We start from the raw sequence: 57,671 nt of genomic DNA, 5'->3' as shown, positions 1-57,671 counted from the left end.
ACCGTCCTCGACCTGCACCATCGGGTCGGCCACCAGGTTGGTGTACCAGTGCGGGTGCTTCGAAGAGCCACTCGCGGAGGCGATGACGAGCACGCGGTCACCTCCGTCGGGCAAGTAGCTGACCGGCGTGCTGTGCCGGGCCCCGGTTCGGACGCCGGTGGTGGTGAGCAGAAGTAGGCGGGAGCCCTCGAACTCGCCGCCGACCTGGCCGGCGTTGGCGCGGAACTCGTCGATGATTCGCTGGTTGAACGGGTTGGGCATAGGTGTGTTGTCTCCATGGCTGTTGGTCTCGGGCGCGCGGAAGTGCGGCTACTCAGCATCAGGTGTCGCGCGGAAACGCGCGGAGACAACAGAAGGCGGGCCTCTGGCCCGCCCGGCGGTCAAGCGTTCGCCGGACCGCTTACTCGCTCGTGGCCCATGGCCGACCCGGCAGTCACGGCGACGATCTTACTGACGCAACGGGCCGTGGCAAACCAATAACGGGAAATTCTGGTCTAGACCAAGAGGGTCAGACCCCTTGACGGCGCGTGCGACACGGTTCTAGATTTCGCCATTAGTTAGGCAGTCTGCCTAACTAATTGTTCGCCCACCGCCGAAGAACCGGGACCTGACGTGGACCAACTGGCCGGCTCGTCACGCCTGCTCCGCGAGATCAACGAAACCGCGGCGCTCGGGCTCCTGCTGGAGCGCGGGCCGCTCACCCGGGGGCACCTGCGCGAGCTGACCGGGCTGGCCAAGCCCACCACGTCCGAGGTGATGCGCAGGCTGCAGGAGGCGGGCCTGGCCAAGGTCGTCGGGCAGACCACCGGCGGGCCGGGCCGCAACGCCGACGTCTACGCGGTCAACCCGGACGCGGCCTACGCCGCCGCGGTCACCCTCAGCACGCCGACGAACACCCTGGTCACGGCGGTCTGCGACCTCACCGGCCAGGTCCGGGTGCGCGAGGAGAGCACGGTCGACTTCGAGCTCACCGACCCGGTCGAAGCCGTGGCGGGCGCCATCCGCACGGCCTGCAAACAGGCCCGGGTCCCGCTGCGCAAGCTCGACCACGTCCAACTCGGCGTGCCCGGCTCCTACGACGAGCGCGCGGACGTGATCCGCTACGTCGACGTGCCGGGGTGGTCGCGCCCCGGTCTCATCGGCGAGATTCGAGCGCGACTGCGGACCGAGGTGAGCGTCGACAACGACGTCAACCTCGCCGCGGTCGCCGAACGCAGCCGGGGCATCGCGGCCGGGTCCGACGGGTTCGCCCTGCTGTGGCTCGGCGACGGGCTCGGCCTGGCCATCGACCTGGGCGGCAAGCTGCTGCGCGGCGCCCGGGGCGGGGCGGGCGAGATCGGGTACATCCCGGTCGGGATGCCGGGCCAACTCCAAGGCGTGCAGGACTTCCAGGACCTCGTCGGCGGCCCGGCGATCCGCGAACTGGCGCTGCGCCACGGAATCACCGCCGACACCGGCCACGACGCCGTGACCGCCGCCTGCGCCCGCCCCGACGACTCACCCTTCCTCGACGAACTGGCGATCCGCGTCGCGGTCGGGCTCGCCGCGGTCGTCGCGGTGCTCGACCCGCCGCTGGTCGTGCTCAGCGGCGAGGTCGGGCAGGCGGGCGGCACCGCCCTGCAGGACGCCGTGAGCACCGCCCTGCGCACCGTCTCCGTGCTCGAAACCACCGTGGCCGCCACCAGCCTCACCGACGACGTCGTCCTGTTGGGCGCGCTCGACGCCACCCTTTCCGCGGTGCGCGCCGCATTGCTCGCTGTGCCGCCTCCCCGAATTGACAAGCCTGGTCACCTGACGCGGACGACCGCGGATGCGTTGTAGCCGTGGTCGTCCGCCGTCACGGTCCACTTAGGTAGCTGCTGTACCTGCTGCGGTAACCCCCATCGCATCCCCTCGGAGATCACATGAAGACCCGCTCCCTGTTAGCCGCCGCCGCGTTGCTGATCACGACCGCCTGCACACCGGGAGGGACCACGGACACCGCCGTGGCCCCGGCGGGACAGGAAACCTCCGGCACCGTGGAGTTCTGGCACTTCTTCACCGGCCGCGAGGCCAAGTCGATCGAGGACGCCGTCGCCGCGTTCAAGGCAACGCACCCCAAGATCGACGTGAAGATCACCTCGGGCCAGGACGACACCAAGATGCTGCAAGCGATCTCGGCGGGCAACGGCCCCGACGTCGGCCTGTCCTACTCCACCGACATCGTCGGCAAGTTCTGCTCCAGCGCGGCATGGCGCGACCTGAAGCCCTACATCGAGCGGGACAAAGTGGACCTGGGCCAGTTCCCGGACACGGTCCGCAGCTACACCGAATACCGCGGCAAGCGGTGTGCCATGCCGTTCCTCGCCGACGTGTATGGCTTGTACTTCAACAAGAAGCTCCTCGCCGACGCGGGCTACACCGCTCCCCCGAAGACGATGGCCGAGCTGGCCGACATGGCGAAGAAGCTGACCAAGCGGGCGCCGGACGGCACCATCGAGGTCGCCGGTTTCGTGCCCCTGCTGAACTTCTACGAGAACGTCCCCTCGCACATGGCGCCGGTCTGGAACGCGCAGTGGCTCACCGCCGGGGAGAAGTCGGCCATCGGCGGCGACGCCCAGTGGCAGGAAATGCTGCGTTGGCACAAGGATCTGGTCGACTGGTACGGCCACGACAACCTGACGAAGTTCACCTCGGGCCTGGGTGACGAGTGGAGCGCGGACAACGCGTTCCACCAGTCGAAGGTCGCGATCGCGGTCGACGGCGAGTACCGGGTGGCGTTCCTGCGGGAGCAGGCACCCAACGTCGAGTTCGGCACCGCGCCGCTCCCGGTTCCCGACGGTCAGCAGGACCGCTACGGCGCGGGTTACGTGACCGGCAACATCGCGGGAATCTCGGCCAACGCCAAAAACCCCGAAGCCGCCTGGGAACTCGTCCGGTACCTCACCACGAACACCGACTCGATCGTCACGCTGTCCAACGCGATCAAGAACGTGCCGAGCACCCGCGACGCCCTCAAGTCCGACAAACTCGAGGCGGACCCGCACTTCAAGACGTTCCTGGACATCTTCGCCCACCCCAAGACCGCGACCACCCCGCCGAACGCGGCCGGACCGAAGTACGTGGAGCTGACCCAGGAGTTCGTCGACGCCTACCTCGGCGGCAGCCATCCCGATCTCAAGAGCGGTCTGGCCGACCTGGACACGCGGATCAACCAGGCGCTGGAACTCGGGCGCTGATGGCGGCGGCCATCACCGACGTCACGCGGGCCGCTGTTCCCAGCCGGGGGGTGCCCCACCGCCGCCGAGCTGACCGGCGGCGGTGGCGGCACCGGCTGACCGTGCTCAGCTTCCTGGCGCCCGCGCTCATCGGGATCACGGTCTTCCTCATCTACCCGCTGCTGTCGGCCATCTACTTCTCGTTCACCCGGTTCGACCTGCTCACGGCCCCGACGTGGGTGGGCCTGCGCAACTACGAGCACCTGTTCGGCAGCGACCGCACGGCGTGGACGGCGGCGGCGAACACGCTGTGGCTGGTGGTCTTCCTGGTGCCGGCGCGGATGCTCGCGGCGCTGGGGACGGCGATGCTGCTGACCACGGTGAAGCGCGGCGGTTCGGCGTTCCGGATCATCTTCTACCTGCCCGCCCTCGCTCCCCCGGTGGCCGCGACGATCGCGTTCGTGTTCCTGTTCAACCCGGCCACCGGGCCGGTGAACGAGCTGCTCGCGGTGTTCGGTGTGGACGGTCCACTGTGGTTCGACTCGCCGGAGTGGGCCAAGCCGTCGTTGGTGCTGCTGGGCACCTGGGCGGTCGGCGACCTGATGGTGATCTTCCTGGCCGGACTGCTCGACGTGCCGAAGCCACTGTACGAGGCGGCGTCGATCGACGGCGCGAGCAGCTGGCAGAAGTTCCGGTTCATCACCCTGCCGTCGATCTCCCCGGTGCTGATGTTCGCGGGCATCACCGGCGTGATCCAGACCCTGCAGTTCTTCACCCAGGCCGCGGTCGCGGCGAGCGTGGCCAGCGGCAAGGCCACCACGGGCGGCGGCATCTCATCGACGTTCGGCTACCCCGACCAGGCGCTGCTGACCTACCCGATGCACCTCTATGTCTCGGGTTTCCGCTTCTACGACATGGGCTACGCGAACGCGCTCGCCGTCGTGCTGTTCCTGGTCGCCTTCGCGGTGACCCTGGTGCTGCTGCGTCGGTTCCGTGTGTTCGTCGCCGGAGGTGAGCGCGGATGAGGCAGTCCTGGCTGGTGGGCGTGGCCCGGCACAGCATCGCGATCGCCGTGGCGGTGATGTTCTTGGCGCCCTTCGGTTTCGTCCTTCTGACCGCGTTCATGACCAGCGAGCAGGCGCTCACCAGCACCTGGTGGCCATCCTCGTGGCACCCGGAGAACTTCGTCACGATCTTCACCCAGGTCCCGATGCTGCGGTATCTGGGAAACACGCTGATGTACAGCGTGCTGGCGACGCTGTTCATGCTGCTCTCCAGCGTGCCCGCCGCCTACGCGTTGGCGAAGCTGCGCTGGCGCGGCAGCAATGCGACGTTCGTGGTGGTCATCTGCATGATGATGCTGCCGCCGCAGGTGGTCACGGTCCCGCTGTACCTGATGTGGGCCGACGTCGGCCTGACCGGCACCCTGTGGCCGCTGATCCTGCCGATGCTGGCGGGCGACGCGTTCAGCATCTTCCTGCTGCGTCAGTTCCTGCTCACCATCCCGGCCGACTACCTCGACGCGGCCCGCATCGACGGCTGCGGCGAGTGGCAGGTGCTGCTGCGCGTCGTCCTGCCGATGGCCCGGCCGGGCATCGCCGCCACCGCGATCTTCCAGTTCTTCTTCACCTGGAACGACTACTACGGGCCGCTGCTCTACACCAGCGAGAGCCAGGAGCACTGGACGCTCTCGCTGGCGCTGTCGCAGTTCAAACACCTGCACCACGTCGAATGGAATCTCGTCATGGCGGCCACGGTCCTGGTGATGGCACCGGTGATCATCGTCTTCTTCTTCGCCCAGAAGGCATTCGTGCAGGGCGTCACAATCACGGGGGTGAAGGGATGAAGGTGGCGGTCGTCGGCGGCGGGTCGACATACACGCCCGAACTGGTCGACGGGTTCGCCCGCTCCGGCCCGTTCGACGAGCTGGTGCTGATCGACCCGGCGGCCGACCGGCTGGCCGTGATCGGCCCGTTCGCCCGGCGCATCCTGGCCCGTCATGGGCATCCTGGCCGTCTCACGTGGACGAACGACCTCAACACCGGGCTCGCCGACGCGGACATGGTGATCATCCAGCTGCGGGTGGGCGGGCAGGCGGCCCGGATCAGCGACGAGACGTTCCCGCTGGACCGCGGCTGTGTCGGCCAGGAGACCACCGGAGCCGGTGGGCTGGCGAAGGCGTTGCGGACGGTGCCGGTTGTCCTCGACATCGCCCGCCGCGCCCGCGAGCTGGCCGCGTCCGGCGCGTGGGTCGTGGCGTTCACCAACCCGGTCGGCATCGTCACCCGGGCGCTGCTCGACGACGGGCACCGCGCCGTCGGGCTGTGCAACGTCGCCATCGGCCTGCAGCGGCACGTGGCCGGGCTGCTGGACGTGCCGCCCGCCGAGGTCGTGCTCGACCACGTCGGCCTCAACCACCTGAGCTGGGAGCGCGCGGTCACCGTCGGCGGGACCGATCGGCTGCCCGAGCTGTTGGCCGAGCACGGCAAGGATCTCGCCGGACTGGTCAGGATCCCACCTCGGGTCCTGGAGCTGACCGGCACGATCCCGTCCTACTACCTGCGCTACTTCTACTGCCATGACGAAGTTGTCGCCGAACAGCGCGCCACTTCGTCACGCGGGCAGCGGGTCGCCGACATCGAGCGGGAACTGCTGGCGATGTACGCCGACCCGTTGCTGGACACCAAGCCTGCCCTGCTGGGCGAGCGGGGTGGCGCGTACTACTCGGAGGCGGCGGTCGGGCTGATCGCCTCCCTCGTGGGCGACGACCAGGCGGTGCACGCGGTCAACGTGCGCAACGCCGGGACGCTGCCGAACCTGGCCGACGACGCGGTCGTCGAGGTGTCCTGCCGGGTGGGGGCGCTGGGCGCGACGCCGCTGCCGACCGCGCCGCTCGGGCCTGACATCGCGGGCCTGGTCAGCCATGTGTCGGGCTACGAGGATCTCGCGGTCCACGCCGCGGTCCACGGCGGGCGGGACCGGGTGTTCCGCGCGCTGCTGGCGCATCCGTTGGTGGGCCAGGTCGACCTCGCGGAGACGCTGACCGACCGGCTGCTGGCCGAGAACGCCGCTCATCTGGCCTGGGCCAGATGAGCGTGTTCCTCGCCGTCGACGGCGGCAACTCCAAGACCGAGGTGCTGGTGGGCGACACCAGCGGCCACGTCGTGGGCTTCGCCCGCGGCGGCGGGACCAACCACCAGACCTCGGGCGGGCTGTGCGCGGTGATGGGCAAGCTCACCCAGCTGGTGCGCGGGGTCGGGGACGGGCGGCGCCCGGAGCTGGCCGTGGTGTGCCTGGCGGGCGCGGACTTGCCGGTCGAGGTCGCCGCGCTCACCGCGGCCGTCGAGACGGCGGACTGGGCTGACAAGTCCATTGTGGATAACGACATGGCGGCGCTGCTGCGGGCGGGCACCGAGGCGCCTGACGCCGTCGCGGTGGTGTGCGGGGCGGGGATCAACTGCCTGGGCCGGGCGGCGGACGGCCGGATGGTCCGGTTTCCCGCACTGGGGCACGTTTCCGGCGACTGGGGCGGCGGCCAGCACCTGGGCGCGCTCGCGCTGTGGCACGCGGCCCGGGCCGAGGACGGCCGCGGCCCGGCGACCGCCTTGGTCGCCGCCGTGGCCCGGCACTTTGGCCGGACCACGGCCGCCGAGGTGTCCGCCGCCGTGCACCTCGGCGAGATTTCCCCTCGGCGGCTGGGGGAACTGAGCCCGGTGCTGTTCCAGGTCTCCGCGGCGGGCGACGAGGTGGCGCGTTCGGTGGTGACCAGGCAGGGGGAAGAGATCGTCGCCTTGGCCACGGCCGCGCTGCGCAGGCTCGACCTGCTCGCGGCGCCGACCGCCGTCGTGCTCGGCGGCGGGGTGCTGCGGGCCCTCGATCCACTGCTGTTTCAGCTGGTCAGCACCGGTCTGCGGGTCGAAGCGCCACGCGCGGAGATCACGCTGGTCACCGATCCGCCGGTCGTGGGCGCCGCCCTGCTGGCGATGGACACACTCGGGGCGGACCGAGCCGCCCAGGACGCGATGCGCGCGCGAGTGCGGCGCCTGATCGCCGCACATCAACCGGGAGAGATCTGACCAGAGAGAGGAATCAACGTGCGACCCTGCGCCAAACCACGTTCGCGAACGACCCGTGCCTTGCTCGCCCTGGGGGCGGCCGCCGCCATGGTGGCGATCGTCCTGCCGACCCAGCCGGTGTCCGCCGCTCCGACGGTGCACCAAGCGGAGGCGGCGACCGTGTCCCAGGGGGTGGTCGAGTCCAACCACGCCGGCTTCACCGGGACCGGATTCGTCAACTACGACAACGTGACCGGCAGCTACGCCGAGTTCACCGTGACCGCCGCGGCGGCGGGCCCGACCACGTTGGCCTTCCGCTTCGCCAACGGCAGCACGGCCAACCGGCCGATGGACATCCGGGTCAACGGCAGCCTCGCCGCCGACGACCTCGCCTTCGGCCCCACGGGCGCCTGGTCGACATGGAAGACCGCGTCGACCACCGCGACCCTGGCGGCGGGCACCAACCGAATCCGGGCGACAGCGGTCACCGCCATCGGCGGGCCCAACCTTGACAGCCTCACCGTCGGCGGCCCGACCGCCGGTGCGACACCGGCCGCGATCAACGGCCAACTGAAGGTCTGCGGCACCAAGCTCTGCAACCAGTACGGCAAACCCATCCAGCTGCGCGGCGCGAGCACGCACGGGCTGCAGTGGTACAGCAACTGCGTCAGCGGCGCCTCGCTCGACGCCCTCGCCACGGACTGGAACGGCGACGTCCTGCGGATCTCGATGTATATCCAGGAAGGCGGGTATGAGACGAACCCGCGCTACTACACCGATCTGGTCCACTCGATCATCGAGCAGGCCACCGCGCGGGGCATGTACGCGATCGTGGACTGGCACATGCTCAGCCCGGGCGATCCGTACCACAACCTGAGCCGTGCCAAGACCTTCTTCACCGAGATCGCCCAGCGGCACAACAACAAGACCAACCTGCTCTACGAGATCGCCAACGAGCCCAGCGGCGTGAGCTGGTCGCGGATCAAGTCCTACGCCCAGGAGCTGATCCCGGTGATCCGCGCCCACGACCCGGAGACGCCGATCCTGGTGGGCACCCGCGCGTGGTCGTCGCTCGGGGTTTCCGAGGGCGGCAGCGAGACCGAGGTCGTCAACAACCCGGTGTCGGCGGCCAACATCATGTACGTCTTCCACTTCTACGCCGCTTCCCACACCGATGAATACCTCAACACACTGTCGCGGGCGGCCGACCGGATCCCGATGTTCGTCACGGAGTTCGGCACCCAGGACTACAGCGGTGACGGCGCGAACAACTTCACCATGTCGCAGCGGTACCTGGACCTGATGGCGGCGAAGAAGATCAGCTGGGTCAACTGGAACTTCTCCGACGATCAGCGGTCGGGTGCGGTCTTCCAGCCGGGGACCTGCCCTGGCGGACCGTACGCGGGCACCTCGCGGCTCAAGCCCGCGGGCGTGTGGGTCCGTGAGCGGATGAGGACCGCGGACAACTTCCCGACAAGCTGACCTGCCCCCCGCGAGTCGCCCCTCCAGGCAACCGAGTCGCCCCTTCCGGCAAGCGAGTTCGACATCGAGATGACCTCGAATGGTGAACTCGTTCGCTGGGAGGGGCGACTCACTTGCCGGGAGGGGCGACTCGCGGGTCAGCTTAGATCTTGGTGAAGGTCCAGCGCTGCAAGGTGGCGCCGGTGTTCGGCTGCTGGGTGAGCTTCGCGCCGTCGGTGCCCGTCGCCGCGGTGATCGCCAGGCCGCTCGCCTGGGACACCATGGCGTAGCCGCCGCCCGCCGCCGCGACCAGTGACCAGCGCTGGTTGGCCCCGCCGGTGCAGGTCCACTGGATGATCGCGGCGCCCGCGGTGGATGAGCCACCGTTGACGTCCACGCACAGGCCGTTGTGGACGTTCTTCAGGGTGTAGCTGCCGTCGCCGTTCGCGGTGGTGACGAAACGCTGGTTGTTGCCGGTGTGCGGGGCCCACACGATCAGTTGGGTGCCGGTCGCGGTGGCTGAGCCGGGCACGTCCATCGCCTTGCCTGATGTGGTGATCTGGTAGGTGGCGCCGGAGTCGACCGGGCTGGGCGAGTACACCTCGAACTCGTAGAGCGAGTACCCGAACGTGGTGGCCCGCTGGGTGCCCTGCATCCGGACATAGCGGCCCGAGCCGGACAGGCCGGTGAGGTCGTCGACGCCGCCGTCACCGGCCGTGGTGGTGTGGATGGCGGTCCAGGTCGTGCCGTCGTTGGATGTCTCGACGCGGTATCCCCTGCCGTAGGCCGCCTCCCAGCTGAGCTTGACCCGGCTGATCGGCTTCGACGATCCCAGATCGACGGTGATCCGCTCGCCGTCGGTGTACCCGCTCGACCAGCGGGAGGCGTAGTCGCCGTCGACGGCGTGGCTGCCGGGGAAGCTCGGGGTCTCGGTGCTGGAGACCGTCACCGGTTTGCCGAAGGCGAGGTTTCCGGGCTGCGCGGCGACCGGCCAGCCGGGGTTGCGCCCGATCGCGGCGACGATCGGCTGGAACGTCGACCACGTGCTCACCAACTTGGGCGAGCCCCACACCTGCTGCGCGAGCATCCGCAGCGAGTCCTTCACGCCGGCGGCGATCTGCGCCTCGGTCTCGGTCTCCGGGTAGTCGCACCAGATGTGGATCTTCGAGCCGAGGTTCTTGGACTTGCTCGCCGCGGTCAGGGTCTGGTTGTCCTGAAAGGTGTCCGGGGTCCAGGTCTCATAACCCCACGTGGTGTCCGGACGCCCGACGCTCGACGGGTGCAGCACGTAGTAGGTCGGGGTCCAGCTCTCGTTGGAGATCAGGTGGCCGTTGTCGACATGCTTCTGCGGTGACAGGCCGTAGCTGTACCAGAACTCGACGATGATGTTCGGGTTCACCGTGATGGCGCTGCCGCCGAACAGCCCGTCGTTCCAGGCGCGGGTGGTCTTGCCGGACGCGCGCACGATCCCGTTGGCCCAGTTGACGAAACCGAGGTAGGCGTCCTTGGCGTTCGCGGTGGCGCCGTACTTGGCACGCGCGTAGGTCTGCAGCTGCGGGTACGCGTTGTAATCGGTGACGTACTCGTCGGCGCCGATGTGGAAGTACGGCCCGGGGAACAGCGGCAGGTACTCGTCGTAGATGTCCTTGATGAGGGTGTAGGCGGCGTCCTTGCTCAGGTCGATGAACCCGTGGTTGACCGTGCCGGTGTTGCTGACGAGCTTGAGTTCCGGGTGCGCGGCGAGGATCGGGTCCATGTGGCCGGGCGCGTCGAGCTCCGGCACGACGGTGATCTTGTACTTCGCGGCCAGCGCGATCAGGTCGGTGATCTCCTGCTTGGTGAGGTGCTGGGCGGAGACGTACTCCGGGTGCTTGACGCTCTCGATCCGGAAGCCCTTGTTGTCCGACAGGTGCAGGTGGAAGTAGTTCAGCTTGAGGTAGGCCAGTTCCTTGACGTGGTCGCGCAGCCACTGCGGCGTGAAGTACTTGCGGCCGTTGTCGACCATCAGGCCGCGCTCGGGCTTGAGCGCCCAGTCGCGGGCGGTGCCCTGCGGGATTGCCGTGCCCTGCTTGAGCAGCTGCAGGATGGTGCGGGTGCCGTAGAAGGCGCCCCGGTCGTCGCGCGCGGAGATGGTGATCCGGTCGGTGATGGACATCGCGTAGCCCTCGGCGCCGAGCGCGGTGTCGGTCGAGCCAAGGGACAGCAGGATGTCGCCCGCACGGAGGTCGGCGGCCGTGCCCGCGAGCTGGGCGATGTCGTTGCCGGTCAAGGACCTCAGGTCTTCGGCGAAAGTTTGGCTGGTCGACGCCAGCGCGGGTGTGTCCCGGACGATCCGGGACGCGCCGGAGAAGGAGTAGGAGCCGGCGCCGCCGGTCCATTCCTGCAGCGCGGGGATCGTCCGCGGTTTCTCATTGGCCGCGGCGGCCACGGCCGGTGGGCCGCCGACGACGACGCCGCCGACCGCGGTGAGGAGTAAGAGAGCGGCGAGCACGACGCGCGCCAACAATCGCTGGGAGGCCATCGGTGTCCTTCGGGAGCGCAGGGGACGGGAACCGGGCAGGTAGTGGTCCAGACCAAAAGAGTGAAGCGCGCTTGCGTGAAAGATGTCAATAGTTGTTCATTCACTGGCTTGACCGAACATGAATCGTCATCATTCGACCATACGAGTCCAAGCGAACCATTGACATCGGCGTTCACGGGCGGGACAGTTCTGCGTAATCCTGCATTAAACTGCCCTGTTTCGATCTAAAACATGCACGCAAGCTGGAGAGTCCCTGCCCTGCACCCTGAGAGGTCCAGTATGAGAGCCCGACTGTCCCGTCGCCTCGCCTTACTCACCGGCGCCGTCCTGGTCGCCGCGGCGCTGCCCCTGATCAGCACCGGAACCGCGTCAGCCGCCACGCTCGGCAACATCACCGCGTTCACCCCGAACGGGTCCACCTACGAGATCTCAGCGGGAACACCCAAGGTGCGGGTGAGCTTCGCCCAGCCCGGCGTGTTCCGGCTGTGGCTCGCGCCCACCGGCACGTTCAGCGACCCGGTCGGCGGGAAGATCGCCATCAAGACCGACTTCGGCGCGGTCGACACGACCTGGTCCGACGCGGGCACCTACTACCGGATGAACACCAGCGCGGTGACCCTGCGGGCCTACAAGTCCCCGCTGCGCTTCGAGCTCTACCGGGCCGACAACACCACCCCGGTCTGGAAGGAGTCCACCGGTCTGACCTGGGAGACCGGGTCGGCCACGCAGAGCCTGACCCGGGGCGCCGACGAGCAGTTCTACGGCACCGGGTTCCGCCTCGGCGCCTGGGCGCTGCGCGACCTGTCGGTCCCCGTCGCGGTCGACAACACCTGGCGTGAGGGCAAGAACGCCTCCCCCGCGCCCTTCTACCTGTCCACCAACGGCTACGGCGTCGTGCGCAACACCTGGGCGCCCGGGCAGTACGACTTCATGTCCACCGTCGGACTGCGACACAACGAGACCCGGTTCGACGCGTTCTACTTCGTCGGCGACGGCCCGAAGGACGTGCTGAACCGATACACCGATGTCACCGGCAAGCCGTTCCTGGCCCCGATCTGGGGCTTCGAGATGGGCAACGCCGACTGCTGGAACGCATCGAACCCCGACTACCAGGGCGACCACAACCGGGTCGACCACCAGACCACGCCCGACGTGGTCAAGTACGCCGACCAGGCGGTCGCCGCGGACATGCCCTCGGGCTGGTTCCTCCCGAACGACGGCTACGGCTGCGGGTACACCGGCCTGACGAACGTGGTCTCGCAGCTGCAGGCCCGGGGCATGAAGACCGGGCTGTGGACCTCGACCGGGCTGTCCGACATCGCCAACGAGGTCGGCGTGTCCGGCAGCCGCGCGGTGAAGACCGACGTCGCCTGGATCGGCCCCGGCTATCAGATGGCCTTCGACGGAGTGCAGCAGGCCGTCAACGGGATCGAGAACAACAGCGACGCCCGCCGCTTCGTCTGGACGGTCGACGGCTGGGCGGGCACCCAGCGCAACGCCGTCGTCTGGAGCGGCGACACCCACGGCACCTGGGACGACATGCGCTGGCATGTCCCGGCGATCACCGGGGCGGGCCTGTCCGCGCTGAACTACGCGGCGGGCGACGTCGACGGCATCTACGGCGGCAGCGCCAAGACCTACGCGCGCGACCTGCAGTGGAAGGCGTTCACCCCGGCCCTGATGACCATGTCCGGCTGGGGCACGGCGAATCCGTCGACCGGGTTCAACGACAAGCAGCCGTGGCGCTGGGCCGAGCCGACCCAGTCGATCAACCGCAAGTACCTCAAGCTGAAGATGCGGCTCACGCCGTACCTGTACTCGATGAGCCGGGTCGCGACCGAGACCGGCACCCCGTCGACCCGGGCCATGGTCCTGGAGTACCCGAACGACCCGGTCGCCCGGGGCAACCAGACCAGCCAGCAGTTCATGTCGGGTGACTCGTTCCTGGTCGCCCCGGTCACCAGCGACACGACCGTGCGCGACGGGATCTACCTGCCCGCGGGCACGTGGACCGACTACTGGTCCGGCAAGACCTACGCCGGACCGGGTTGGCTCAACGGGTACAACGCGCCGCTGGACACGCTGCCGCTGTTCGTCAAGGGCGGCGGGATCGTCCCGATGTGGCCGCAGATGAACCGCAGCGGCGAGAAGCCCGCCACCCCGATCACCTACGACGTCTACCCGCGCGGCACCTCGACGTTCTCGCTGTACGAGGACGACGGCCTCACCCGGTCCTACCAGACCGGGGCGTTCGCCAAGCAGAAGGTCGACGTCACCGCCCCCACTTCGGGCGCGGGCGACGTGCGGATCCAGGTCGGCGCGAGCGTCGGCTCGTACACCGGCAAGCTCGCGAGCCGCGGCTACGACTTCGCCGTCCACGTGGCGTCCGCGCCCAGCGCGGTGACGCTCGGCTCGACCACGCTTGTCAAGCACACCACCAAGTCCGCCTACGACAGCGCCACGACCGGCTGGTTCTTCGACTCGGCCGACCGGGCGGGCGTGCTCCACGTCAAGACCGGCACGCAGAGCACGTCGACGGCGTTCACCGTCACCGCGACCGGCACCACCCTGCCCGCCGCGAACGCCATCCCCACGGGAAGCCAGCCCATCCCGAAGGCGGGCCAGACGGTGATCTCGGTCGACAGCCAGGAATCCGGCCACGCGGGCGGCAACGCGATCGACGGCAACACCGGCACCATGTGGCACACCGCGTGGTCGGGTGTCGACCCGGACCCGGCGCCGCCGCACGAGATCAAGGTCGACCTCGGGGCGAGCTACCAGGTCGACGGACTCCGTTACCTGCCAAGGCAGGACGGCGGAACCAACGGAAGCATCGGCCAGTACGAGGTCTACGTCAGCGACAACGCCACCACGTGGGGCACACCGGTGACGACCGGAACCTTCAGCGCTGGAACGACAGAGAAGGCCTTGTCCTTCACCGCGAAGACCGGACGCTACCTACGACTGCGCGCACTGTCCGAGGTGAACGGCGGGCCGTGGACCTCCGCGGCCGAGATCACCGCCATCGGCAAGCCCGCGGCCGCGTCGGCGCCGATTCCCAAGGCGGGACAGAGCATTGTCTCCGCCAGCAGCCAGCAGACCGGGGAGCCGGCGAGCAACGCGATCGACGGGAACACCGCGACCTACTGGCACACCAAGTGGTCCGGCGGCGTGGACCCACTCCCCCACGAGGTCCAGATCAACCTCGGGGCGAGCTACCAGATCGATGGACTCCGTTACCTGCCAAGGCAAGACGGCGGTATCAACGGAACCATTGGTCAGTACGAGATCTATGTCAGCGACAGCACCACCAGTTGGGGCACACCCGTCGCGACCGGAACCTTCAGCGGTGGAACGACAGAGAAGGCCTTGTCCTTCACCGCGAAGACCGGACGCTACCTCCGCCTGCGCGCACTGTCCGAAGTAAACGGTGGACAGTGGACCTCCGCCGCGGAGATCACCGCGGTCGGCCGGTGATGGCAACCACCTAGCGCAACCCGGTGGGGCAGGCGGAAAACGGCACCGCCTGCCCCACCGTTCCCCGAGACTCCGCCCGGTCAGGTGAGGTCTGACCGGGCGAAACTCGTTCCCCCCAAACCGCACCCAAGGGAACCGCGACGCATGCCGACCCCGGTCACCGCCCAACGCGCCGTTACTCCACACGTGACCAAAACTTTGAACTCCGGGGGAGGCGGAACAGTGACGGAAAGCACTGCGGGTAAACGACCTCCGGCCACGGTTCCTAACTGGAGCGATCACCGCGCGTGATCGAACTCGTCAGTAACAAAAGATCTTGGACTCTGGGAATCACCAGGTAGGTGGTACCGCGCACGCAGTGTCGATGGCATGGTTACTTCCCGGCACTCCAAGCCGGAGTCGCGTTGGTCGGTGACGAGATATTTTAGGGGACCGCAGTGAACCTCGCCGCCCAGTCGACCAGCTACTTCACGACAGCCCGCCACGAACAGTTGCGTGAGCAGGTCCGTGAGTTCGCGGAGAGTAAGGTCGCACCCCGGGTAGCCGAGATGGAAGAGTCCCGGGCGGTCCATTTCGAAATGTCGCGGCTGATCGCGCAGCAGGGCTGGATCGGCGTCACGGTGAACCCCCGCTACGGCGGCATGGGGCTCGGCCACCTGGCGAAGACGATCATCATCGAGGAGTTGTCGCGGGTCAGCGGTGCGATGGGCGCCATGGTACAGGCCTCGCAGCTCGGCGTCGCGAAGATCGTGCACTTCGGCAACGAATACCAGAAGTGGCGCTGGCTGCCCGCCATCAGCGACGGCCGCTGCCTGCCGACGATCGCCGTGACGGAGCCCGAGTCCGGTGGTCACGTCGCCGGGATGTCCGCTACCGCCAAACGAGTGAACGGCGACTACGTCCTCAACGGCCGGAAGGTGTTCGTCGGCAACAGCCACGTCGGCGACCTGCACGGCGTGGTGGCGCGCACCGGGCCCGGATCGAAAGGGATGTCGGCGTTCCTGGTCGAGGCCACCACCCCCGGCTTCTCCCTCGGCCCGCACCGGCCCGCGATGGGACTGCACGGCTTCAGCTTCGGCGAACTGATCTTCGACGACTGCCGCGTCCCGGCGGACAACCTGCTCGGCGCCGAGGGCGACGGCCTCTCCGTCGCGTACTCCTCAAGTGTCCTCTATGGCAGGCCGAACCTGACGGCCGTCGCCCTGGGAATCCACCAGGCACTGGTCGAGCGGACCGTCCACTTCACCAAGGAGCACCAGCGCTACGGTGAGTCGCTGAGTGAACTCCCGACTGTCAAACAGAAACTCGGGCAGCTGCAGTCCCAGCTGATGACCTGCCGGCTCGCCGCCTACCACGCCGCGCACCTGCTCGACCAGGGCATCCCCTGCGACGCGGACCTGATCAACGCCAAGCTGCTCAACGTCGAGTCCTCTTTGGACGCCGCACGCACGGCGATGGAGGTGCACGCGGCGTACGGGCTCGACCCCGACCGCCACATCGAGCGCCTCTTCCGCGACGCCCACCACATCTACGCCCCGGCCGGCACCTCGGACGTGCAGCGGCTACGGCTCGCCGAGGTGGCGCTGGGGACCTACCGGGACCAGTGGTCGGAGCGCTTCGCCACCGAACTGCGGTCCAGCAGCACTTTCCTGCGCAACGCCGGATAGCAACCACCCAACCGCCTGCCAAGGGGACCGTGATGTCTCCCGGCCACGGTTACCAGCGATCGCACGCGATCGCTGGTAACCGACCCGTGTCAAATTCCGGGGAGGCGGTTACTTTTCGCGCTGGTGGATCAGGTCGACGACCTTGGCTGCCATCGACTTGATGAGCTCCAGGCCCGGGCGGCCCCACCGGCTCTCCTCGGTGGCCACGACGCAGATCGTGCCGAGTGCCGTGCCGGTGCGGTCGATCAGCGGGGCGCCCATGTAGGCGCGGACGCCGATCGAGTTGATCACCGGGTTCACCGCGAAGCGCGGGTAGGAACACACGTCGTCGAGCACCAATGCCTTGCGCCGCACCACGACGTGCGGGCAGTACCCGTGGTCGCGGGCCATCGTCCGGCTCGGGGTCGCGTTCGACGACGACTGGGCAGCCTTCAGCGCGTCCGCCTGGACGCTGGACGGCACGTGCAGCCCGGCGAAGTACTGCTCGTTCTCGCCGATGAAGTTGACCATCGCGTAGGGGGCGTCGGCCGCCTCGGCGAGTTCAGTCGCGAACGCGTCGAACTCCGGGTCGGGCGTGCCGCCGAGCCCGAGTTCCTGCAGCCGCACCAGCCGCCTGCCGACCTCGGGGTCGTTGGGCGCGGTGAGCAGCCGGGAGTCGATCATGTCGTAGTTCATGGGTGGCTCCGGATCCTAGGGACTGGGGCAGTCGTCCCGGCGACGTCGAACGTCGCGAGGACGGATTCGAGCAGGGCGATCAGCACCTCGCTCGCCGAGCGGGTCCGGCGGGCGTCGCACCGCACGAGCGGCACATGCGGCTTGAGCGCGAGCGCCTCCCGCACCTGTGCGTCTTCGTACCAGTAGCCGCCCTCGAACTCGTTGAGCGCGACGATGAACTTGATGTCACGCCGTTCGAAGAACTCGACGGCACTGAAGCAGTCCTGCAGCCTGCGGGTGTCGGCGAGGACGACCGCGCCGAGCGCGCCGCGGGAAAGCTCGTCCCACATGAACCAGAAACGATCTTGCCCGGGCGTGCCGAACAGATACAGCACCAAGTTCTTGTCGGTCAAGGAGATGCGGCCGAAGTCCATGGCCACGGTGGTGGTCGTCTTGCTCTCGACACCGACCACACTGTCCGTGCCGACGCTCGCCGCGGTCAGCGTCTCCTCGGTGGTCAGCGGCTCGATCTCGCTCACCGCGCCGACGAACGTGGTCTTCCCGACCCCGAAGCCGCCCGCGATGAGGATCTTGACCTGGATCGGGAACTGCTCAAACGATCCGGCGGAGACCATCGATCACCGCCCGCAGAACGTCTGGGTCGTTGGAATAGGACGTGCTTGGCGGGAATCTGGCGATCACAGCCCCCAGTTCGATCAGGTCGGACAACAGGACCTTCGCCACGGTGACCGGGCGGCGCAGGTGCGCGGCGATCTCGGCGACGGATATCGGCACCTGGCACAGCCGCAGCGCCTGGGCGTGCTCCACGCCGAGCCGGTCGGGCGCGACCATCCCGCCGCCCGTGGCCCGGACCAGCGACATCAGGTCCAACGGTGTGCTGGGCTGGGTGCGCCCATCGGTCACGGCGTAGGGACGGACGCCGAACAGATCCGCGTCCTCGTCGGGATCCTCGCCCGTACCAGCCATCGTCACCGGGACCCGTTGCTCGGGGGCGCCGCGACCTGGTATCGGGCAGGGGTCTCCAGGACGGCGGGCACCTGGGTGCACAACCGTTGCATCTCATAGCTCAGGATGCCCGCGTCGACCTCCTGGTCGGCGATCACGGCCAGCACGCTGCCCGCGCCCGCGGCGGTGACGAACAAGATGATCTCGTTGAGCTCGGTGATCACCTGGCGCACGCCCTCGGCGCCGCCGCTGCTGAACGTGGTGCCCACCTGGTTGGCCAGCGAGCGCATGCTGCTGGCCAGGGCCGCCAGCCGGTCCGCGCCGTCGATGTCGAGTCCGTACCAGTACTTCGGGATCCCGTCGACCGACAACAGCAGCGCGCTGCGGGTGTTGGGAACTGCCTCGACCAGGCGGCGAAGGAGCCAGTTCAGGTCGTCGGCCATGCGGCGGATTCTCCTCTGGTAGGTGCTTGGGTCGGCTCATGTGGGGAGGCTTCACGGATCTGCTCGGTGAGCCAGTGGTCGCGGCCCTCCTGGACCGCGGCCATCAAGCGCGTGTTGTGTCCGGTGATGGACGGCGCGGGCGCGGGCGGTTCCAACAGTTCCTCCCGCAGGTGGGTGCCGCGACGCTGCGGCAGCGGCGGCGGCTGGCTGCCTGCCTGCTCCTGGGGGGGCTCCTCGGCGTCGTCGAGCACACCGGACCGCAGTTCGTTGTAGGAGCGGCCCGGGGCCCGCACCGGAAGCTCCGGCAGGGGGGCTTTCCTGGCCCAGTGCTGCTCGTCGGCCCGCTCGTGGTCGGCGGCCTCGGGCTCGGCGGGCGACTGGCGCCTGCTCGTCGGCTGGGTCAGGTGCACGGAGCTGAGCGCGGGGGCGCTGAGCGGCGGCGCGGTGGGGCCGAGAGAAGGCGGCTGGGCCGGCTGCGGAGTCGGCTGCGGGCTTGGCTCCAGCGTGGGACGCGGGGGTTCGGGCGCGGCCGGGATGGCCTGCTGCTCGACCCGGCGCTCCCGCTGCACGGGCGAGGGCTGGACGCGGCGGCGGGTGTCGGCCGCGGGCTGCGCCTCGCTGAGCAGGTGCGGCGGGATGACGACGGCCGCGGCGATGCCGCCGAAGATGTTCGACTGCAGCCGCACCCGGATGCCGTGGCGCCGCGCGAGTTCACGCACGACGGCCAGGCCGATGCGGCCGTCCTGCAGCAGCTCGCTGACGTCGATGCGGGTCGAGCCGTCAAGCAGGTGGTTGATCCGCTCCAGGTCCTCGTAGCTCATGCCCAGCCCGCGGTCCTGGACCTCGATGGCCAGGCCCGCGGTGACCTTGTGCGCGCGGACCTCGACCTTCGGCCCGTCCGGGGAGGTGAAGCGGGTCGCGTTCTCGAGGAGCTCGGCGAGCAGGTGGATGATCTCGGCGACCGCGTGGCCGTGGATCTCGACGTCCTCGACCGGCACGATCGCGATCTGCCGGTAGTGCTCGGCCTCGGACACGGCGGCGAGCAGCACCGCGTACACGCTGACCGGCCGGTTCGACCGGCGCTGCGGCGGCTCGCCGCCGAGCACCGCCAGGTTCTCGCCCTGTCGGCGGGCGAGGGTGAAGAGGTGATCGATCTCGTAGAGCCCGTCGAGCAGCACGGGGTCCTCGTTGTCCTGCTCCAGCTGGTCGATGCGCTGGATGGACCGGTTGATCAGCGACTGCAGTCGCCGCGCCAGCTTGACGAACACCTCGCGGCGCTGGCCGGGGTCGTCGGTGAGCGTCGCGGGAAGCTCGTCGGGGTGCGCCCAGAGCGGCGCGGGCTGCGGCTTGCGCGCGGCCTCGTACGCCAGCTCGGCGGGCGTGGGCTGCGGCGCGGGCGCGGGCGTCGGCACGGGAACCGGTGTCGGCGACGGCGGACGCTGGGCGTAGGCGACGGACCCGCGATACGCGAGGGCCGGGATCCGGATCTTGCGGGTCGCCGACCCGGCGCACAGCAGCGCGATCATGACGGCGATCACACTGCCTGCCACGACGCTCACCGACGCGACAAGAGCCGACGCGGGATTCATGGCGATCGACAGGATCCCGGCGCCACCGCCGAGGACCACTACCGCCAGCAGGGACAAGCCGATCTGTAAAAGCCTGGCTTGGAGACGCTCGCTCGCCCGCGAGTAGTCGTTGTCCAGCCGGGCGCCGCGGGTGGGCTGAGGCGTCTCCGGCGATGGCGATTCAGACATCTGGTCCTTTCTGTACGAGGCGACCGACAGCGACCGACGACCATGATCAAGTCTATGTAGCGTGGGCCAGACCAAATGGCTGGGGGCTCTGCGACGCGGGCGATGCTACCGCAGCGGTGGCGGCGGACATGAGACTGCGCGTGACAGTTCGGTGACCAGCGGCTCACCGCATTTCTATATATAGACGATAGTTTTGTCGCGCAACCTTGATCGACTGAGCTACCCACCGGTATCCCCTGAATGGCCCAGGACGAAGAACGGGGCGGACGACCAGTACGCCTGGTCATCCGCCCCGCCGCTGTTCGCCGCTTTTCGGCTAGGAGTTACACGAGAGCTTGGCCTCCGCCCAGTCCCCGTGATCGCTGGCGATACCGTCGCCGCCGTCGGCGACCACCAGTTCCAGCGTGCGCGCCCCGGTGACCGGGACCTGCACCGAAACCGTGGCCGACGTGGGCCGCAGCACCGGGGAGGCGTACTTCTCCACCCCGTCCACCACGACCTTGAAGACCACAGTGGACGGACTGTTGTCGCCCATCTCGTCGTCCACACCGACCTTCGCGCTGAACGAGGAGCACACACCGCCAAGGTTCACCCGAACGTTGGACGGCGCGTGCGCGCCGAGTCCCTTGGCGTACACCGTGCCGTTGAGGGTGATCGGCTTGCCGTCGCCCGCGGCGCTCTCGTTGTTGCTGCGGTCGCGTTCCACCGGTCCCCAACCGTTCACCGAACTCAGCCATTCGAGGTCGCTGACGAACGCCTCGCCCTTGGGCGCGGGCGGCAGCGGCCGGTCGTGCACCGCCGCGGCGAAGACGCCGAACGCCGCGCCCGCGGGCAGCTTGACCGCGCGGATCGTCTTGCCCTTGGCCAACTCCACCGTGTTGTAGAAGACTCGGTAGTCGACATCGGTGTTGGCGAGGCCGGTGGGGGTGTACCGGCCCTTCACCGCCACCGCCAGTTTCGCCCCGCCGGTGGCCGCGTCCTGGAACGACCAGTTCGGGAAGGCCAGCGTGTGCGTCGATTCCGTGCCGTCGGTGTACATCGCCGTCACCGTCCCCCGCGCGCTGGTGCTCGCGCCCGCGCCGAGGAACGCCAGGTGCGTGCCGGTTCCGGAGACCAGGATCGGCTGACCCTGCCCCTTCACCATGTTGGGCGTGCCCGGGGCCGGGGCGGGCCAGGTGAACTGGGCTCCCTGCACGGTCACCGTCGCACCCGGGGTGTAGCCCTGGGCGGCGAGGCGTTCGGCCGGGAAGCTGTTGCCGTCCGGGTCGAACTTGCCCGCGCCGTAGGTGGCCGCGTCGGTGATGCCGACGGTGTTGTACGCCGCCGCCACCGAGCCGAACGGCACCTGGGCGCGGCCCACGGCGCTGCTGGTGTGCTTGACACCCGCCGCGACGTAGGTGGAGTCCAGCTTGATCGTGTGACTGCCGACCGCGGTGGCGGGCGGGGTCACGGCGAACACGGTCCGAACACTCTTCCCCGGGAATACCACCGAATGGGTGGCGTTTCCCTTGGCGGTCGCGGTCCAGCCCTCGGGCAGGGTCAGCGCGAGGCGGACGTCCTGCACCGGGATCTCGGTCCCGTTGCGGAACTCGGCGGCCACCTCGGTCGGGGCGCCCGCGGCAGCCCACATGTCCGGAGTGGACAGTGTGGCGGTACCGAGGGAGTCGCTGATCCGACCGCCGCCGACGGAAGTGGTGCCGTACAGGTTGATCGTCGACGATGCCCCGGTGGACACCGACGCGGTCTTCACGTGCACCACGCCGCGGCGGTCGTTCTCGGCGTAGAACCAACCCGTCTGCGCGGCGTCGTACTCGGCCTTGGTGCGCAGCTGGGTCAGCGGCGCGTCGCCGTCCGCCTGAACCGCGGCGGGCTTGGTGCCGGTGTGCACGGTCAGCTCGTAGGGCCGGGATGCGGGCTTGCCCGCGTAGTCGCCGACGCTCTCCCCGATGCGCACCGCGACCGTGCCGTAGCCCTGCTTGGGCGCGGACACGTCGAACTTCTGCGTGGCCGACTTGCCTTCGCGGCTCGCCCGGGTCACCCGGTCGTCCTCGTACATCGAGAACGACGAGTCGCCCCGCGGGTAGACGTCGACGGTCACCCGGTCGCCCGGCTTCTGCTGCGCGTGGCCGGTGATGCCGTCGCGCCACATCGGCACGACCGCGCCCGCCTTCACGAACAGCGGCAGCCGGTCCAGCGGGGCGTGGTAGCCGTTGATAGTGGTCGGGCCCTGGTGGGCCTGGCCGGACCAGTAGTCGATCCAGGTGCCCTCGGGCAGGTAGATGCCGTCCTTGACCTCACCCTCGGTCCACATGGGAGCGACGAGGAACTCCTTGCCCGCGAGGAACTCGTACTTGGTGGTGTCGTCCCAGGTCTTCGGGTCGTTCGGGTACTCCAGGATCAGCGAGCGGTTGATCGGCGCGCCGGTGCGGTGCGCCTCGGCCGCGTAGCTGTAGAAGTACGGCAGCAGCCGCTCCCGCAGCTTGAGGTACTGCCGGTTGATCGCGGTGTACGGGTCGCCGTAGGCCCATGGCTGCTTGAACTTCGGCGTCGACCAGCCGCTCATCGACATCAGGGCCGGGTTGAACGCCTTCCACTGCAGGTCGCGGACGTAGCTGGTGGCGCTGCCGCCGAAGATGCCGTCGACGTCACCGGCGGAGTAGGCGATGCCGGAGTTGCCCGAGCCGTGGATGGCCGGGATCTGCCACTTGATGTTGTCCAGGGTGCCCGCGTGGTCACCGGTCCACTGGACCGCGCAGCGCTGCGCGCCCGCCCAGCCCTCGACCATCCAGCTGTACCCGCGGGCGTCGCTGTGCTCCTCGATGCCCTTGTGCGCGGTGTCGCACGCCGACAGCGCGTGCCGGTATCCCGGTCCGACCCAGGCGACGTCGAGCTTGCGCACCCGCACGCCCGCCTGGCCGACCTCCTCGGGCTGCTTGTCCAGCGACGACTCGGTCCACAGGCCCATCTCGATGCCGCGCTTGCGCAGCTCGTCGCCTGCGGTGGTGAGCGCGTTGATGTCGCGGGTGCCGATGTATTTCTCCACACCGCCGGGGTTGGGGTTCTGGATGTAGGCGTCGCGGTCGGCGCTGTAGCCGCAGCCGTAGTCGTCGTTGACGAGCATCCAGCCGCCGGGCATGTCGTTGTCGACGAACTTCTGCGCGATCTTGGCGGCGTCGGTCGTGATCTCCTTGTCCGGGTGGTACTTGCCGTCGTTGCGCGGATCGGGGTCGACGCCCGGGCGGTAGTGGCCGCGGTTGTAGCAGTCGGAGTCGCCGTACTCCAGGCCGTAGATCGGCGGCAGGAACGGCCTGCCGGTCAGCTCGGTGTAGCGGTCGAGCGAGGTCAACATGTCGCCGACGAAGTAGTAGGCGTCGAAGCGCTGCTCCTGGTGGGTGGTGGCCACCGGCTCGGTGAAGGCGTAGCTGCCCGGCGCGAAGGTGTTGCGCAGGACGCCGTAGCCCGCGGTGCTCATGTAGTACGGGGAGGCGTTGGGGTTGCCGCCGTCCTCCCAGTTGAAGTCGCGGGAGATCTTGATGGTCTTGTCGCGGTGGGAGAAGCGACCGTTCTGCATGCCGCCGCCGACGAACTGCTCGGTCGGGCCGCGGCCCAGCGACTGGGTGGCACTGCCCGCCGTCCAGGCGAGCGGGGCCCGCTCGGACCACACCTGGGTGCCGTCGGCCCGGTGCAGGGCGAAGCGCAGCGGGTTCTTGTAGGCGCGCACCTCGGCGGAGCGGGTGCGCAGCGAGTAGTGGTCGCCCTGGTCGGACCAGGTGGTGGCGGGCGCGGCGTAGTCCTTCTTCACCACGATGTCGGATTTCGGCGCGGCGGGGTCGGTCGGCGGGGTGTTGGCCGGGTCGGTGAACTGGCCGTCGGGCGCGAGCCAGATCCGGAACACGTCGTCACGCAGGAAGACCACGCGCACCTTGGCCTGGCCCGCGTCCAGGGTGAACGTGGCCTTGTCGGCCGCGAAGCCGGTGACCGCGCCGAGTTGCCCTGGTTCCGCGGCGGTGGCCACGGGCGCGATGAGCAAGGTGGTCGCCACCGTCGCGGTGGCGGCAAGAATCCCCAGATTTCGACATATCTGAACACTTCTGCGCATAAAGCCCTCACTTCGAGCATCTTCGAGCAGGTTTTGACATGTCTAGCGCATGACGGGCGCGCTGTCACTGCTTCGTGTTGCATTCATGCAACACACGTCAAAGCTGGCCCGAGACCGTTGACGAACCGGAGAGCAAGGGGGAACATGTTCGTAATCTGCTCAGAAGTGATTAGAACTGCTCATTCTCAATCGTAAGTTTGCATCGCCCGGTTCGTCCGGCAGTGCCGGCGCACCGGTCCAGCAGGAAGGCAGGAGAAGTTGAGGCGTGTCATCAAAGCTGTAGCGATCGCCACCGCGGCGACGCTCGGCTTGGTCGCGTGCGGAGGCGGTTCCGACAGCGGCGCCGGTGGGAACACCGAGCTCGAGCTGATGGTCCCGTCCTACGGCGACAAGACCAAGCCCTACTGGGAAGACCTGGTCAAGGCGTTCGAGGCCAAGAACCCCACCATCAAGGTCAAGCTCGAAGTGCAGAGCTGGGACGACATCTACAAGGTCCTCGACACGAAGATCCAGGGCCAGAAGGCGCCGGACATCCTCGAACTCGACTCCGCGGGCCCGGCCTACGGCAAGGAAGGCCTGCTGTTCAAGGCCGACGAGATCGTCTCCCCCGCGACGCTGGCCGACGTGGTGCCCGCGTTCGTCGAGAGCGCGGCCATCGACGGCACCGCGTACGGCGTGCCGACGGTGGCCTCGACCCGTGCGCTGTTCTACAACAAGGAGCTGTTCACCAAGGCAGGCATCGCGGCTCCGCCCAAGACCTGGGACGAGCTGCTCGACTCGGCCAAGAAGATCTCCGCCCTCGGTGGCGGCGTCAGCGGCTACGGCATGCCGCTGGGCAACGAGGAAGCCCAGGGCGAGACCTCCATCTGGGCCTACGGCGCGGGCGCGTCGTGGGGTGACGGCTCGAAGATCACCGTGGACACCCCACAGGCGACCGAGGCGCTCACCTTCATGAAGAAGATGATCGACGAGAAGGCCACCCAGGCCGACCCCGGCGCGACCAACCGCACGCCGCTGATCAACGTGTTCATCCAGGGCAAGATCGGCATGATCACCGGCCTGCCGCCGGTCGTCGGCCAGATCAAGGAGAAGAACCCGGCCCTGCAGTGGGCGATCGCGCCGAGCCCGACCAAGGACGGCAAGCCCGCCACCCTGGGTGTCGCCGACTACTTCGTCGGGTTCAAGAAGGACGGGAAGAAGCAGGAAGCGATCCGCAAGTTCCTGGACTTCTTCTACGAGAAGGACAACTACGTCAAGTTCAACGACAACGAGGGCTTCATCCCGGCCACCAAGTCCGGGGGCGAGGCCGCCGCGGCCAAGCCGGAGCTCAAGGAGTTCATCGCCGCCCTTCCCGGCGCCAAGTTCTACCCGGCCACAAACCCGGCGTGGAGCACCGCCTCCGGCGCGTTCAAGCAGCTGGTCGGCCAGATCCAGACCAAGCCTGCCGCCGACGTGCTGAAGGAGATCCAGGCCAAGGTGGACGCGGGCGGCTGACCCCTGCAAGCCGTCCGCCCGTCCGTGGGTGGCGACCGGGGCATCGGTCGCCACCCACGGTCCTGAAATGAGGGAGTCTGTGCCAGTGACCGACCCGACTGTGGCGGCCGCCCCGCCGACCAAGGCCCGACGCCGCAAGGTCACCCGGGAGTCGACCCTGCAGGCCCTGCCGTGGCTGGCGCCCGCGCTGCTGCTGATCGGCGGCGTCGTGGTGTACCCGGCGGGCTATATGTTCTACACGTCGTTCCGCGACATCTCCCGGTTCGGCACCGACCTGGGCTGGGCGGGCTGGGACAACTACGGGAAGGTCTTCGCGCTCGGGCACCTGCCGCGGGTCTTCCTCAACACCGGGGTGTGGGTCGTCGGCGTCGTGCTCATCAGCGTGCTTGTCTCGCTGGTGCTGGCGCAGTTCCTGAACAAGACATTCCCGGGTCGCACGGTCGTGCGGCTGGCGGTCATCGTGCCGTGGGCGGCCTCGGTGGTGATGACCTCGACGATCTTCGTCTACGGCCTCGACCCGTTCTATGGGGTGATCAACCAGTTCCTGGTCGACACCGGCGTGCTGGCGCAGCCCTACGGCTTCCTGAAGAACCCGGTCTCGGGCTTCCTGTCCTCGGCGGCGGTGGCGGTGTTCGTGTCCGTCCCGTTCACCACCTTCGTCATCCTCGCCGGCCTGCAGACCGTGCCGGGCGACGTGCTGGAGGCGGCGCAGATCGACGGCGCGACCAAGACCCAGACCTACTGGCGCGTGGTGTTCCCGATGCTGCGGCCGGCGCTCGCGGTGGCGGCGCTGATCAACGTCATCAACGTGTTCAACTCGCTGCCCATCCTGCGCACGATGACCGGCGCGATCCCCGGGTACGACGCCGACACCACCACCACCCTGACCTTCAAGATCATTCAGGGCGACCGCCAGATCGACACGGCCAGCGCGCTGAGCGTCATCAACTTCCTGGTGGTCCTCATCGTGATCGCCTTCTACCTGCGCATCGTGCGCCCGATGCGGGAGGTCTGAGAAGATGAGCACCCTCACCGTGGCTCCCCCGGCACAGGATTCGGGCAGCCGCACGCCACGACCGGCCAAGCGGGCACGGCGGCGCTGGGACCTCACCGCGATCGGCGGGGTCATCGCGCTGATCTTCCTGGCCCCCTACCTGATCATGCTGTCCGGCGCTTTCAAGTCGCGCCCGGAGATCCTCAAGGTCCCACCGACGTACCTGCCCGCCGAGTGGCACCCCGAGAACTTCCTGACCATGTGGGGCACACCGGAGACACCGCTGCCGGACAACCTGTGGTCCACCGTGGTGATCTCCATCGGCGGCACCCTGCTGGCCCTGGTGGCGGCGGTACCGGCGGCGTACTTCACCGCGCGGCACAACTTCCGGCTGAAGATGCCGTTCCTGCTGCTGGTGCTGATCACCCAGATGCTGCAGCCCACGGTGCTGGCCTCAGGCCTGTTCCGCGAGTTCGTGACGCTGGAACTCAATGACACGTACCTGTCGATGATCCTGGTCAACGCGGCGTTCAACCTGTCCTTCGCCGTGTGGATCATGCACAGCTTCTTCTCGGCGGTCCCCAAGGAGATCGAGGAAGCGGCCTGGTTGGACGGCTGCTCCCGCTTGGACTCGATGCGTCGGATCATGCTTCCGTTGGTATGGCCGGGAATCGTGACGACGGTTGTGTTCACCTTCATCGCCTGCTGGAACGAGTTCGCGGCGAGCCTGATTCTGTTGCCCACCGACACCAACCAGCCACTGACAGTGGCCTTGACGAAGTTCGTCGGCCAGTACGACTCGGCTTGGCAGTACGTGTTCGCGGTATCGATCATCGGCATCCTGCCGGTGGTGGTCCTCTTCGCACTGATCGAGAAACGGCTCGTAGCGGGCCTGACGGCGGGCGGGGTGAAGTAGCCAACACGCAGAGCAATTAAACCTTCCGCGTGATATCGGACACACTTTCGCTCCAAGTGCGATGTGTATCGGTAGGGCGACCTCTGACCACCTTCCGTCGCCCGGAAGGAGGCGCTGCCGTGACACGACCATGGCGGTTGACCTGTATGGCGATGTTCGCGACGGCCGCGTTGGTGGTGGCACCAGCGACTGCCTACGCGCATGACCCCGACCACGATGGCGGAACACACCCGCCCACCGGGGGCGGCGGTCCGGATCTACACAGCGAAAACATGACGTTGATCAAAAATCTACCGAAAGTGGACGGTGCCACCCAGTCCGACCTGGCGTTCGAAGGTAACTATGCGTACGCGGGCACCTACAGCGGGTTTCGTGTGATCGACATCTCCACCCCCGCCACGGCCACCCAGGTCGCCTTCAAGCCGTGCAACGGCGGACAGGGCGATGTGTCGATCTACAACGGACTGCTGTTCTCCTCGGTCGACACACCGCAGACCAAGCCCGAGTGCGACAGCGCCAACACCACCGCGGCGAATCCGACGGCCTGGGAAGGCGTGCGGATCTTCGACGTCCGCAACCCCGCCGACATCAGGCACATCGCGTCGGTGCGCACCGATTGCGGCTCCCACACCCACACGCTCGCGCCCGCGGGCAACGGGAGCCTGTTCATCTATGTCTCGTCGTACGCGGTCACCACGACCTCGGTCGGCCCGAACTGCCAACAGTTCCACGGCAAGATCTCGGTGATCCACGTGCCGTTGAAGAACCCGGAGAAGGCCCAGGTCGTCTCGACCCCCGCGACGACGGGCGTGCCGGTGTTCGACTACACGCGGCTCGAATTGCAGTCGCCGGTGCTGCAGAACACCAGTGGCTGCCACGACATCACCGTGCTCAAGCCGCTGAACCTGGCGGCCGCGGCGTGTCTGAGCGTCGGGCAGATCTGGGACATCAGCGACCGAGCACATCCGAAGGTGCTGCACACCATCGCCACACCGCAGGTGCGGGTGTGGCACTCCGCGCAGTTCACCTGGGACGGCACCAAGGTCACCTTCGGTGACGAGGCAGGCGGTGGTGGACTGGCGCGCTGCCGGGCCGAGGACCCGCCGACGACCGGCGCCGTGTGGACCTACGACGTGGCCACGGCCGCGGAGTTGGGCCACTACAAGATTCCCCGCGCCGAAACCGGCGTGTGCACGATGCACAACTTCAACTACGTGCCCGGGATCGACCGCGACGTCCTCGTCTCCTCCGCCTACACCGGCGGCACGACGGTCGCCGATCTGACCGACCCGGCCAACCCGGTCGAACTGGGCTTCTACCGGCCCGGTGACCCGATCGCGGCCAACACCTGGTCGTCCTACTGGCACAACGGATTCATCTACGGCAACGACATCAACCGTGGCGTGGACATCTTCGCCATCGCCCATCCGGCAGTGGTGGGCGCCGCCCTGCTCACCCGGGACAACCCGCAGACGCAAGAGCGCCTGTTCCCGTAATCGGCACCTGGCCGGGCCCCGATCGAGGGGCGGGGTCCGGCCACCTGCCCGTGACGACTCAAGGAGCATTCCTATGTCACGGCACACCCGAATCGTACTGGGCGCGCTGGTCGCTGCCGGGGTTCTCATCGCCCCGGCCACCGCGGCCGCCGACCACGCCACCAACCCGCACACCCCGAACATGCACGCCAAAGGCCACAGCCCCCACCCCGCGACGTTCTTCGGACAGCCTGACGGCGTCCGGCATATCAACTCCGACCTCGCGTTCTGGGGAAACCTGGCGTTCAACGGCAACTACGACGGCTTCCGGATCATCGACATCGCCGACCCGGACAACCCTGTGGAGCTCTCGCACCAGCGCTGCAACGGCGACCAAGGCGACATCTTCGTCTGGGAGAACATCCTGGTGCGGTCATGGAACTCCAAGAAGACGACCGCGCGCACGTGTGACGGGCAGATCGTGCCCGCGGGCTGGGAAGGCGTGCACGTCTTCGACGTCGGCAACCCGGCGGACCCGGCCCTGGTCGCCGCGGTCTCGCTGCCCTGTGGCTCGCACACCCTGTCCGGCGCCCGCGACGGCGCCCGGCTGATCGTCTACAGCAACAACTCCAGCAGCACAGGCTGCGTCGACGGGACCCGCGCCAACGACGACCCGGTCGGCGACTTCATCGACGTCATCGAGATTCCGCTGGCCGCACCCACGGCGGCGAACCTGCTGCGCCGGGAGCCGCTGGCAGGACCAATCACCAATGTGCGCACCGGCTGCCACGACATGGGGCTGATCCTCGGCTCGGTGAACCTGGCCGCGTGCGCGAGCGCGGACGCGACCAACGTCTTCGACATCGGCGCCAACGCCCACCCGGGCGGCAGCCTCGCGGACCCGGTGTTCCTCTACACCGTCTCCGAGCCGGGTGTCGGCCAGGCGGGGACGAACGGGCGCTGGCACTCGGCGGCGTTCAGCTTCGACGGCAAGGTCCTCGTGCTGGGCTGGGAGCCGGGCGGCGGCGCCGAACCGGAGTGCCAGAGCACCGACCCCGCTGTCGACAAGAGCCTGTTCTTCTACGACACGGCCACGGGCGCCAAGCTGGGCCAGTGGGTGCTGCCGCGCGGCCAGGACGGCGTCGCCGAGAACTGCACGGTCCACAACTACAACATCGTGCCGCTGCGCAGCGGCCGGTATGTGGCCGTGGGCGGGCACTACCAGGCGGGGACGTGGGTCACGGAGTTCACCGACCCGGCCAACCCCGTGACGCTGGGCTGGTCGGACCCGCCCGCCATCAGTCCGCCTGACCTCGGCGGGGCGTGGTCGTCCTACTGGTACAACAACTTCATCTACGAGTCGAGCATCACCGAGGGCGTCAACGTGTTCCGCTTCAGCGGAAACGAGACATCGGGCTCGCTGCGGCTGCACCACCTCAACCCGCAGACGCAGGAGTTCAGCCTCCCGTAGGCGGCATGCCGTGGCGCGTCCCGGCTTCGCGGGAGGCGCCACGGCCCGCGCGGCTGCCTTCGTAGGCGTGCTCGCGCACCCGGGTCACCCAGCGCGGCGACATCGTCCATGGCGGCGTGCCCCCGGGCCATCGGGTCGAACGCGGGCCGTGCGGTGTCGCCACCGGGGAGCCGGGTGTCCAGCACCAGCACGCTCAGCTCACCGGTGAGGACCAGTCCCCGCGGGTGGAACACCCGGGCGTTGCGCAGTCGAGCCACGCCGCGAAACCCCCACGACACCGCATCGGCCAGGAGTCGCATGCCGTCACCGACCGAGCGCGCCACGGATCAGGTCCCGCGCCCGGTCCATGATCGCGATCGGCGGACCGAGAATCAGGTTGGCGGCAGGTCCTTCCACGCCCGGATGCGGGTGCGTGGGCGCGATGGCCTCAGCGGCCCGGACCGCCCCCGCCATGTGCTGCAGCCGATTGGCGTCGAACGCCGACTTGATGCGCGGAAACTCCTCCGCTGGTGTTGGGCCAGCAGCAACTCGATGTCTGCCGGCAGCAGCCGCGGCCGCGTCAGCAGCGCGCCGGCGATCATGACCCGTTGCAGCAGCCCGCCGGAGAGTTCGTGCGGGTACTGCGACAGGCGCCGTTGCCCGTCGGGGAGACGTCCTGGTCGCGGTCGGATCCATCGGTGGACATGTGGTGGCGCTCCCTCGCCGTCGACATCAGTTCGCCGGACGAGTACCCGGGATCCCCAGATCTACTCAGACCTCGACACAGCGCCAGTAGCCAGGCCGGCCATGCCCTGGGACAAGCAGCGGCGCCTGGCCCTGTCTCGTCTCAACCAATCGGGAACCGCAGCCCGACGATGATGAGCCGCCGCCTGCCACACGTTCGGGTGATGATGCGTTCTTACAGTTCAGACGCATGATCCACCCGGTAATGTCGAACATATGAGCACCAGCCCTCACTCTGTTCTCGCGGTCGCCGAACCCGGTGTCGTCGAGGCGATGAGTGATGTGCAGGTGCTGGAATTGTTGCGAGAAGTGGAGCGGCAGCGGGCGGCGTTGGACGCGGTGGCGGTGCGCGCGCTGGCCCGGATGGCGGCGTTGCGGCCCGATCGGGACGCCGGTGGGCACCGGTTCGCCGGGGCCGAGGTCGGGGTGGCGTTGCGGTGGACCCCGGGGCAGGCCTCGGCCCGGGTGGCGACGGCCGCCCGGCTGGTGCGGGTCTTCCCGGAGACGGTGCGGGCGTTGGCGCACGGACGGGTGGACCTGCCCCGGGCCACGTTCCTGGCCGAGGTCACCTCCACTGTGGACGAGGAGAAGGCAGGCGACATCGAACGGTGGATCCTGGAACGCGGTGAGGACAAGACGATCGCACAGTGGCGGCAGGCGTTGCGGGCGAAGGTGGATCGGGTCGACCCGGATGGCGCCGACCGCCGCCGCGAACAGCGGCGAACGCAGCGGCGGGTGGATTTCGTGCCCGATGGCGACGGCATGGCATGCCTGGACATCTACGACACCGGCGAACGGCTGCGCGCGGTCTACCTGGTGCTGGACACGATGGCACGGACCGCGCGCGCCCAGGGTTCGCCGGATCCGCTGCCCGCACTGCGCGCCGACGCGCTCTACGACCTGGTGTTCGGGACCGGATCGGACCGGGCGGTCACCGTGGAGTTGCAGGTTGCTGTGCCCTACACGGTGCTGATGGGGAAGCGAGCGGGCGGCGAACTCGACGGATATGGCTCGATTTCGAATCTGGCGATCAAGGAGTTGATCACCGACCACGGTGTCACCTGGCGGCGGATCATCACCGACCCGTCGGGCAAGGTGCTGGAAGTATCGCGGCGCAGGCATCCTGGTGTTGATCTGGCCAGGCACATCCGGTTGAGAGACCGGACATGCCGCTTCCCCGGTTGCCATCGGCCCGCCCGGTCGTGCGAACTCGACCACACCGTCGAACACAGCCGTGGCGGGGTAACCGACCACGCCAACCTGGCGTGCCTGTGCCTGTTCCACCACAAGGTCAAAGACCGTCCCGGCTGGGCGCTGCGGCAACCCAGTCCGGGCAGGCTCGTCTGGACCACACCCACCGGAGGGTGCCATACGGTGTCGACGGAACCGTTGATCGAGTTCTCGCCATCCGTGGCGCAGGAGAACGTTGAACTCGCCCCATTCTGATCCGGTCTGTCGACGTGGATGCGCCATCGCTGCGCGATCTTGACACGCGACGGCGACGCCCAGTGGGACCTGACCAGCGGAACCCGGGCCCTGGGCCAGAATCTGCCGTTCGGCCCCGATTACCGCTGATCGAGAGTCGACGATGGCCAGGACGAGGGAAGCAGGGGGAGGTGCGGGGGTCAAAGCCCCAGTGTCCCTTTGGGTTTCGTCCAGCATTGGCCTGCGGGGTGGGCACCGGTTGCACGTGGAAGGCTTCATGGGTGGGCGGTGGTGTGGGGGAGGCGAGTTTGGTGGTTGTGGGCCGTCAGGCGAAGGTCAGGTCCCCGCGAACCGTTGGGGTGTCGGGGATGGGCTCGGCGGGGTCGGACGTGTGGCCGATGCTGTGGTTCGCGGCGTCCACCATGATCACGCGGGGAACCAGCCCGGCCGCTTCGGCGGAGGGGACCATCGTGTAGCTGATGATGATGACCAGGTCGCCGGGCTGGATGAGTCGGGCGGCGGCGCCGTTGATGCCGATGACGCCCGAGCCGCGTTCGCCTGCGATGACATAGGTTTCCAGTCGGGCGCCGTTGGTGATGTCGACGATGTGGACCTGTTCGCCTGCCAGCAAGTCCGCCGCCTCCATCAGGTCTTCGTCGATGGTCAGCGACCCGACGTAGTGCAGATCCGCCTGGGTCACGGTGGCACGGTGGATCTTCGACTTGAGCATGGTGCGGAACACGGGCGTCCCTCCCTGGTCGGCCTGTCGAGTCGGCTCCGATGAAGCATCGGGGTCACCGGTGCTCCCAGGTAGGGAAAGACGCGCAAGGGACCGGGGAGGTCCGTGCGCTCAGTGCTGCCGGAACTTCTCTGCTGCGCGCCGCCGTGGGGGGACACCCTCAACGCCATGGACGCGACGACCGCCTTGGCGACGGACCCGGTGACGGAACTGGCACTGCCCTACGTGATCACGGCCGAGGCAGCGGCCACACCGGTGGCGGGCTACCTGCCCGACGCCAAGGCACGGATCCGGGCCAAGCTGCTCGAACACGGTGCGGTGATGCTGCGCGGATTCGATGTCGGTGGAGTCGACGGGTTCGACGGGGTGGTGCGGGCGGTGTCCGGGACCCCGCTGGCCTACGCCGAGCGGTCATCGCCGCGCAGCACGATCAAAGGGCAGGTCTACACCTCGACGGACTACCCGCCGAGTGAGGAGATCTTCCTGCACAACGAGAACTCCTACCAGGCCTCGTGGCCGCTGACGCTGTTCTTCTACTGCATCCAGCCGCCGACCACCCTGGGTTCGACGCCGCTGGCCGACACCCGCGAGGTGTACCGCACGATCGACCCGGCGGTCCGCGACGAGTTCGCCGAACGCGGGTGGATGGTGGTGCGCAACTTCGTCCCCGGCTTCGGTGTGCCCTGGCAGCAGGCGTTCAACACCCAGGACCGGGCCGAGGTGGCCGCGTATTGCGCACGCAACGGTGTCGAGGTCGAGTGGGTGGGCAAGGACGGGCTGCGCACCCGGGCTCGTCGGCAGGCGGTGCACCGCCACCCGGTGACCGGTGAGCACGTCTGGTTCAACCACCTCACGTTCTTCCACGTGAGCACCCTCGCCGAAGACGTCTGCGCGGGGCTGCGGGAGATGTTCGACGACCCCGATCTCCCCACCAACACCTACTACGGCGACGGCGCCCCGATCCCCGACGACGTCGTCGCGCACCTGCGCGACCGGTACCGGGAGGCGCTGCGGCGGTTCGACTGGGAGCGCGACGACGTGCTGATCGTGGACAACATGCTGGCCGCGCACGCGCGTGAGCCGTTCACCGGGCCTCGCAAGATCGCCGTCGCCATGGCCGAGTCCTCAGTAGACGGACCGGCGCACACCGCGTGAGCACACACAACCAAATCAGGGAGGCGTTCGATGGCAACCGGTGATGACGGCTACGCGCTGTCATTCGCGCAGGAGCAGCTGTGGTTCCTCGACCAGCTCCGGTCGGGCGCGGCCACGGAGTACCTGCTGCACCGGGCCTACCGGCTGCGGGGGCCGCTCGACGTCGAGGCGCTGACCGCCGCGCTCACCGCCACGGTGGAGCGCCACGAGGTGCTGCGCACGCGCTACGACACGGTCGACGGCTCGGCGGTGCAGATCATCGACGAGCCCGCTACCGTCGCACTGTCCGAAGTGGACCTCACCGGAACCCCCGAGGCCGACTGGGACCGCCGGGTCCACGAGGTCGGCTCGGCGGATCTGCGGGTGCCGATCGACCTGCGCACCCAGGCGCCGTGGCGGCTCACCCTGGTCCGCCTGTCCCCCACCGACTCCGCGCTCCTGTTCGCCGTGCACCACATCGCCTTCGACGGCTGGTCATGGGGTGTGCTGCTCTCCGAGCTGTCAGCCCAGTACGACGCCATCCTGGCCGGGACGACGCCCGAGCTGCCCGAGCTGCCGGTCCAGTACGCGGACTTCGCCGACTGGCAGCGCCAGTGGTGGGACTCCTCGGCCGACACCCTGCGCAGGCAGCTCGGCTTCTGGACCGACCGGCTCTCCGACCTGACGCCACTGGAGCTGCCGACCGACCGGCCGCGGCCCGCGAGCTGGGACGCCACCGGTGACAGCGTCGACTTCCACCTCCCGGCGGACCTTGTCGCGACCCTCACGGACGTCGGCCGGGCGAGCGGCGCGACCCCGTTCATGGTCTACCTCGCCGCCTTCCAGGTGCTGCTGGGCCGCTACGCGCGCCGCGACGACATCGCCATCGGCGTGTCCGTCGCCCGCCGCGACCAGGTCGAGCTGGAGAACCTGATCGGCCTGTTCCTCAACACCATCGTGCTGCGCGCCGACCTCTCCGCCGACCCGACCTTCGCGGACCTGCTGGCCCGCGTCCGGGACACGACCCTGGACGCCTACGGCAACCAGGATGTCCCGTTCGAGCGCGTCGTGGCCGCGCTGGCCCCGGAGCGCGACCTCTCGCGCAACCCGATCTTCCAGGTCGGCTTCGCCCTGCACAGCGCCCCCACCAAGCAGTTCGGGCTCGGCGGCCTTGAGGTGGAGATCTTCAAGAAGCCGTGGACGAGTTCCGCGTTCGACCTGTCCCTGCATGTCATCGAGCGCCCGGACGGCTCCGTCCTGGGGCAGCTGCTGTACCCGACGGCCCTGTTCGACCGAGCGCGGATCGAGCGGATGGCCGCGAACTTCACCCACCTGCTCACCAGCATCGCCGCCGCCCCGGGCACGCCGATCAGCGCGGTCGACATCGTCGCCGACGCGGAGGCGCGGCGGATCGCGGCCTGGTCGACGGTCCGCCCGGTCGCGCGGGACTCCTCGCTCCCGGAGCTGTTCCGGGCCCAGGCCATGGACACCCCGGACGCCGTCGCCGTCGTCTCCGGCACCGAGGAGACCACCTACGCCGACTTCGCGGGCCGCGTCGCCACCCTCGCCGACTACCTGCAGGCCCGGGGCGTGCGCGCCGAGACGCCGGTGGGCGTGGCCATGGGCCGCGGGACCGACCTCGCGGTGGCCCTGCTGGCCGTCCTGTCCGCGGGCGGCGTGTACGTCCCGCTGCCCGTCGACTACCCCGCCGAGCGTCTGTCGATGATGGTCGCCGACGCGGGCATCGGCCTCGTCCTCACCGAGGACGCCTCCCGCGACCGGATCCCGGCGCACGTCGACACCGTCGCGCTCGACACCGAGTGGGCGGCGGTCGCGACCGCCGAACCCGCCCGCCGACCGGTCCTGCGCGAGCGCGACGCCGCGTACGTCCTCTACACCTCCGGGTCGACCGGCAGGCCCAAGGGCGTGGTGATCACCCACGCGGGCATCCGCAACCGGGTCCTCTGGTCGGTCGAGCGCTACGGCATGACCGCCGCCGACCGCGTGCTGCAGAAGACGACCATCGGGTTCGACGCGGCCATGTGGGAGTTCCTCTCGCCGCTGGTCTCCGGCGGCGCGGTCGTGATGGCCCCCGCCGAGGCGCACCGCGACCCCGCGGCGATGCTCGCGGCCGTCGCCGAGCACGAGGTGACCATGCTGCAGGTCGTCCCCTCGGTCCTGCGGCTGCTGGTCGACGAACCCGCCCTGGCCCGGTGCCGATCGCTGCGCCTGGTCTGCTCCGCCGGCGAGGCGCTGCCCGTGGCCCTGTGCGCCAGGCTCCGCGCGGCCATCGATGTCGAGGTGGTCAACACCTACGGCCCCACCGAGTGCTCCATCGACGCCACCGCCTGGACCTACGATCCGGCCGCCCCCGGCGAGACCGTTCCGATCGGCACGGCGCTGCCCAACCTGAGCGTGTTCGTCGTCGACGCCGAGGACCGTCCCGCGCCGATCGGCGTGCCCGGCGAGCTGTGCGTGAGCGGTGTCGGCCTGGCCCGCGGCTACGCCGGGCGCGGCGACCTCACCGCCGAGCGCTTCACCCCCAACCCGTTCGCCCAGACCCCCGGTGAGCGCTGGTACCGCACCGGCGACCTCGCCCGCTGGCGGGCCGACGGCGTGCTGGAGTTCGCGGGCCGGGTCGACGACCAGGTCAAGGTGCGCGGGGTCCGGGTCGAGCCCGCCGAGATCGAGGCGGCGATCCGCACCCACCCCTCGGTCGGCGCGGCCGTGGTCACCACCCACCGGTCCGGCTCGGGTGAGGTCGAACTGGTCGCCTACGCGGTCCCCGCGAACGGCACCCCCGTGCACCCGGAGTCGCTGCGCGCGCACCTCGCGGACCGGCTGCCCGCGATGATGGTCCCGTCGACGATCATCGCGCTCGACACCCTTCCCTTGACCCCCAACGGAAAGCTCGACCGCGCCGCCCTGCCCGACCCCTCCGGGGCACGGCAGGCGGAGCCGGCCGGGATCGAGCCGCGGACCGAGACCGAGCGGGCCGTCGCCGGGCTGATGGCCGAGTTGCTCGGCGCCGAGGAGGTCGGCGCGGACGCCGACTTCTTCGCCTTGGGCGGGCATTCGCTGCTCGCGATCCGCCTGGTCATGCGGCTGCGCCGGGCGTTCGGCGTGGAGTTCGGCGTGGCCGAGCTGTTCGCCGAGCGCACGGTCGCCAACCTGGCCGCGCTGATCGACCGCGACACCGCGGGCCAGGCGAGCGCGATCACCCCGGTCCCCCGCGACCGCGACCTGCCGCTGTCGTTCGGGCAGCAGCGCATGTGGTTCCTCGACCAGCTCGAACCCGCGAGCGCGGAATACCTGATCCCGCTGGCGCTGCGCCTGCGCGGACCGCTGGATGTCCCCGCGCTGCGCGGCGCGCTCGACGAGGTGGCGCGGCGCCACGAGATCCTGCGCACCCGCTACGTCAGCGCGGGCGACGACCCGGTCCAGGTGATCGACGCGCCCGGACCGACGGTGTTCACGGTGGTGCGGGCGGCCGACGAGGCCGACGCGCGGGCCAAGCTGCACGCCGCGTCCAGCGAGCCGTTCAACCTCGCGCAGGAGCACCCGCTGCGGGTGACGGTGATCGAGGCGGGCCACGACGACCACTTCGTCGCGATCACCCTGCACCACATCGTGTTCGACGCGTGGTCGATGGGCATCTTCCTGCGCGACCTCGACGCCGCCTACCGGGCGGGCGTCGCGGGCGAGCCGTCGCCACTGGTCCCGCCGACGGTGCAGTACGCCGACTTCGCCGTGTGGCAGCGGGATCTGGACGTCACCGACCAGCTCGACCACTGGCGCGGGCAGCTGGCCGGGCTCGACCCGCTGGAGCTGCCCGCCGACCGGCCGCGACCGGCGGTGCGCGATCCGCGCGGCGAGACCTTCGGCGTGGACGTGCCCGCCGAGGTCGGCGCGGCCGTCATCGACCTCGGCACCCGGTTCGGCGCGACCCCGTTCATGACCCTGCTGGCCGCGTTCGAGATCGTGCTGGCCCGCCACACCGGCCGCACCGATGTCGCGGTGGGCACACCGGTGGCTGGGCGGACCCATGAGGAGACCGAGGACGTCCTCGGCTTCTTCGTCAACAATCTCGTGCTGCGCAACGACGTGAGCGGCGACCCGGCGTTCGGTGAGCTGCTCGGCCGGGTGCGGCAGGTGTGCCTCGACGCGTTCGCCCGCCAAGACGTGCAGTTCGAGCACCTGGTCGAGCTGCTGAGCCCGGAGCGCGACCTCTCGCGCAACCCGCTGTTCCAGATCATGTTCGAGGTGCAGAACCTCGAAGGCTTCCCGCGCGAGTTGGGCGAAGCCGTCATCGAGCCCGTCCGGTCTGGCACCGAGGTCGCGAAGTTCGACCTCACCCTGACCGTGCAGCAGCGCGACAACGGCAGGCTGCGGCTGGTCTTCGAATACGCCACGAGCCTGTTCGACCGGGCCACGATCGAGCGGCTGAGCGAGCACTACCTGACCCTGCTGGCGGGGATCGACGCCGAGCGGCGGATCTCCGAGCTGGACATGATCCCCGCCGCCGAACGCCAGGCGCTGCTGGGCGACTGGCCCGACCCCGAGGGCGACCGAGTGTCCGAACTGGACCCGGGCGCCGAGCACCACCTGACGGTGCCCGAATTGGTCGAGCGACGGGCGCGGCTGACCCCGGACGCGGTCGCGGTTGTCTCCGGGACCACCGAGATCACCTACGCGGACCTCAACGCCCGGGCGAACAAGCTCGCCCACCACCTGCGCTCGCTGGGTGTGGGACCGGAGACCGTCGTCGGCTCATGCCTGGAGCGCAGCCCGGAAGCGGTCGTCTGCCTGCTGGGCGTGCTCAAGGCGGGCGGCGTGTACGTGCCGTTCGACCCCGCGCACCCGGCCGACCGGCTGGCGTTCATGCTGGCCGACGCCGGTGTGCGGGTGGTGGTCACCAGCGCCGGGTTCCTCGACCGGCTCGCCTCCGACGACCACCCGGTCGTCGACATCGCGACCGCCGACGGACCGACGACCGACCCGGACAAGCAGGTCACGCCCGACAACCTGGCGTACATCATCTACACCTCCGGGTCCACCGGCCGCCCCAAGGGTGTGATGATCGAGCACCGCTCCTACGCCCACCACTGCAAGGTGATCGCCGACGCGTACGGCATCACCGCCGCGGACCGGGTCGTGCTGCTCTCGGCGATGACGTTCGACGTGGCGATGGACCAGATCGCCGCGACGCTGGCCGCGGGCGCCACCATCGTGGTCAGCGACCACGTGTTCTGGACGCCCGCCGACCTGCCCCAGCGGCTGGCCGAGCACGGCGTGACGATCGTGGAGATCACGCCCGCCTACTACCGGGCGATGATGGAAGCCGACATCTCCGGGATGACCGGGCTCAAGCTGATGAACGTCGGCAGCGACGTCGTCACCGTCGCCGACGCGCGGCGGTGGGCCGAGACCGGGCTGCCTGGCCGGTTCCTGTGCAACTACGGTCCGACCGAGGCCACCGTCACCTGCGTGCTGCACCCGGTGAGCGGCAGCCTGCCGGGAGAGCGGGCCGAGGCGACGATGCCGATCGGCAAGCCGGTCCCCGGCACCCGCGGCTACATCGTGGACGCGGACCTGCGCCCGGTGCCGCTGGGTGTGCCCGGTGAGCTGTGCCTGGGCGGCATCCGGCTGGCCCGCGGCTACCACGCGCGGCCGGAGCTGACCGCGGCCCAGTTCGTGCCGGACCCGTTCTCGACCGAGCCCGGCGCCCGGCTCTACCGGACCGGCGACCTGGTGCGGTACCGGCCCGACGGCGCGATCGAGTTCCTCGGGCGGATCGACCAGCAGGTCAAGGTGCGCGGGTACCGCATCGAACTGGGCGAGATCGAGGCCGGACTCGCCGGGCACCCGTCGGTGCGCGCGGTCGCGGTCGTCGCCCGCGAGGTGCGGCCCGGCGACCGCCAACTCGTGGCCTACCTGGTGACTGACGGGCAGCCGGACGTCCCGGCGCTGCGGGCGCACCTGCGCGACGCCTTGCCGGAGTACATGATCCCGACCCAGTGGGTGGGGCTGGCGGAGTTGCCGCTGACGCCGAGCAAGAAGGTGGACCGCAAGGCGCTGCCGGACCCGACGGTCACCGAGTCCGCCCGCGCCCACGTCGCGCCAAGGAACCCCACCGAGGCCGCCGTCGCCGCGATCTGGGCGGACGTCCTGGGTGTGGAACGGATCGGGGCGGATGACAACTTCTTCGAGCTCGGCGGCCATTCGCTGATGGCGACCCGAGTGCTGGCCCGGCTCCGGGACGCCTTCGCCGTCGACCTACCGCTGCGCGTGCTGTTCGAGGCGCTGACCGTGGCCGAGGTCGCCGACGCCGTGACCGAGGCGATCGAGGCCGACATCGCGTCCCTGTCGGACGACGAGATCGCCGAACTGCTGGCCGGGGACGGCGTGTCATGACGCCTGCCCGCGGCACAGGACTGCCGACGTGGTCGGCGCGAACCGGACAAGGAGTGCGATGACCGACACCGTCGACCACGACACCTCGCGGGCCACCCTGCGGGCGAAACTGCTGGCCAAGCGGCTGAGCGGAAGGGCCACGCGGGGACGAGACGAGATCGCGCGGGCGCCGCGCGGCGGGGTCCTGCCGACCTCGTTCGCCCAGCGCAGACTGTGGATCCTCGACCAGCTCCAGCCGGGCGGGACCGAGTACCTGCTCACCTTCGGCCTGCGCCTGCGCGGCGCGCTCTCGAAGGACGCGGCGCGCTCGGCACTTGATGGGCTCGTCGCCCGGCACGAGGTGCTGCGGACGCGCTACACCGTCGTCGACGGTGAGCCGGTGCAGGTGATCGACCCGCCCGGGCCCGCGGCCTTGTCCGAAGTGGACCTCACCGCGCTCTCCCCCGCGGCTCAGGACGAGCGGCTCGGCGCACTGTCCACCTCGGACCGCACGCCCGTCGACCTGGTCGCGGGACCGGTGTTCCGCGCGGTGCTGGCGACCCTGGGCCCCGACCACCACGCCCTGCTGGTCACCACGCACCACATCGCCACCGACGGCTGGTCCGAGGACGTCCTGGTACGCGAGTTCAGCGCGCTCTACCAGGGCGAGACACTGCCCGAGCTTTCCTTGCAGTACGCCGATTACGCGGCCTGGGAGCGCGAGTCCCTTCCGGTCGACCGGTCGCTCGACTTCTGGCGCTCGACGCTGTCCGGGCTCACGGCGCTGGAGCTGCCGACCGACCGCCCGCACCCGGCCGTGCGCGACTACGCGGGCGCCGAGGTCACCTTCTCGGTCCCCGCCGACGTGTCGGCCGCGGTGATCGGGCAGGCCCGGGCGCTCGGTGCGACGCCGTACATGGCGCTGCTCGCCGCGTTCAAGATCGTGCTGGCCCGCTACACCGGCGGCACCGACATCGCGATCGGCACCCCGGTCGCGGGCCGTGAGCGGCGCGAAGTCCAAGACCTCGTCGGACTGTTCCTCAACACCCTTGTGCTGCGCACCGACTTGTCCGGCGACCCGACGTTCACCGACGTGCTGAGCCGGGTGCGGGCCACCGCGCTCGACGCGTACGCCCACCAGGACCTGCCGTTCGAGCGGATCGTGGACGCGCTCGCGCCTGACCGCGACCCGTCGCGAACGCCCCTGTTCTCGGTCATGTTCCTGTCCCAGGTCGGCGCCGAAGCGGGCGCCACCGCGCTGGGCGGCCTGCTGGTGGAACCGATCCACGTCGGCGAGTCGTCGGCCAAGTTCGACCTGTCGGTCGCGGTGGCCGAGCGGGCCGACGGCACGCTCGGGATCGCGCTGGACTACGCGACCTCGCTGTTCGACCGGGGGACCGTCGAGCGGCTCGCGGGCCACTTCGGCACCGTGCTGGCGGCGGTGGCGGCGAACCCGGCGACCCCGATCAGCGCGCTCGACCTGTTGACAGCTCCCGAAAAGGACCAGCTGGCCGGGTGGAACGACACGGCCACCGAGTACCCCGAAGGAACCCTTCCCGCCCTGTTCGCCGCCCAGGTCGCCCGCACACCGGACGCCGCCGCCGTGCGGTTCGACGGCACCGAGCTGACCTACGCGGAGCTGGACGCGCGGGCGAACCAGGTCGCGCACTACCTGCACGCCCACGGTGTCGGCCCTGAGTCCGTCGTCGGCGTGCGGCTGCACCGCGGACCCGACCTGGTCGCCGCCCTGCTCGGTGTGCTCAAGGCAGGCGGCGCGTACCTGCCGCTCGACCCGGACTACCCGGCAGACCGGCTCGCCTTCATGGTCGAGGACTCCGCGGCGGCCATCGTCATCGACGAGCGCACCGACGTCTCGGGTTTCCCGTCGTCGGCCGTCGAACTGGGTACCACGCCCGGCTCGGCCGCGTACATCATCTACACCTCGGGCTCCACCGGCAGGCCCAAGGGCGTGCTGGTCGAGCACCGCGGGATCGTCAACCGGCTCCAGTGGACGCAGTCGGCCTACGCGCTCGACGCGACCGACCGGGTCCTGCAGAAGACCCCGTACAGCTTCGACGTGTCGGTGTGGGAGTTCTTCTGGCCGCTGACGACCGGCGCCACGCTCGTCGTCGCCCGCCCCGGCGGGCACCGCGATCCGGCGTACCTGGCGTCGCTGATCGACGCCGAGCGGATCACCACGCTGCACTTTGTCCCGTCGATGCTGCGGGCCTTCCTCACCGAGCCGTTCACCGACCTGCCGTCGGTCCGCCGGATGATCTGCTCCGGCGAGGCGCTGCCCGCCGACCTCGTCACCGGCGTGCACGACCGGATCGGCTGCGAACTGCACAACCTGTATGGGCCGACGGAAGCGTCCGTCGACGTCACCGCGGTCCAGACCCGGCCCGGTGAGCCGGTGACGATCGGCACGCCCATCGCGAACACCCGCACGCACATCGTGGACCGCGACCTCAACCCCGTCCCCATCGGTGTCCCGGGCGAGCTGCTGCTCGCGGGCGTCCAGCTCGCCCGCGGCTACCTCGGCCGACCGGGCCTGACGGCCGAGCGGTTCATCCCCGATCCCTTCGGCGGCGCGGGCGAGCGGCTGTACCGGACCGGCGACCTCGCCCGCTTCGGCCCGGACGGCTCGATCGAGTACCTCGGCAGGCTCGACCACCAGGTGAAGGTCAACGGCCACCGGATCGAACTCGGCGAGATCGAGGCCACGCTGACCGCGCACCCCGGCGTCACCGACGCCGCTGTGGCCGTCCACGACGGCGGCCTGGTCGGGTACGTGGTCGGCACCGCCGACGAGACCGAACTGCGGGCCCACCTGCGGGAGCGGCTGCCCGAGTCGATGGTCCCGGCCCGCTGGGTCAGCCTGGCCGCGCTGCCGCTGACCAGCAGCGGGAAGACCGACCGCAAGGCGCTGCCCGCGCCGGAGAGCCGCCGGTCCGCGCTGACCGTGGCCTACGTGCCGCCGAGCAGCCCCACCGAACACGTCATCGCGCACGCCTTCGCCGACGCGCTCGGCATCGACGAGATCGGGGTGCACGACAGCTTCTTCCAGCTCGGCGGCGACTCGATGCGCGCGATCCGGGTGGTGGGCGCCCTGCGGGAGCACGGGTTCAGCCTCGCCGTGCACGACCTGTTCACCCACCAGAGCATCACCGCGCTGGCCGCCCTGGTCGGCTATCCCGGCGCGGCCATCGCCGACGAGCCGCTCATCGAGCGGTTCGCCCAGATCACCCCGGCGGACCGGGACCTGCTGCCCGACGGCCTGGTCGACGCGTATCCGCTGGCCCGGACGCAGGCGGGCATGGTCTACGAGATGCTCGCCGCCAACAACCGGGCGGTCTACCAGAACGTGTCCTGCTACCGGGTGCACGACGAGTCACCGTTCTCCTTCGCCGCGCTGCGCGAGGCGGCGCGGATCCTCGTCGACCGGCACGAGATCCTGCGGACCTCGTTCGACCTGGCGAACTTCAGCGAGACGCTGCAGCTGGTGCACGAGCGCGCCGACCTGCCGATCGGGTTCGACGACCTGCGCGACGCCGACCCGGAGACTCAGCGGTCCATTGTGGACACATTCTTGGTGGCCGAGCGGTCGCGCCCGTTCGACCTCGACCGCGCGCCATTGCTGCGTTACCACGTCCACCAGATCAGCGACGGCGAATGGTGGCTCACGCACACCGAGTGCCACGCCATCCTCGACGGCTGGAGCCACACGTCGGTCGTCGCGGAGTTCATCGCGCTGTACAAGACGATCCGGCGCGGTGAGCGACCTGAATTGGCGCCACCCCCGGAGGTCCGCTTCGCCGACTTCGTCGCGTTGGAGCGGGCGGCGCTGGACTCCGCGGCCGACCACGAGTTCTGGCGGTCGAAGATCGCGTCCGCGGACCGGTTCGAGCTGCCCGAGGCGTGGGCGAGCGAGGTCCACTCGGACAAGGCGACGATCATCGACGTGCCGTGGGCGGACCTGCTCCCCCGGCTGCGTGCCCTGGCCTCGGCGGCCAACGCCTCGCTCAAGAGCGTGCTGCACTCCGCACACCTCACCGCGCTGCGCGTGGTCACCGGCCGGGAGCGGTTCTTCGGCGGCCTGGTCTGCAACGGCAGGCCGGAGCGGGCGCGCGGCGACGAGGTGTTCGGCATGTACCTCAACACCGTCCCGTACGCCGCGGACCTGTCGCCCCGCAGCTGGCGGGAACTGGTCGGGCGGGTGTTCGCGGGTGAGGCCGAGCTGTGGCCGCACCGGCGCTATCCCATGCCCGCCATGCAGCAGGAGTGGAGCCGGTCGGCCGAGCTGATCGAGGTCGCCTTCGGCTACCTGGACTTCCATGTCCTCGACTGGAAGGCAGACTCGGTCGGCATGGTCGACGACTTCAGCCCGAGCGAGCTGGGACTTGAGGTGTGGACGTTCCCGGGTGTGCTGCGACTGGGCGCGCGGGAGAGCCGGATCGCCCGGCCGCACCTGGACATGCTGGGCCGCACCTATCGCCGCGTGCTCGAAGCGATGGCCGCCGACCCCGACGGCGACCCGCACGCGGTCACCCCGCACCCCGTCGACCTGGACTTGGCCCTGCGCGACGATTCCGCGCGCGTCTACCCGACTGACCAACTGGCGCACGAGCTGATCGCCGGGCACGCGCTGTCCACTCCGGACGCTGTGGCGCTGCGCCGGGGCGCGGACACCGTGGCCTTCGCCGAACTCGACGAGGAGGCGAACCGGATCGCGCACTGGCTGCGCGACCGAGGGGTCGGTCCGGACGCCATCGTCGCGCTGCGGCTGCCGCGCGGACCGGAGCTGGTCACGACGATGCTGGCGGTGCTCAAGGCGGGCGGCGCGTTCCTGCCGGTCGACCCCGACTACCCCGCCGACCGGATCGACTACATGCTCGCCGATTCCGGCACCGCACTGGTGATCGACACCCCGGTCGACGCGACCGACTGGTCCGCCGAGGCACCGGAAACGCTTGCGGGCCTGGACAACCTGGCGTACGTGATCTACACATCCGGGTCGACCGGCCGCCCCAAGGGCGTCGGCGTGCCGCATCGTGGAGCGCTCAACCTGCGCCACGCGCAGCGCGAACAGCTCGACGTGCGTCCCGGCGACGCCGTGCTGCAGTTCGCCTCGCCCAGCTTCGATGCCTCGGTGTGGGAGCTGCTGATGGCGCTGACCAACGGCGCCGCGCTCGTCCTTCCCCCGGCGGGCACCGATCCCGGCGACCTGCGGGCGCAGGCAGGCGTGGTCACCCACATGACCCTGCCACCGTCCATTCTGGACAAGCTGGAGCCCGCCGACTTCCCAGCGCTGCGGGTCCTCGTGTCGGCGGGCGAGGCGTGCCCGCGTGAGCAGGCGGTGCGCTGGGCCGGGCACGCGCGGTTCATCAACGCCTACGGCCCGACCGAGACCTCGGTGTGCGCGACCCTCACCGACGTGCCCGCCGACATCGCGGGGTCGCCCTCGATCGGCGGTCCCATCGGCAATGTGCGGGTGCGCGTGCTCGACGAGAAGCACCGCCCGGTGCCGCTCGGCGTGCCGGGTGAGCTGTGCGTCGGCGGGCCCGCGCTGGCCCGCGGGTACCTCAACCGGCCCGACCTGACCGCGGACCGGTTCATCCCAGACCCGTTCGGCGGCCCCGGCGAGCGCCTCTACCGGACCGGCGACATCGTCACCCGTGACCTCGACGGCGAACTGCACTACCGGGGCAGGCGCGACAACCAGGTGAAGGTGCGTGGGTTCCGCGTCGAGCTCGGCGAGGTCGAGGCGGCGCTGGCCGCGCACCCGGACGTCGCCGCGGCCGTGGTGACCGTGCACAACCAGACGCTCGTCGCCTACACCCGGCCCGCGCCGGGTCCGGGTGCGGCCGAACTGCGTGAGCACCTCCGTGCTCACCTGCCCGCACACCTGCTGCCCGCGCATTACGTGGCGCTGGAGGACTTCCCGCTCACCCCGGCGGGCAAGGTCGACCGCGTGGCGCTGCCCGCACCGGAGAGCACCCGGCCGGAGCTGGCCGCCACCTACGTCGAGCCGCGCACCGACTTGGAGCGCATGATCGCGCAGGCGTGGGCGGAGGCGCTGGGCGTGGAACGGGTGGGCGTCGAGGACGACTTCTTCGACCTGGGCGGACACTCGCTGGCGATGATGCGGATCATCGCCGCCCTGCGCGTACGCCACGGCGTCGAGCTGCGGTTCCGGTCGTTCGTGGAACACCGCACGGTCGCCGGGCTCGCGGACACCATCGAGAGCACCGCCCCTCGGGCATCGACGTCGACGGCGCTGCTGTGGATCCGGGAAGGCGGCACCGGCACTCCGCTCGTGTGCGTGCACCCAGGCGGCGGAAGCGCCCACTGGTACCTGAAGCTCGCGCCGCATGTGCGGGAGGACGTCCCGATCATCGGCTTCGAGTGGCCCGGCCCGCACGACGGCGCCACCCCCACCGCCGAGGAGATGGCCGAGCGGTACGTGGCCGAACTGCGGACGGCTCAGCCGCAAGGCCCGTACCGGCTGTTCAGCTGGTGCGGCGGGAGCTGTGTGACCACCGAGATGGCCCACCGACTGCGGTCGGCGGGCGAGGAGGTCACGCTGATCCTGCTGGACCCGGGTCTCGACGTGCACACCCGCACCGAGGGCTGGAGCGAGTTCGGCCTGATCAAGCGGCTCGAGGAGCTGCTGACCGGCCCGGACCCGGACCTCCCCGAACAGCGCGCGGAGATCCTCGCCCTGTTGGAGCACCTGGTCGACGACGTCGACCCGGACACCGGCATCACCCTGCCGGAACAGGGCGTCGGCGACGTGTGGCCCCGCGCGGTGCGGATCTGGCGCGAGGTGATGGAGATGGACCTGCGCTACCGGCACCGCCCCTACCCGGGCGAACTCCATCTGATCGCCAGCGACGAGCTGACGAAGGGCGAGCACGAGGTGTCGGTCGGCCAGACCTTCGACGACTACCTCACCCGCTGGCGTGAACTGACCGACGGAGTGCGGGTCCACCAGGTCCCGGGCGACCACTTCGGCGTCATGCGGCCACCCAACGTGTCCCTCCTCGGCGCCGCCATCAGCGGCGTCCTCTGACCAGCCATGGAGCGGGCGATCGTGCGCGACGTGCGCACGGACCTGTCCACCGCGCGGGTGGAGGTGACCGGGGTGGGGCATCACCCCGGCAACGCCGCCCACGTGTTCGGCCTGCTCGCCGCGGTGGGTGTCTCACCCACCGCGGCCTGCGGGCAGGCGGGGACCATCACCTTTCTGGCACCCCTGGACGCGGCACTGGCCGCGGCCCAGCGGCAGTTGGGCCACCGGATGCGCGTGGACCCGGACATCGCCGTGGTCACCTTGCGCGGCGCGGGTTTGCGGACCGACCCGGCGATCCTGTCGACCTTCTGCGAAGCCCTGCTACTGGCCTCGGTGCCGCTCAACCTGGTCACCGCGGAGGCCACCCGCATCTCGGCGGTCTGCTCGGGTTCGCGGGCGAACGACGCCGTCGCGGCGCTGTGTGAGGCGTTCGAGGTCCCAGTGGCCGAGGAGCTCGCGGTGACGTCGGGGCGCTAGTCCTCGACCCGCGAGTTCCCCGTTCCCGACAGCGAGTTCGGGGTTCGCTCGGTAAGTGTGGTGCCGCTCGGGTGGTTTGGCCTTGCCCACGACGACCCAACCGCACATCCCCCAACCCGACCGGCACCCACAATCAACGGCGGCCACAACCCCGAACCGCGAACTCGCTGTCGGGAACGTCGAACTCGCTTGCCGGAACGTCGAACTCGCTGTCGGGAACGTCGAACTCGGTTGCCGGAACGTCGAACTCGGTTGCCGGAACGTCGAACTCGCTTGCCTGGCGGGGGGACTCGCGGGTGGCGGGGAGCGGGGGCACGCCCGGGCCGGGCGTGCCCCCGCTCGTCACTCCTCCACGGCTACGAACCTCAGCTCCGAGGTGTAGCCCCGCCCTTGGTCGTCGACCAGCCAGGTCTGATCCGGCGTCGGGAGCATCTCGGTGACCGTGAACTTCCCCAGCGGATCGGTCCGGGCCAACCGCCGCACGGCTTTCAGGAAGATCGCCACGTACACTGGACTGTCGAAGTCGACGAAGAACGGCCGGGGTTCGGTGGGCGAGACCACGAACACGAACCGCGGCAGGTCGCCGCGCCAGCGCCGTGCGAGGGCGAAACGACGGGCTTCGCTCTTGTCTCCGGCGAAGGCCAGGTCGGCGGCGGCGAACCGCCAGGTCTCGCGGGCGACGACCATCCTGTCGATGGTCACCCGTGGGGCGTGGTCGCTCTCGGGCAGCAGCCGGAACAGGTCCATCACCGTCGTGGTGAGCACATGCGAGAACACGTCCGCCAAGTCGAACACGGACCCGTCCGGCAGCACCGCGACCAGTTCGCCCGAGCGCGACTCCACTCGGACGTCGGCACTCAGCACGGTGCGCGGCCGGGCCGGATCGACCGTGTGGTCCACAAGGGACACGTAGTAGTCCTCGTCGCGCACCAGCGAATGCCGGATGCGCGCTGAGAGCCGGGACCGGTGTTCCTTGGGCAGCACGGGAAGCAGCCGGGGTCCCGGGTGGTCGACCGACGTCGCCGCCAACAGCTCCTCCGGCGCCGGATGCTGGTTGACGAACAGCGACGATCCCAGGGTGTTGCTGGCCACGTGCAGCTCGCCGAGCACCAGTTCCCCAGAATCGGTGATCATCAGGTCCGGCGAGAAATACCGGGCGGCGTTCCATCCCGGTGTGGTCCCGCCGAACGCCGAACGCACCCGTTCCGCGATGTCCACACTGGACACATGGACCTGGTTTCCGTCCGCGGGCAGGATTTCCGCCCATCGCCGCCAGAACTCGCGCTGCACGTCCTCGGCATCGCTGGACCCGTGCAGGACCGGCATGCAGGCGAACCAGAACGTCGCCAGGTCGACCGGGCCGAGCCGGTCGAACAGCTCGCGCACCCGGCCCATGATTCGCTCGGCGACTGTCGAGGTCAGCCAGGCCGCGGCGGTCAGCAGCAGGTCCAGCGGCGCGAGGTCCTCGGCCATGTCCACGCCGAGGCGAGCGGTGGCCGAGCGGGTCGAGTCGGAGTACACGATCGCCCGGCAGGGCGCGGTCCCGGAGCCCTTCTCGCGAACCGCCGAGACCTCGGTGAGCGCCGAGAAGTCGGCCTCCACCGCGGACAAGGCGTCCACCAGCTCGTCCGGACCGGCCGCCGCGACCCGGTCCCGGCCGCGTTCGAGCACGTCGAGCATCTCCAGGCCGCGGTCTCGCGCGGCGGTGTCTCCGACCCCGTCGAGCCAGGCGCGCAGGTGGCGCTCCGGTCGGGCGTCGGCGGGCACCTCCAGCCGCCAGACGATCCAGCGGCGGCGGACCAACTCGGCGAGTTCGGCGTCCGCGCCGAGGTCGCGTGCGGGCGTGACGCCGTCGCACGCGGCCAAGACCGCCAGCAGCTCGGCGGACACCGGCTGCGGCGGGCGGGCGGGGACGACGACGCCCTCGTCGGTGACGCGCACGAACGGCACGCGCCGGGGCGCGATCCAGCCGCTCAGCTCCGGGTCGGCGCCGATGGTCTTCGCCAGCGTGTCGATCGCCCAGCTCGCGAAGTACACGTTCGTCCGGGCGACCAGCCCTTCGCCGGGGTCGACCTCGACGCCGTGGGCGGCGGTGTCCCAGCGGCCCCAGCCGACCGGGCCGAAGAAGCCGATGGTGTCGTTCTTGACACAGAACCGCTGCCAGTAGTGGGCGACCAGTTCCTCGCGCTGCCGCGGCATGCTGCTGCGGCTCGCGGCGGTGGGTGTCCACGCCAGGAACGGCTCGACGCCCGTGCGCAGGACGGGCCGGTTCTGCCAGGCGACCGCGGCACGGAAGTCCGGCGACCGCGCGATGTCCTGCAACTCCCGCGCCGTGGCCACCGCCGCCTCGCCGAAGAAGTCCTCGAACGCGGCCCACTCGGCGCCCGCCAGGTCACCGTGGGCGAACTTGTCCGCGGCCTCGGCCACCCCAACCGGTGCGAGGCGCAACACCCCCGAGGCCGGGAACCCGGCCCCGCGCAGCGCGAACTGCTCCCACAGCCGCCACCTGTCTCCCAGACGCACCATCGCCTAGGCCGCCGTGTCGACGACGCCGGCCAGATCCGCGGGCGACGGGTAGGCGAAGACCAGCGCGACCGGCACGTCGACACCGAGCGCGTCCTGCAGCCGGGCGGTGATCTGGAACGCGGTCAGCGAGTCGCCGCCCGCCTCGAAGAAGTCGCTGTCGGCATCAAGGGCTTGGTCGTTGAGCGTCTCCCGGTAGATCGCGGCGATCAGCTCGGACACGTCGGCGATATTCGTGGTCATGCCAACTCCTTCTCGGTGTGGGTGAGGTGTGCGGCGGTGTTCCCGCCGGAGACGATCACGGCGGCGGTGCCGGCGAACCCGGCGGTCAGCGCCCCCGCGAGGGCGACCGCGCCACTGGGCTCAGCGTCGATCCCGCAGCCACGCAACGCGGCCATCGCGTCCCTGATCGCGGCATCGGTGACGCCGATGAGGGTGTCCACCCGGCGGCGGACGATCGGAAAGATGATCTCCCCGGGCCGCTGGCCACGCAGCCCGTCGGCGATGGTGTCGGGCGGCGGCAGCTCGACCGGTCGCCCGGCGGCCAGGGATCGGGCGTAACGCCTGCCCGCCACCGGTTCGACGCCGACGATCCGCACCGGATGGGCGAGCACGGAAGCCGCCAGGCAAACCCCGGCGAGCAACCCACCACCCCCCGCCGGCACGAACACGACATCGATCTGGGGCGCGGCCTCGAAGACCTCCAGCCCGACCGTGCCTTGCCCGGCGATCACCAGCTCGTGGTCGGAGGACGGCACGAAGGTGGCCCCGGTCTGCTCCGCGTAGGCCCGAGCGGCCAGCTCACGTTCGGCCACACCACCGGGGACGGACACCACGCGCGCGCCCAGGTCGCGGATGACGGAGGCCTTCGCCGCACTGGCCCCCGCCGCCATCATCACGGTGACACTGACCCCGAGCCGCCGACCCAGAGCCGCCACGGCGATCCCGTGGTTGCCGGATGATCCCGCGACGACCTCGACGGCGTGGTTGGCGAGCATGGCGTTGGCGGCACCACGGGCTTTGAAAGAGCCGGCGGATTGCAGGTGCTCGGCCTTGAGCAGGAGATGTGGGAGGGAGCGGTCGGTGAGCAAGGGGGTCTGTCGCACGTGAGCGCGAATGCGGTCGGCGGCGGCCAGGACATCGGCCAGGCCCAGTTGGGTCTCGGATGTCGTCACCTGCCACCGTCCACAGCGGACAGAGCGCGCCGATCCACCTTGCCCGAACGAGTGGTGGGCAACCGATCCACCCGCTGAAACCGCCGAGGCATCATGTGCGGCGGCAGCGAAGTAGCCAAGTGCGCGCGAAGCGCGGCATCCGTGACATCCGACAGATCCCCCGCGACATGCCCGATCAGAAACACTCGCCCCTGACCGTCATACTCCGTCGTGACAACTGCCCCAGCCACAAGAGAATGTGCCAGCAGAGCCCCCTCGATCTCGGCCGGATCAACCCGATGCCCCCGAATCTTGAGCTGCCGATCACCACGCCCAAGGAACTCGAGAACCCCGTCCGCACGAGCGCGAGCAAGATCACCAGTGCGGTACATGCGCGAACCGGGCAGGCCAAGGGGATCGGGAAGAAAACGATCGGCCGTCAACGCGGGCTGCCCGGCATAGCCGCGCGCCACGCCGACCCCGCCGATGTATACCTCACCGACCTCACCGGACCGGTCGAGAAGATGCGCGGTGACCCCATCGATCGCAGTGCCGACAAGGTCGACAGAGGTCTCCGGCTCGACGGGCACAACGAACCGGGTGGAAGTCATCGTGCACTCCGTCGGCCCGTACTGGTTCACCAGCCTGCCCGAGATCCGACCCCGCCCACCGGCCGCCAGGAACGGCCGCAGCGACTCCCCACTGCACACCACCAGGTCAAGGTCCAGCGCGGCCTGGGCGGCGAGGAACGACGGCGTGGTGCTCAAAATCGTGTTCACCCCGTGCGCGCGCACCAGGTCCGCGAACTCGGCGGGCCGCAGCAGCGTCGAGCGCGCCGCGACCACCAGCCGCCCCCCGGCCACGAGCGGGGCGAAGATGTCCCGAACCGACGCGTCATAGCCCAGCGGCGCCAGTTGCACCGCCACCGTATGAGCACCAAGGGCGTAGTCCCGCGCGACGAACCGCAGGTACGAATGCAGCCCCCGGTGCTCGATCAGCACCGCGTTCGGCTCACCCGTCGACCCGGACGTGTGGCTGACATAAGCCAACATCCGCTCGCCGACCACCGGCAGCGCAACACGAACGTCCGGGTTGGACAGTCCGATGGTCGGACCCGGAACCGTCACCGGCGACTCGACGTCGGTGATCAAGAACCGCGCCTGACCCGACCGGGCCATCACGTCGAGCCGGGGCCGAGGCTGGTCCACATCGAGCGTCAGGAACGCCCCGCCCGCCCGCAGCACCGCCGCCATCGCCACGGCCGCGTCGGCCACCGAGCGGGTCGCGACCGCGCACACCTGCTCCGGCCCGACTCCCGCACCGACGAGAACCCTTGCCAGAGCGTCGATCCGGCCGACCAACTCGCCATAGGTCCACGAGAAGTCCGGGGTGGTGATCGCGACCCGCGATGGGTCGTGCGCGGCGATATCGTCGAGGAACATCACTGCCGGGCCCTCGACTGGTCCACAGCCACGAACCGCAGCTCCGAGGTGTACTTGTGCCCCTCGTCATCGGTCAGCCACGCCTGCTCCGGATCGGGCAGCATCTCGCTGACGGTGAACCGTGCCTCGGCGTCCTTGCGGGCCAGTCGGCGGACCGCCTTGAGGAAGATGCTCACGTACACCGGGCTGTCGAAGTCCACGAAGAACGGTCGCGGCTCCGTGGCCGACACGACGAACACGAACCGGGGCAGCTCGTGCCCGGCCCGCCACTGCCGGGTCCGGACGAACCGGCGGGCCTCGCTCTTGTCGCCCGCGAAGTCCAGGTCCGCCGCGATGAACCGCCAGCTCTCGCGGGAGACGACCATGTTGTCGATGGTCACCCGCGGCGAGTGGTCGCCGTCCTGACGCAGGGTGAACCGGTCCATCACCCGGTTCGTCATCGCGTTGCCGAACACGTCGAGCAGCGGGAACTCGGCGCCGTCGGGCAGCACCGCCACCAACTGGTCACCGCGCTCGCACACCTGGACGTCGGCGCTCATGACCGTGCGGGGCCGGTGCGGGTCGGCGGTGTAGTCGACCATCCCGACGAAGTAGTCCTCCGGCCGGATCAGCGCGGGCCTGCTGCGCGCCGACCACCTCGGCGGCTGCTCCTTGGGCAGCATCGGCATCACCCGCGCGCCCGGGAAGTCGGTGTCCGTCTCGGCCATCAGCTCCTCGCGGGCCGGGTGCTGGGAGACGAACAGCGACGCGCCGATCGTGTTCATCGCGACGTGCAGCTCGCCCAGGACCAGGTCGAACTCGCCGCGCTCCACCGCGTCGGCGTCGTCGGCGACGATCAGCACGTCCGGGCTGATGTAGCGCGACTGGTGCCAGCCCGCGCCGGGCTCGTCGAACTCGGCGAGCACCCGCTCGGCGATGTCCGCGCCGCGCAGCCGGACCCGGCGGGCGCCTGGCGGGGCGTCAATGATCCGCGCCCACCGGCGCCGCAGCTCCGCCTGGACCCGGTCGCTGTCGGCGACGGACTCGGCGTGCGGCGCGGGCAGGCACTCGAACCACAGCGAGCCGAGGTCCACCTCGCCCTGCCGGTCGCGGACGCGCTCATAGGCTTCTCGAATCCGACCGCCGACGACTTCGGCGAACCGGTTGGTCATCCACCGGGCGGCGGTGAGGCACAGGGCCAGCGGGGTCAGCTCGTCGAGGACCGCCGAGCCGATGCGGGCGGTGGCCGACCGGCGGGTGTCGGAGTACACCAGCGCCCGGCACGGCGCGGTCTTGCCGCCTTTCTCGCGCTGCGCGGTGGTGTCGGTGATGGCGACGAAGTCGGCTTCCAGCGCGGCGAACGCGGTCGAGAGCCTCGCGGCGTCGACACCGGCCGCCGCCACCTGGTCCCGCCCCTGTTCGATGAGGTCGAGCATCGCCAACGCGCGGTCGCGCGGTGCCGGATCGCCGATCCGCTCAAGCGCGGCCCGCAAGTGTCGCTCCGGATAGGTGTCGGCGGGAATCTCGATGCGCCAGGTGATCCAGCGGCGCGCGGTCATCGTCTCCAGCGCGTCCATCACCTCGGGCAGCTGCGCGCCCACCGCGGCGGCGAGCGCGGCGGGCAGCCGGACGCCGTCGCACAGCGGCAGCAGGGCCGCCATCAGCGGCGGAACGTCCTGCGGCGGTCGGCCCGGCAGCGGGACGCGCCCGTCGACCACCCGCACGAACGAGACCCGGCGCGGCGCGATCCACTCGCGCATCGCCGGGTCGGCGCCGATGGCTTTGGCCAGGGCGTCGATCCCCCAGCTCGCGAAGTACACAGTGGACTCGGCGGTCACACCCTCGCCGGGCTCGACCACCACACCGCGGCGCGACAGGTCCCAGCTGCCCCAGCCGACCGGGCCGAAGAAGCCGATGGTGTCGTTCTTGACGCAGAACCGCTGCCAGTAGTGGGCGACGAGCTCCTCCCGCTGGCGCGGCATGCTCGTCCGCCCGGCGACCGAGGGCTCCCAGGCCAGGAACGGCGCGATGCCCGAGGTCAGCACCGCGCGGTTCTGCCACGCCACGGCCGCCTGGAACCGTGCCGAGCCCGCGATCTCCTGCAGGATCGACGCGGTGCGCACGGCCGCCTCGCCGAACGACTCCTCGAACGCCGCCCAGTCCGCACCGGACAGGGCCGTGCCGGGGTCGAACTTGTCGGCATCCTCGGCCAGGCCTGCGGGCGCCAGCCGCAGCACACCCGAAGCGGGGAAACCTGGGCCGCGCAACGCGAACTGGTTCCACAGCCGCCAGTCGCCGACGGGCAGACTCACGTGCTCAGGCATCGCTCAAAACCTCCCGTGGGGACTCGGTGGGGACACGCAGCAGCCGCATCGCGTGCAGCAGGTTGACCGTGGCGAGCGTGGCCAGAGCGGCCACCATGAGCAGGGTCGCCTGGATCCCGGTGTGCTCCATCAGCACACCCGCGGTCAGGAAGCCGAGCGGACCGGCGATGTTGCTGATGGTGATCACCGACTGCAGCACCTTGGGCCGGTACTCGGCGGACACGCGGGCGGTCAGGATCCCGAAGAACGGCGCGTTCGACAGCGGCACCGCGGCCGCCGAGAGCGCCGCGCCGAAGACCAGGACGTAGATGGGCGCCGGCAGCACCAGCAGCCACAGCGGCAGCGCCAGCAGCACAACCGAGACGCCCATGAGCCGTTCCGGGGTGACCCGGTTCGCCACCGCGAAGGTGACCAGCGAGCCGATCAGCGCGCCCGCGCCGTAGCCGCCGACCAGCAGCCCCGCCGCCCTCGCGTCGCCGTCGAACCGCTCGTAGGCCAGCAGCGGCAGCGCCAGCGCCAGCACCCGCAGCAGGAATCCGTAGACCACGGTGGAGATCACCGACTGGCCGAGGAACGGGTCAGCGCGCAGCTTGCGCACCCCGGCCATGATCCCCGGCGGTCCACCCGCCTTCGCCCGCACCGATCGGGCGGCTCGGGGCACGGCGAGCAGTAGTGCCCAGGACAGCGCGAAGGTGGCCGCGTCGATCCAGAGCACCTGCGCGGCGCCGAGGAACGGGATCAGCGCGCCCGCGGTGGCCGGGCCGGCGAGCGCGGCGATGTTGACGCTGCCCTCCATCACGCCGTTGGCCTTGGTCAGGGCCCGGGTGTCGGTGCCGATCAGCTCGACCGCCAGCACCCGCTGCGCGGCGTAGTACGGCACGCCGAGCACGCCGATGATCGCGACGATGACGAGCAACGTCCCCAGGCTGAGCAGGCCCATCGAGTGCAGGATCGGCACCGCGGCGATGGTGGGCGCGCGCAGGGCGTCGCCGACGAGCATCGTGCGGTGGGCGCCGAAGCGCTGCATGACCTCGCCGCCGATGAACCCGAGCAGGGCGATCGGCAGCACCTGCACGGCGAACACCAGCCCGGCCCGCAAGGCCGAGCCGGTGGTCTCCAGGACGAGCCACGGCAGCGCGAGCATCGTCATCTGCGTGCCGAACGCCGAAATCCCTCCCGCGGTGAACACCGCGAGCAGGCCCGCCCGGTTGCCGTCGGCGGTCACGGCGCCGCGCACCACTGCAGCACCGCCCGCGCGCTGTGGTACTTGTTCTCGGCCTGGTCGAAGGCGATGCTCGACGGCCCGTCGAGCACCTCGGCGGTGACCTCTTCGCCGCGGTGGGCGGGTAGGTCGTGCATGAACGCCGCCCCAGGGCATGACTCCATGAGCCGCTCGTCGACTTGGAACGGTTCGAAGACGTCCCGCCAGTCCGGCGTGGGCTTGACCGACCCGGTTGTCTGCCACCGGGTCGTGTAGACGATGTCGACAGCGGGCAGGTCCGCCATGTCATGGCCGTGGGTGACGACCGCGCCGCTGGTCTTCGCGCTCACCGCGGCCCGGTGCAGGAAGCTCTCCTCGACGCCGTAGCCCACCGGCGTGCGCAGGTGCAGTTCGGCGCCCCGATAGCGCGACAGCGCG

The 57,671-nt window shown here is 69.8% G+C and carries 37 protein-coding genes and 1 pseudogene (2 of these 38 cut by a window edge); 19 read left to right on the top strand and 19 right to left on the bottom strand.

All coding sequences use genetic code 11. The features are described 5' to 3' along the window. Nucleotides 1–261: the 5' end (the start) of a nitroreductase/quinone reductase family protein gene (locus tag ACUZ2Y_RS01565; protein ID WP_476326168.1), read on the bottom strand. It extends 582 nt beyond the left edge of the window; the window shows 261 of its 843 coding nt (coding positions 1–261); the start codon lies at nucleotides 259–261; the stop codon falls past the left edge of the window. Nucleotides 262–612: 351 nt separating this feature from the next. Here ACUZ2Y_RS01565 and ACUZ2Y_RS01560 point away from each other — a divergent pair, with 351 nt between their 5' ends. The 7 genes from ACUZ2Y_RS01560 (at nucleotide 613) to ACUZ2Y_RS01530 (ending at nucleotide 8,734) form a co-directional block, all read left to right on the top strand. Next, nucleotides 613–1,821 (top strand): ROK family transcriptional regulator, encoded by a 1,209-nt coding sequence (locus ACUZ2Y_RS01560; protein ID WP_476326166.1) that lies wholly within the window; start codon nucleotides 613–615, stop codon nucleotides 1,819–1,821. A gap of 83 nt (nucleotides 1,822–1,904) precedes the next feature. Then, nucleotides 1,905–3,218 carry an ABC transporter substrate-binding protein gene (locus ACUZ2Y_RS01555; protein ID WP_476326164.1) on the top strand — a complete coding sequence of 438 codons (1,314 nt, stop codon included), beginning with the start codon at nucleotides 1,905–1,907 and terminating at the stop codon, nucleotides 3,216–3,218. Beyond that, entirely contained in the window at nucleotides 3,218–4,222 is a 1,005-nt protein-coding gene (locus ACUZ2Y_RS01550) for a carbohydrate ABC transporter permease (protein ID WP_476326162.1), read from the top strand. The genes ACUZ2Y_RS01555 and ACUZ2Y_RS01550 overlap by 1 nt, the downstream gene beginning before the upstream one ends. Then, nucleotides 4,219–5,043, top strand: a complete 825-nt coding sequence (locus tag ACUZ2Y_RS01545; protein ID WP_476326161.1) for a carbohydrate ABC transporter permease — start codon at nucleotides 4,219–4,221, stop codon at nucleotides 5,041–5,043. The genes ACUZ2Y_RS01550 and ACUZ2Y_RS01545 overlap by 4 nt, the downstream gene beginning before the upstream one ends. After that, complete coding sequence (locus ACUZ2Y_RS01540) at nucleotides 5,040–6,290, top strand: 6-phospho-beta-glucosidase (protein ID WP_476326159.1); 1,251 nt, start codon at nucleotides 5,040–5,042, stop codon at nucleotides 6,288–6,290. The genes ACUZ2Y_RS01545 and ACUZ2Y_RS01540 overlap by 4 nt, the downstream gene beginning before the upstream one ends. Further along, nucleotides 6,287–7,273: an N-acetylglucosamine kinase gene (locus ACUZ2Y_RS01535; protein ID WP_476326157.1), complete on the top strand. Its 987-nt coding sequence runs from the start codon at nucleotides 6,287–6,289 to the stop codon at nucleotides 7,271–7,273. Before ACUZ2Y_RS01540 ends, ACUZ2Y_RS01535 begins: the two co-directional genes overlap by 4 nt. A 60-nt stretch (nucleotides 7,274–7,333) precedes the next feature. Continuing rightward, on the top strand, nucleotides 7,334–8,734 hold the full coding sequence (locus ACUZ2Y_RS01530) for a cellulase family glycosylhydrolase (protein WP_476326155.1): 1,401 nt from the start codon (nucleotides 7,334–7,336) through the stop codon (nucleotides 8,732–8,734). 142 nt (nucleotides 8,735–8,876) lie between these two features. Here the strand turns inward: ACUZ2Y_RS01530 and ACUZ2Y_RS01525 are convergent, their stop codons facing one another. Beyond that, nucleotides 8,877–11,234 (bottom strand): family 20 glycosylhydrolase, encoded by a 2,358-nt coding sequence (locus ACUZ2Y_RS01525; RefSeq protein ID WP_476326153.1) that lies wholly within the window; start codon nucleotides 11,232–11,234, stop codon nucleotides 8,877–8,879. 279 nt (nucleotides 11,235–11,513) lie between these two features. Here ACUZ2Y_RS01525 and ACUZ2Y_RS01520 point away from each other — a divergent pair, with 279 nt between their 5' ends. Together ACUZ2Y_RS01520 and ACUZ2Y_RS01515 are read left to right on the top strand one after the other, a co-directional pair. Then, nucleotides 11,514–14,711 (top strand): discoidin domain-containing protein, encoded by a 3,198-nt coding sequence (locus tag ACUZ2Y_RS01520; RefSeq protein ID WP_476326151.1) that lies wholly within the window; start codon nucleotides 11,514–11,516, stop codon nucleotides 14,709–14,711. Between the two features lie 437 nt (nucleotides 14,712–15,148). Further along, nucleotides 15,149–16,378, top strand: coding sequence for an acyl-CoA dehydrogenase family protein (locus ACUZ2Y_RS01515; protein ID WP_476326149.1), 1,230 nt, complete (start codon nucleotides 15,149–15,151; stop codon nucleotides 16,376–16,378). Nucleotides 16,379–16,486: 108 nt separating this feature from the next. On the opposite strand, the gene ACUZ2Y_RS01510 is transcribed toward ACUZ2Y_RS01515, so the two are convergent. From ACUZ2Y_RS01510 to ACUZ2Y_RS01485, 6 genes are all read right to left on the bottom strand, one after another. Then, a complete protein-coding gene (locus tag ACUZ2Y_RS01510) occupies nucleotides 16,487–17,053 on the bottom strand; it encodes a GAF domain-containing protein (RefSeq protein ID WP_476326147.1) in 567 nt (188 codons plus the stop codon). Then, on the bottom strand, nucleotides 17,050–17,667 hold the full coding sequence (locus ACUZ2Y_RS01505) for a GTP-binding protein (protein WP_476326145.1): 618 nt from the start codon (nucleotides 17,665–17,667) through the stop codon (nucleotides 17,050–17,052). The genes ACUZ2Y_RS01510 and ACUZ2Y_RS01505 overlap by 4 nt, the downstream gene beginning before the upstream one ends. Continuing rightward, nucleotides 17,645–18,019 carry a DUF742 domain-containing protein gene (locus ACUZ2Y_RS01500; protein ID WP_476331495.1) on the bottom strand — a complete coding sequence of 125 codons (375 nt, stop codon included), beginning with the start codon at nucleotides 18,017–18,019 and terminating at the stop codon, nucleotides 17,645–17,647. The genes ACUZ2Y_RS01505 and ACUZ2Y_RS01500 overlap by 23 nt, the downstream gene beginning before the upstream one ends. A 2-nt stretch (nucleotides 18,020–18,021) precedes the next feature. Then, the gene (locus ACUZ2Y_RS01495; RefSeq protein ID WP_091378103.1) at nucleotides 18,022–18,441 is read right to left on the bottom strand and encodes a roadblock/LC7 domain-containing protein; all 420 of its coding nucleotides are present in this window, start codon (nucleotides 18,439–18,441) and stop codon (nucleotides 18,022–18,024) included. Next, nucleotides 18,426–20,198: a sensor histidine kinase gene (locus tag ACUZ2Y_RS01490; protein WP_476326142.1), complete on the bottom strand. Its 1,773-nt coding sequence runs from the start codon at nucleotides 20,196–20,198 to the stop codon at nucleotides 18,426–18,428. Before ACUZ2Y_RS01490 ends, ACUZ2Y_RS01495 begins: the two co-directional genes overlap by 16 nt. A gap of 316 nt (nucleotides 20,199–20,514) precedes the next feature. After that, entirely contained in the window at nucleotides 20,515–24,240 is a 3,726-nt protein-coding gene (locus tag ACUZ2Y_RS01485; RefSeq protein WP_476326140.1) for an NPCBM/NEW2 domain-containing protein, read from the bottom strand. 315 nt (nucleotides 24,241–24,555) lie between these two features. Between ACUZ2Y_RS01485 and ACUZ2Y_RS01480 the strand changes: the two genes are divergently transcribed. The 5 genes from ACUZ2Y_RS01480 to ACUZ2Y_RS01460 all read left to right on the top strand — a co-directional run bounded on the left by ACUZ2Y_RS01480 (nucleotide 24,556) and on the right by ACUZ2Y_RS01460 (nucleotide 30,647). After that, complete coding sequence (locus ACUZ2Y_RS01480) at nucleotides 24,556–25,791, top strand: extracellular solute-binding protein (RefSeq protein WP_476326138.1); 1,236 nt, start codon at nucleotides 24,556–24,558, stop codon at nucleotides 25,789–25,791. Nucleotides 25,792–25,876: 85 nt separating this feature from the next. After that, entirely contained in the window at nucleotides 25,877–26,806 is a 930-nt protein-coding gene (locus ACUZ2Y_RS01475) for a carbohydrate ABC transporter permease (protein WP_476326136.1), read from the top strand. A gap of 4 nt (nucleotides 26,807–26,810) precedes the next feature. Continuing rightward, a complete protein-coding gene (locus ACUZ2Y_RS01470; RefSeq protein WP_476326135.1) occupies nucleotides 26,811–27,701 on the top strand; it encodes a carbohydrate ABC transporter permease in 891 nt (296 codons plus the stop codon). A gap of 272 nt (nucleotides 27,702–27,973) precedes the next feature. Beyond that, nucleotides 27,974–29,197 (top strand): LVIVD repeat-containing protein, encoded by a 1,224-nt coding sequence (locus ACUZ2Y_RS01465; protein ID WP_476326133.1) that lies wholly within the window; start codon nucleotides 27,974–27,976, stop codon nucleotides 29,195–29,197. Nucleotides 29,198–29,270: 73 nt separating this feature from the next. After that, nucleotides 29,271–30,647 carry an LVIVD repeat-containing protein gene (locus tag ACUZ2Y_RS01460; protein ID WP_476326131.1) on the top strand — a complete coding sequence of 459 codons (1,377 nt, stop codon included), beginning with the start codon at nucleotides 29,271–29,273 and terminating at the stop codon, nucleotides 30,645–30,647. 303 nt (nucleotides 30,648–30,950) lie between these two features. Here the strand turns inward: ACUZ2Y_RS01460 and ACUZ2Y_RS01455 are convergent, their stop codons facing one another. Both ACUZ2Y_RS01455 and ACUZ2Y_RS01450 read right to left on the bottom strand, forming a co-directional pair. Continuing rightward, complete coding sequence (locus tag ACUZ2Y_RS01455; protein WP_476326129.1) at nucleotides 30,951–31,100, bottom strand: hypothetical protein; 150 nt, start codon at nucleotides 31,098–31,100, stop codon at nucleotides 30,951–30,953. Nucleotides 31,101–31,180: 80 nt separating this feature from the next. Beyond that, a pseudogene (locus ACUZ2Y_RS01450) lies at nucleotides 31,181–31,297 on the bottom strand (ATP-binding cassette domain-containing protein); the annotation flags it as partial. Between the two features lie 289 nt (nucleotides 31,298–31,586). Between ACUZ2Y_RS01450 and ACUZ2Y_RS01445 the strand changes: the two are divergent. Then, on the top strand, nucleotides 31,587–32,816 hold the full coding sequence (locus tag ACUZ2Y_RS01445) for an HNH endonuclease signature motif containing protein (protein ID WP_476326127.1): 1,230 nt from the start codon (nucleotides 31,587–31,589) through the stop codon (nucleotides 32,814–32,816). Nucleotides 32,817–33,120: 304 nt separating this feature from the next. On the opposite strand, the gene panD is transcribed toward ACUZ2Y_RS01445, so the two are convergent. Continuing rightward, entirely contained in the window at nucleotides 33,121–33,537 is a 417-nt protein-coding gene (gene panD / locus ACUZ2Y_RS01440) for an aspartate 1-decarboxylase (RefSeq protein ID WP_476326125.1), read from the bottom strand. Between the two features lie 165 nt (nucleotides 33,538–33,702). Between panD and ACUZ2Y_RS01435 the strand changes: the two genes are divergently transcribed. The 4 genes from ACUZ2Y_RS01435 to ACUZ2Y_RS01420 are packed head-to-tail and all read left to right on the top strand — an operon-like array spanning nucleotide 33,703 to nucleotide 48,610. Then, nucleotides 33,703–34,689: a TauD/TfdA family dioxygenase gene (locus ACUZ2Y_RS01435; RefSeq protein WP_476326123.1), complete on the top strand. Its 987-nt coding sequence runs from the start codon at nucleotides 33,703–33,705 to the stop codon at nucleotides 34,687–34,689. Between the two features lie 30 nt (nucleotides 34,690–34,719). Then, nucleotides 34,720–41,082 (top strand): amino acid adenylation domain-containing protein, encoded by a 6,363-nt coding sequence (locus ACUZ2Y_RS01430; protein WP_476326121.1) that lies wholly within the window; start codon nucleotides 34,720–34,722, stop codon nucleotides 41,080–41,082. A gap of 58 nt (nucleotides 41,083–41,140) precedes the next feature. Further along, on the top strand, nucleotides 41,141–48,133 hold the full coding sequence (locus ACUZ2Y_RS01425; protein ID WP_476326119.1) for an amino acid adenylation domain-containing protein: 6,993 nt from the start codon (nucleotides 41,141–41,143) through the stop codon (nucleotides 48,131–48,133). 6 nt (nucleotides 48,134–48,139) lie between these two features. Further along, a complete protein-coding gene (locus ACUZ2Y_RS01420; protein WP_476326118.1) occupies nucleotides 48,140–48,610 on the top strand; it encodes an aspartate kinase family protein in 471 nt (156 codons plus the stop codon). A 133-nt stretch (nucleotides 48,611–48,743) separates the two neighbouring features. On the opposite strand, the gene ACUZ2Y_RS01415 is transcribed toward ACUZ2Y_RS01420, so the two are convergent. The 8 genes in view from ACUZ2Y_RS01415 to ACUZ2Y_RS01380 are tightly spaced (at most 3 nt apart) and all read right to left on the bottom strand, a layout consistent with a single transcriptional unit that may run on beyond the window. Beyond that, a complete protein-coding gene (locus tag ACUZ2Y_RS01415) occupies nucleotides 48,744–48,956 on the bottom strand; it encodes a hypothetical protein (protein WP_476326116.1) in 213 nt (70 codons plus the stop codon). Next, nucleotides 48,953–51,136 carry a lantibiotic dehydratase gene (locus ACUZ2Y_RS01410; protein ID WP_476326114.1) on the bottom strand — a complete coding sequence of 728 codons (2,184 nt, stop codon included), beginning with the start codon at nucleotides 51,134–51,136 and terminating at the stop codon, nucleotides 48,953–48,955. Before ACUZ2Y_RS01410 ends, ACUZ2Y_RS01415 begins: the two co-directional genes overlap by 4 nt. A 3-nt stretch (nucleotides 51,137–51,139) precedes the next feature. Then, the gene (locus tag ACUZ2Y_RS01405) at nucleotides 51,140–51,376 is read right to left on the bottom strand and encodes a phosphopantetheine-binding protein (protein WP_476326112.1); all 237 of its coding nucleotides are present in this window, start codon (nucleotides 51,374–51,376) and stop codon (nucleotides 51,140–51,142) included. Then, nucleotides 51,373–52,308: a threonine ammonia-lyase gene (locus tag ACUZ2Y_RS01400; protein WP_476326110.1), complete on the bottom strand. Its 936-nt coding sequence runs from the start codon at nucleotides 52,306–52,308 to the stop codon at nucleotides 51,373–51,375. The genes ACUZ2Y_RS01405 and ACUZ2Y_RS01400 overlap by 4 nt, the downstream gene beginning before the upstream one ends. Next, nucleotides 52,305–53,729, bottom strand: a complete 1,425-nt coding sequence (locus ACUZ2Y_RS01395; RefSeq protein ID WP_476326109.1) for an amino acid adenylation domain-containing protein — start codon at nucleotides 53,727–53,729, stop codon at nucleotides 52,305–52,307. Before ACUZ2Y_RS01395 ends, ACUZ2Y_RS01400 begins: the two co-directional genes overlap by 4 nt. Next, the gene (locus ACUZ2Y_RS01390; RefSeq protein ID WP_476326107.1) at nucleotides 53,729–56,032 is read right to left on the bottom strand and encodes a lantibiotic dehydratase; all 2,304 of its coding nucleotides are present in this window, start codon (nucleotides 56,030–56,032) and stop codon (nucleotides 53,729–53,731) included. Before ACUZ2Y_RS01390 ends, ACUZ2Y_RS01395 begins: the two co-directional genes overlap by 1 nt. Further along, a complete protein-coding gene (locus ACUZ2Y_RS01385) occupies nucleotides 56,025–57,269 on the bottom strand; it encodes an MFS transporter (RefSeq protein WP_476326105.1) in 1,245 nt (414 codons plus the stop codon). The genes ACUZ2Y_RS01390 and ACUZ2Y_RS01385 overlap by 8 nt, the downstream gene beginning before the upstream one ends. After that, nucleotides 57,254–57,671, bottom strand: partial view of an ornithine carbamoyltransferase gene (locus ACUZ2Y_RS01380; RefSeq protein ID WP_476326103.1) — the 3' end only. Its footprint extends 500 nt past the window's final position; the window shows 418 of its 918 coding nt (coding positions 501–918); its start codon lies off the right edge, out of view; it ends in the stop codon at nucleotides 57,254–57,256. The genes ACUZ2Y_RS01385 and ACUZ2Y_RS01380 overlap by 16 nt, the downstream gene beginning before the upstream one ends.

The sequence above is a fragment of the Actinokineospora sp. UV203 genome, from assembly GCF_056323665.1.
The sequence above is the reverse complement of the archived record's forward strand: the minus strand, read 5'-3'. Positions and strand labels throughout refer to the sequence as shown.

Excerpts from the sequence above, each read along its gene's own strand:
- ACUZ2Y_RS01505 (WP_476326145.1), bottom strand. The coding sequence starts at position 17,667 with ATGGTCTCCGCCGGATCGTTTGAGCAGTTCCCGATCCAGGTCAAGATC.
- ACUZ2Y_RS01430 (WP_476326121.1), top strand. The coding sequence starts at position 34,720 with ATGGCAACCGGTGATGACGGCTACGCGCTGTCATTCGCGCAGGAGCAG.
- ACUZ2Y_RS01470 (WP_476326135.1), top strand. The coding sequence starts at position 26,811 with ATGAGCACCCTCACCGTGGCTCCCCCGGCACAGGATTCGGGCAGCCGC.
- ACUZ2Y_RS01390 (WP_476326107.1), bottom strand. The coding sequence starts at position 56,032 with ATGCCTGAGCACGTGAGTCTGCCCGTCGGCGACTGGCGGCTGTGGAAC.
- ACUZ2Y_RS01510 (WP_476326147.1), bottom strand. The coding sequence starts at position 17,053 with ATGAACTACGACATGATCGACTCCCGGCTGCTCACCGCGCCCAACGAC.
- ACUZ2Y_RS01550 (WP_476326162.1), top strand. The coding sequence starts at position 3,218 with ATGGCGGCGGCCATCACCGACGTCACGCGGGCCGCTGTTCCCAGCCGG.
- ACUZ2Y_RS01555 (WP_476326164.1), top strand. The coding sequence starts at position 1,905 with ATGAAGACCCGCTCCCTGTTAGCCGCCGCCGCGTTGCTGATCACGACC.
- ACUZ2Y_RS01455 (WP_476326129.1), bottom strand. The coding sequence starts at position 31,100 with ATGGCGGGGGCGGTCCGGGCCGCTGAGGCCATCGCGCCCACGCACCCG.
- ACUZ2Y_RS01490 (WP_476326142.1), bottom strand. The coding sequence starts at position 20,198 with ATGTCTGAATCGCCATCGCCGGAGACGCCTCAGCCCACCCGCGGCGCC.
- ACUZ2Y_RS01395 (WP_476326109.1), bottom strand. The coding sequence starts at position 53,729 with ATGTTCCTCGACGATATCGCCGCGCACGACCCATCGCGGGTCGCGATC.
- ACUZ2Y_RS01410 (WP_476326114.1), bottom strand. The coding sequence starts at position 51,136 with ATGGTGCGTCTGGGAGACAGGTGGCGGCTGTGGGAGCAGTTCGCGCTG.
- ACUZ2Y_RS01460 (WP_476326131.1), top strand. The coding sequence starts at position 29,271 with ATGTCACGGCACACCCGAATCGTACTGGGCGCGCTGGTCGCTGCCGGG.
- ACUZ2Y_RS01435 (WP_476326123.1), top strand. The coding sequence starts at position 33,703 with ATGGACGCGACGACCGCCTTGGCGACGGACCCGGTGACGGAACTGGCA.
- ACUZ2Y_RS01445 (WP_476326127.1), top strand. The coding sequence starts at position 31,587 with ATGAGCACCAGCCCTCACTCTGTTCTCGCGGTCGCCGAACCCGGTGTC.
- ACUZ2Y_RS01420 (WP_476326118.1), top strand. The coding sequence starts at position 48,140 with ATGGAGCGGGCGATCGTGCGCGACGTGCGCACGGACCTGTCCACCGCG.
- ACUZ2Y_RS01535 (WP_476326157.1), top strand. The coding sequence starts at position 6,287 with ATGAGCGTGTTCCTCGCCGTCGACGGCGGCAACTCCAAGACCGAGGTG.
- ACUZ2Y_RS01520 (WP_476326151.1), top strand. The coding sequence starts at position 11,514 with ATGAGAGCCCGACTGTCCCGTCGCCTCGCCTTACTCACCGGCGCCGTC.
- ACUZ2Y_RS01465 (WP_476326133.1), top strand. The coding sequence starts at position 27,974 with ATGACGTTGATCAAAAATCTACCGAAAGTGGACGGTGCCACCCAGTCC.
- ACUZ2Y_RS01405 (WP_476326112.1), bottom strand. The coding sequence starts at position 51,376 with ATGACCACGAATATCGCCGACGTGTCCGAGCTGATCGCCGCGATCTAC.
- ACUZ2Y_RS01545 (WP_476326161.1), top strand. The coding sequence starts at position 4,219 with ATGAGGCAGTCCTGGCTGGTGGGCGTGGCCCGGCACAGCATCGCGATC.
- ACUZ2Y_RS01425 (WP_476326119.1), top strand. The coding sequence starts at position 41,141 with ATGACCGACACCGTCGACCACGACACCTCGCGGGCCACCCTGCGGGCG.
- ACUZ2Y_RS01540 (WP_476326159.1), top strand. The coding sequence starts at position 5,040 with ATGAAGGTGGCGGTCGTCGGCGGCGGGTCGACATACACGCCCGAACTG.
- ACUZ2Y_RS01495 (WP_091378103.1), bottom strand. The coding sequence starts at position 18,441 with ATGGCCGACGACCTGAACTGGCTCCTTCGCCGCCTGGTCGAGGCAGTT.
- ACUZ2Y_RS01500 (WP_476331495.1), bottom strand. The coding sequence starts at position 18,019 with ATGGCTGGTACGGGCGAGGATCCCGACGAGGACGCGGATCTGTTCGGC.
- ACUZ2Y_RS01525 (WP_476326153.1), bottom strand. The coding sequence starts at position 11,234 with ATGGCCTCCCAGCGATTGTTGGCGCGCGTCGTGCTCGCCGCTCTCTTA.